46 protein-coding genes and 2 pseudogenes (2 of these 48 running past the window's edge) are annotated in these 57,671 nt (G+C 42.4%); 29 read left to right on the plus strand and 19 right to left on the minus strand.

The features are described from left to right. A protein-coding gene (locus QI031_RS20280) for an ABC1 kinase family protein (RefSeq protein ID WP_281481457.1) crosses the window boundary here: on the plus strand, nt 1-160 show its 3' end. It extends 1,868 nt beyond the left edge of the window; the window shows 160 of its 2,028 coding nt (coding positions 1,869-2,028); the start codon falls outside the window, past its left edge; its stop codon occupies nt 158-160. A gap of 204 nt (nt 161-364) precedes the next feature. Here QI031_RS20280 and QI031_RS20285 read toward each other — a convergent pair whose 3' ends face one another. Both QI031_RS20285 and QI031_RS20290 read right to left on the minus strand, forming a co-directional pair. Then, nucleotides 365-1,543, minus strand: coding sequence for an acyltransferase family protein (locus QI031_RS20285; RefSeq protein WP_281481458.1), 1,179 nt, complete (start codon nt 1,541-1,543; stop codon nt 365-367). A gap of 1,097 nt (nt 1,544-2,640) precedes the next feature. Further along, nucleotides 2,641-3,501, minus strand: coding sequence for a hypothetical protein (locus tag QI031_RS20290; protein WP_281481459.1), 861 nt, complete (start codon nt 3,499-3,501; stop codon nt 2,641-2,643). 1,106 nt (nt 3,502-4,607) lie between these two features. Here QI031_RS20290 and QI031_RS20295 point away from each other — a divergent pair. From QI031_RS20295 to QI031_RS20305, 3 genes are all read left to right on the plus strand, one after another. Continuing rightward, the gene (locus QI031_RS20295; RefSeq protein WP_281481460.1) at nt 4,608-6,962 is read left to right on the plus strand and encodes a ribonuclease R family protein; all 2,355 of its coding nucleotides are present in this window, start codon (nt 4,608-4,610) and stop codon (nt 6,960-6,962) included. Nucleotides 6,963-7,132: 170 nt separating this feature from the next. After that, complete coding sequence (locus QI031_RS20300) at nt 7,133-7,753, plus strand: flavin prenyltransferase UbiX (RefSeq protein WP_281481461.1); 621 nt, start codon at nt 7,133-7,135, stop codon at nt 7,751-7,753. Nucleotides 7,754-7,813: 60 nt separating this feature from the next. Next, nucleotides 7,814-8,521: a LapA family protein gene (locus tag QI031_RS20305; RefSeq protein WP_281481462.1), complete on the plus strand. Its 708-nt coding sequence runs from the start codon at nt 7,814-7,816 to the stop codon at nt 8,519-8,521. Between the two features lie 129 nt (nt 8,522-8,650). Here the strand turns inward: QI031_RS20305 and QI031_RS20310 are convergent, their stop codons facing one another. Further along, nucleotides 8,651-8,845: a hypothetical protein gene (locus QI031_RS20310; protein ID WP_281481463.1), complete on the minus strand. Its 195-nt coding sequence runs from the start codon at nt 8,843-8,845 to the stop codon at nt 8,651-8,653. A 754-nt stretch (nt 8,846-9,599) separates the two neighbouring features. On the opposite strand from QI031_RS20310, the gene QI031_RS20315 reads away from it, so the two are divergent. Next, complete coding sequence (locus QI031_RS20315; protein WP_281481464.1) at nt 9,600-10,148, plus strand: shikimate kinase; 549 nt, start codon at nt 9,600-9,602, stop codon at nt 10,146-10,148. A 180-nt stretch (nt 10,149-10,328) separates the two neighbouring features. Here the strand turns inward: QI031_RS20315 and QI031_RS20320 are convergent, their stop codons facing one another. From QI031_RS20320 to QI031_RS20340, 5 genes are all read right to left on the minus strand, one after another. Continuing rightward, nucleotides 10,329-13,253, minus strand: coding sequence for a hybrid sensor histidine kinase/response regulator (locus QI031_RS20320; RefSeq protein WP_281481465.1), 2,925 nt, complete (start codon nt 13,251-13,253; stop codon nt 10,329-10,331). A 265-nt stretch (nt 13,254-13,518) separates the two neighbouring features. Continuing rightward, nucleotides 13,519-15,720 carry a methyl-accepting chemotaxis protein gene (locus QI031_RS20325; protein ID WP_281481466.1) on the minus strand — a complete coding sequence of 734 codons (2,202 nt, stop codon included), beginning with the start codon at nt 15,718-15,720 and terminating at the stop codon, nt 13,519-13,521. 59 nt (nt 15,721-15,779) lie between these two features. Beyond that, nucleotides 15,780-16,277 carry a chemotaxis protein CheW gene (locus tag QI031_RS20330; protein ID WP_281481467.1) on the minus strand — a complete coding sequence of 166 codons (498 nt, stop codon included), beginning with the start codon at nt 16,275-16,277 and terminating at the stop codon, nt 15,780-15,782. A gap of 4 nt (nt 16,278-16,281) precedes the next feature. Further along, nucleotides 16,282-16,659 (minus strand): response regulator, encoded by a 378-nt coding sequence (locus QI031_RS20335; RefSeq protein ID WP_281481468.1) that lies wholly within the window; start codon nt 16,657-16,659, stop codon nt 16,282-16,284. Between the two features lie 65 nt (nt 16,660-16,724). After that, nucleotides 16,725-17,774, minus strand: a complete 1,050-nt coding sequence (locus QI031_RS20340; protein WP_281481469.1) for a response regulator — start codon at nt 17,772-17,774, stop codon at nt 16,725-16,727. Between the two features lie 884 nt (nt 17,775-18,658). Here QI031_RS20340 and QI031_RS20345 point away from each other — a divergent pair. Next, a complete protein-coding gene (locus QI031_RS20345) occupies nt 18,659-19,522 on the plus strand; it encodes a fructosamine kinase family protein (protein ID WP_281481470.1) in 864 nt (287 codons plus the stop codon). 172 nt (nt 19,523-19,694) lie between these two features. On the opposite strand, the gene QI031_RS20350 is transcribed toward QI031_RS20345, so the two are convergent. After that, nucleotides 19,695-21,290, minus strand: coding sequence for an ammonium transporter (locus tag QI031_RS20350; RefSeq protein WP_281481471.1), 1,596 nt, complete (start codon nt 21,288-21,290; stop codon nt 19,695-19,697). An 890-nt stretch (nt 21,291-22,180) separates the two neighbouring features. Between QI031_RS20350 and QI031_RS20355 the strand changes: the two genes are divergently transcribed. From QI031_RS20355 to QI031_RS20400, 10 genes are all read left to right on the plus strand, one after another. Continuing rightward, nucleotides 22,181-22,855 (plus strand): Uma2 family endonuclease, encoded by a 675-nt coding sequence (locus QI031_RS20355; protein WP_281481472.1) that lies wholly within the window; start codon nt 22,181-22,183, stop codon nt 22,853-22,855. Nucleotides 22,856-22,977: 122 nt separating this feature from the next. Further along, nucleotides 22,978-24,315, plus strand: a complete 1,338-nt coding sequence (locus tag QI031_RS20360) for an IS701 family transposase (RefSeq protein WP_281481473.1) — start codon at nt 22,978-22,980, stop codon at nt 24,313-24,315. A 262-nt stretch (nt 24,316-24,577) separates the two neighbouring features. Continuing rightward, complete coding sequence (locus QI031_RS20365; protein WP_281481474.1) at nt 24,578-25,099, plus strand: Ycf51 family protein; 522 nt, start codon at nt 24,578-24,580, stop codon at nt 25,097-25,099. A 178-nt stretch (nt 25,100-25,277) separates the two neighbouring features. Continuing rightward, the gene (locus QI031_RS20370; protein WP_281481475.1) at nt 25,278-26,591 is read left to right on the plus strand and encodes an ABC transporter substrate-binding protein; all 1,314 of its coding nucleotides are present in this window, start codon (nt 25,278-25,280) and stop codon (nt 26,589-26,591) included. A gap of 114 nt (nt 26,592-26,705) precedes the next feature. Further along, complete coding sequence (locus QI031_RS20375; RefSeq protein WP_281481476.1) at nt 26,706-27,614, plus strand: carbohydrate ABC transporter permease; 909 nt, start codon at nt 26,706-26,708, stop codon at nt 27,612-27,614. 56 nt (nt 27,615-27,670) lie between these two features. Beyond that, nucleotides 27,671-28,552 carry a carbohydrate ABC transporter permease gene (locus QI031_RS20380; RefSeq protein ID WP_281481477.1) on the plus strand — a complete coding sequence of 294 codons (882 nt, stop codon included), beginning with the start codon at nt 27,671-27,673 and terminating at the stop codon, nt 28,550-28,552. 122 nt (nt 28,553-28,674) lie between these two features. Further along, the gene (locus QI031_RS20385; protein WP_281481478.1) at nt 28,675-29,754 is read left to right on the plus strand and encodes an ABC transporter ATP-binding protein; all 1,080 of its coding nucleotides are present in this window, start codon (nt 28,675-28,677) and stop codon (nt 29,752-29,754) included. 507 nt (nt 29,755-30,261) lie between these two features. After that, nucleotides 30,262-30,651: a pentapeptide repeat-containing protein gene (locus QI031_RS20390; RefSeq protein ID WP_281481479.1), complete on the plus strand. Its 390-nt coding sequence runs from the start codon at nt 30,262-30,264 to the stop codon at nt 30,649-30,651. Nucleotides 30,652-31,001: 350 nt separating this feature from the next. Then, nucleotides 31,002-31,796 carry a carbonic anhydrase gene (locus tag QI031_RS20395; protein ID WP_281481480.1) on the plus strand — a complete coding sequence of 265 codons (795 nt, stop codon included), beginning with the start codon at nt 31,002-31,004 and terminating at the stop codon, nt 31,794-31,796. Nucleotides 31,797-32,656: 860 nt separating this feature from the next. Beyond that, nucleotides 32,657-34,324, plus strand: coding sequence for an MBL fold metallo-hydrolase (locus tag QI031_RS20400; protein WP_281486084.1), 1,668 nt, complete (start codon nt 32,657-32,659; stop codon nt 34,322-34,324). Between the two features lie 59 nt (nt 34,325-34,383). Here QI031_RS20400 and QI031_RS20405 read toward each other — a convergent pair whose 3' ends face one another. The 5 genes from QI031_RS20405 to QI031_RS20425 all read right to left on the minus strand — a co-directional run bounded on the left by QI031_RS20405 (nt 34,384) and on the right by QI031_RS20425 (nt 38,420). Then, nucleotides 34,384-34,695, minus strand: a complete 312-nt coding sequence (locus tag QI031_RS20405) for a DUF6679 family protein (protein ID WP_281481481.1) — start codon at nt 34,693-34,695, stop codon at nt 34,384-34,386. A 548-nt stretch (nt 34,696-35,243) separates the two neighbouring features. After that, entirely contained in the window at nt 35,244-35,459 is a 216-nt protein-coding gene (locus QI031_RS20410) for a hypothetical protein (RefSeq protein WP_281481482.1), read from the minus strand. Between the two features lie 272 nt (nt 35,460-35,731). Beyond that, nucleotides 35,732-36,520: a Nif3-like dinuclear metal center hexameric protein gene (locus tag QI031_RS20415; RefSeq protein ID WP_281481483.1), complete on the minus strand. Its 789-nt coding sequence runs from the start codon at nt 36,518-36,520 to the stop codon at nt 35,732-35,734. Nucleotides 36,521-36,527: 7 nt separating this feature from the next. Further along, nucleotides 36,528-37,274 (minus strand): hypothetical protein, encoded by a 747-nt coding sequence (locus QI031_RS20420; protein ID WP_281481484.1) that lies wholly within the window; start codon nt 37,272-37,274, stop codon nt 36,528-36,530. A gap of 162 nt (nt 37,275-37,436) precedes the next feature. Next, the gene (locus QI031_RS20425; protein ID WP_281481485.1) at nt 37,437-38,420 is read right to left on the minus strand and encodes an AraC family transcriptional regulator; all 984 of its coding nucleotides are present in this window, start codon (nt 38,418-38,420) and stop codon (nt 37,437-37,439) included. Between the two features lie 211 nt (nt 38,421-38,631). Here QI031_RS20425 and QI031_RS20430 point away from each other — a divergent pair, with 211 nt between their 5' ends. The 9 genes from QI031_RS20430 (at nt 38,632) to QI031_RS20470 (ending at nt 44,832) form a co-directional block, all read left to right on the plus strand. After that, nucleotides 38,632-39,042, plus strand: coding sequence for a (R)-mandelonitrile lyase (locus QI031_RS20430; protein ID WP_281481486.1), 411 nt, complete (start codon nt 38,632-38,634; stop codon nt 39,040-39,042). A 367-nt stretch (nt 39,043-39,409) separates the two neighbouring features. Then, nucleotides 39,410-40,432: an alpha/beta hydrolase gene (locus QI031_RS20435; protein ID WP_281481487.1), complete on the plus strand. Its 1,023-nt coding sequence runs from the start codon at nt 39,410-39,412 to the stop codon at nt 40,430-40,432. Nucleotides 40,433-40,516: 84 nt separating this feature from the next. Further along, the gene (locus tag QI031_RS20440) at nt 40,517-41,185 is read left to right on the plus strand and encodes a TMEM175 family protein (protein ID WP_281481488.1); all 669 of its coding nucleotides are present in this window, start codon (nt 40,517-40,519) and stop codon (nt 41,183-41,185) included. A gap of 152 nt (nt 41,186-41,337) precedes the next feature. After that, the gene (locus tag QI031_RS20445) at nt 41,338-41,574 is read left to right on the plus strand and encodes an aldo/keto reductase (RefSeq protein ID WP_281486085.1); all 237 of its coding nucleotides are present in this window, start codon (nt 41,338-41,340) and stop codon (nt 41,572-41,574) included. A 152-nt stretch (nt 41,575-41,726) separates the two neighbouring features. Beyond that, on the plus strand, nt 41,727-42,224 hold the full coding sequence (locus QI031_RS20450) for a (R)-mandelonitrile lyase (RefSeq protein ID WP_281481489.1): 498 nt from the start codon (nt 41,727-41,729) through the stop codon (nt 42,222-42,224). Between the two features lie 40 nt (nt 42,225-42,264). Beyond that, nucleotides 42,265-42,723 (plus strand): carboxymuconolactone decarboxylase family protein, encoded by a 459-nt coding sequence (locus QI031_RS20455; protein WP_281481490.1) that lies wholly within the window; start codon nt 42,265-42,267, stop codon nt 42,721-42,723. A gap of 26 nt (nt 42,724-42,749) precedes the next feature. After that, nucleotides 42,750-42,983: a tautomerase family protein gene (locus QI031_RS20460; RefSeq protein WP_281481491.1), complete on the plus strand. Its 234-nt coding sequence runs from the start codon at nt 42,750-42,752 to the stop codon at nt 42,981-42,983. Nucleotides 42,984-43,025: 42 nt separating this feature from the next. Continuing rightward, on the plus strand, nt 43,026-43,769 hold the full coding sequence (locus tag QI031_RS20465) for an SDR family oxidoreductase (protein WP_281481492.1): 744 nt from the start codon (nt 43,026-43,028) through the stop codon (nt 43,767-43,769). 319 nt (nt 43,770-44,088) lie between these two features. Then, on the plus strand, nt 44,089-44,832 hold the full coding sequence (locus tag QI031_RS20470; RefSeq protein WP_281481493.1) for an SDR family NAD(P)-dependent oxidoreductase: 744 nt from the start codon (nt 44,089-44,091) through the stop codon (nt 44,830-44,832). A 729-nt stretch (nt 44,833-45,561) separates the two neighbouring features. On the opposite strand, the gene QI031_RS20475 is transcribed toward QI031_RS20470, so the two are convergent. Beyond that, a complete protein-coding gene (locus QI031_RS20475; protein ID WP_281481494.1) occupies nt 45,562-46,584 on the minus strand; it encodes a tetratricopeptide repeat protein in 1,023 nt (340 codons plus the stop codon). 562 nt (nt 46,585-47,146) lie between these two features. On the opposite strand from QI031_RS20475, the pseudogene QI031_RS20480 reads away from it, so the two are divergent. The 4 genes and pseudogenes from QI031_RS20480 to QI031_RS20495 form a co-directional block, all read left to right on the plus strand. Beyond that, nucleotides 47,147-47,285, plus strand: a pseudogene (locus QI031_RS20480) (IS701 family transposase); the annotation flags it as partial. Nucleotides 47,286-47,328: 43 nt separating this feature from the next. After that, nucleotides 47,329-48,048: pseudogene (locus QI031_RS31750) on the plus strand (response regulator); the annotation flags it as partial. Nucleotides 48,049-48,369: 321 nt separating this feature from the next. Continuing rightward, nucleotides 48,370-51,228: an ATP-binding protein gene (locus tag QI031_RS20490; RefSeq protein ID WP_281481497.1), complete on the plus strand. Its 2,859-nt coding sequence runs from the start codon at nt 48,370-48,372 to the stop codon at nt 51,226-51,228. Nucleotides 51,229-51,230: 2 nt separating this feature from the next. Next, entirely contained in the window at nt 51,231-54,029 is a 2,799-nt protein-coding gene (locus QI031_RS20495; protein ID WP_281481498.1) for a response regulator, read from the plus strand. Between the two features lie 755 nt (nt 54,030-54,784). Here the strand turns inward: QI031_RS20495 and QI031_RS20500 are convergent. From QI031_RS20500 to QI031_RS20510, 4 genes are all read right to left on the minus strand, one after another. After that, nucleotides 54,785-56,098, minus strand: a complete 1,314-nt coding sequence (locus QI031_RS20500) for an NF041680 family putative transposase (RefSeq protein ID WP_281481499.1) — start codon at nt 56,096-56,098, stop codon at nt 54,785-54,787. A gap of 292 nt (nt 56,099-56,390) precedes the next feature. Further along, on the minus strand, nt 56,391-57,179 hold the full coding sequence (locus tag QI031_RS20505; RefSeq protein WP_281481500.1) for a hypothetical protein: 789 nt from the start codon (nt 57,177-57,179) through the stop codon (nt 56,391-56,393). 54 nt (nt 57,180-57,233) lie between these two features. Next, nucleotides 57,234-57,377 (minus strand): hypothetical protein, encoded by a 144-nt coding sequence (locus tag QI031_RS31755; protein ID WP_425525976.1) that lies wholly within the window; start codon nt 57,375-57,377, stop codon nt 57,234-57,236. Nucleotides 57,378-57,584: 207 nt separating this feature from the next. Further along, nucleotides 57,585-57,671, minus strand: the 3' portion of a protein-coding gene (locus QI031_RS20510) for a PEP-CTERM sorting domain-containing protein (protein WP_281481501.1). It continues 651 nt past the right edge of the window; only the last 87 of its 738 coding nucleotides appear in the window; its start codon lies off the right edge, out of view — the gene reads right to left on this strand; the stop codon is at nt 57,585-57,587.

Below are 57,671 nucleotides of genomic sequence, written 5' to 3' on the forward strand. Positions count from 1 at the left end.
CCAGTTATTAATTAACCCAGGTGTACAGCGTTTGGGTCAACAAATTACTCAACGTTTGCTGCAAAAGGCCATAACAAGTTTAATTCGTGAATTGTTAGCAGCAGAAGAAGTTGATCAAAAGGCGACGGGAAATCCACTTCTTCTCTTTCAGAGACGCTGACGCGAACAAGGAGTGTCTGTAATAGTCGCCCCGTCGCCGTCAGGTGTCAGTAGTTAGCGATGCACTGAATTTCGACTGCGCGGTAATCGAGCGAAGTCGAGATTCAACTACCGCTAGCCAAAGTGTGGCGAGTAGCAAAAACAACTGACTATTGACTAATGACCACTGACACAAAATCCCGCTCCTTTCAGGGGTGGGATGAGCTTAACTCACGACATCTTTGACTTTGCGCTTTTTTAAGAAATTAGACATAAATGGCCGTTCAAAGAAAAGATAAAACCAGTAAGCTATGATTAACGACATTATTGTGCCTAATAAATAGGATGCGGCTGCAAACATGTCTGGAGAAATTGGCAAATGAAATAGGAAATAACGCACAAACACAAGAACAGGCCCATGAGTCAGATATAAACTATAAGAAAATGTTCCCAGTGCGATCGCCCAAGGATGCTGTAGTATCTGTAATACTATAGATGGTGGTTTGCCATCAATTATAGACTTGGTTAAAGAAATAAATAAACAAGCAAAAGCTAATCCAGCAAAACTCTGATTAATCCATATATGCAAGTTTAAACGTCGCCATTCAGTTATAAAAGCTATGCAAGTGAAGATAATAGCTAGGCGATTCCAAGGTAGAGAATTTCTGAGGGCTACTAATTTGGGTTTTTGAGAAAATCCAATATCTGCTGCTGCCATTCCTAAACAGAATATACCTAAAAGCCAAGGATTAGCCGATTCAAATAATCCATTGAGCAGATATATAGGTGTTACACCAATGGCAAATGTAATGATGATAACTGACAATAATCCCAACCGCCGCCATATAGGCAGTAAAAATAACGGAAATAAAAAGTATATTTGCCATTCTGTTGCCACAGTCCACATGGGCGAATTAATCGTTGTGTATGTAGTGTCGCTAAGATTGTGAACTAAAAAAACATGAGTTAAAACATCAATAAAATTAAATTTTGGAGAAAATGAGCCTATTCCTGCAACTTCATTCCATTGAAAATTGGTGAATTTCTCTAAAGCTAAAACAAATAATCCTAGCAGTATAGAGAAGAATAAAGCCATGTAATAAGGCGGTAAAATTCGCCGCGATCGCCTCTTAATATAATTAATTAAACTTCCTGATAATTGACCATTTTCAGAACGAGCTACTGGCATCATTAAAACATAGCCAGAAAGAACAATAAAACTGATAACACTAAATGCACCATATTTCATTGTTCTAAAAAATAATGTCCACAATAGCGGTAATTGGTCACTCATTGATGGTTCAACGTGAACAAGAACAACATACAGAGAGGCCAATCCACGTAAGCCATCTAGGTAAGGGAGGTGGACTCTCTTTTCAGTAAATTTATCGGTAACTTTCGTCATTAATTCAATCCTTCTATTTGTTACATCTAATAGATACTTAGTTCATTATTAGCCCTGAATTTGCTATTAGTTAAATGCATTTTTAAAAAGTAAATATTGTCTCAGCAATAGAAATACTAAAAAACACAATTATTTAAAACAAAGTATAAACTTTGCACAAAAACAATGTAAACATGATGCAAATTTGATAATCTTATGAATGAAAAATCTAGAATTAAGCCAATAAATTAATAATCATCAAAGACAGGCATTATTCAATTACTAGATATCTATTTAATTACAGAATTTATCTGTAATTCGTAAAAACTCACAACTACTTAGTAGTTGCACAAAATTAAATTCATTGGTGTAAAAACAGAATAGGGAACAAAGAAGCAAGGTATGTAATTAATTCCTGCTAAGACACTTACTTCTGAAGTATAGACATCTATCTTTTACAGCAACATTAACTATCTAACTCTCAATGTATATAAGTTAGATATTTAACATAAGTTTCATCAAATTTTAATTCTTGAAACACTTATGGAATTTTCAAGCCAGTAAAAATACATCAGATTAAGGAGGAGTATCTCCAACTTCAGCCATTACATTAAATTTAACCATCGGAGCAAATAAATAAACGCTTCCCCGATTACTATAACGGCTTCTTCGCAGCCAGTTTTTTGAATCTGCCGCTGTTGTAATCATGATGTACAAAAAGAAATTACATATCTAACAAAGTGCTTTTATAGGTACACAATTAGTGTGCTTTCACCATCCTAGAAGAGAGTTACATGTTTTTGATTAAGAAACAATAAAGTTACCAGAAAAATTATAAAGATTTAAATTAAAGTCTACTTTTTTCATCATTTTTTTTACAAAAAAAAACAGTACTGATACTGTTTAATTGTAATTTTTTAAATAACAAATAAATATTATATTTACGAATAAATACAGTTATAAAAAAAACAACCAATATTTTATTTTAGTGCTTTATTAGACCTGAAATTATAGTGTTAACCTTGGGATTTTCATCTTGGTGTCTTAGTGTCTTAGTGGTTAAACAGTCATCACTAAGACACTAAAGAGGACGGGTTTATCTACTCTCAATAAACCAATTAAAATCCCGCTAGCGGGTCTGGTTGAGATTCCAAATATTTTAAGAAATCTAACAACTCTTCTTCACTCAGCAAAGAGCGTCCTAATTTCCCGTAGGTTTTTTTGAGATATTCTCGTCCCTGCTCTTTCGTCCAACCTAAACGCTCGATTTGGACATCGGTTTTTGCAATTACATCAGATAAATTTACTGGTTCATTTTTCTTCTTTTTCTTCCCTACCCCTGACAAAGTACTGACATTTTCTTGCTGATTGTAATTGCGGGGTGTAAATGGTGTAACCTTACTAGGAGATGAAATTTCTGGAAAAAGTGGAGTTTCTGCTTGGTTGTCAGAGGTCATTTCCAAGTTTTCCTCTGGGGTTTTAAATTCTGATTCCTGATTATTGGTAACAGGAAAATTCTGATTTAAATCTTGGCTATAAGTATTGTTATTAATTGCCTTTGATGTATCACTTTTTACTGCCTCTGGTTGGATATTCTGCTCACTAACAGATGATACGGATGTTTCTTGGCTACTAGCTGACCACTGACTCCCGTCAAAACCCTCGCTTGTTGTAGAGGCAAAGGTAGACTCATTCAATCCTGCTGTTGTGTTCAAAGCAGGAAGTTGAACCTGGGATGTAGGTTGTGGAGAAAATACTATTGGTGCTGGTAGCGAAGTAGTTATACCTAAAACCATCAATGCCCTAGTTCTAGCTTGGTCTTCTGCCACTTCCACTGTTTCTGCCGCTGCCATACCTGTAGCGCGAATTTCACCTGCAATTTGCACGCTTGCCCGGACAACATACTTCCCTTGAAAAATTTGGATTAATTCGGATGTAAGACTGCCGTTGGGATACAATCTCTGGAATTGAGCCAACATAATACTGCCACCAATCTAAGTCTGTTGAATAATGAGGTTGATGTTAACTGTCTGCCTCAATGACAGATTGCCCCTATTTCGATATCTTCTCCCATTCCAGTTACAAGTAAAGCTTTGCTGAATGTAAAACCATATTGGGAGATAATAAACCTTGCCCACAGTGTATCTATGGAGGTACTTTAATTTTAACTGTGTCCTGATTGTAGCAGTAGCGATGTGTTGAGCCAATTTTTGACTTTTGGTGAATAAATTTAATTAGTCTGTTAAGGCAAGGTTGCAGGGCTTAAAATTCTTCACATCTTAGTGTTCCTGCATTACTCCTAAACTATTATTTTCCGGTTGACAGACCACTAGGTGGTCTCACCTTCAATGCTATACTAATTACCCTATTCTATATCCGGAACTATTTCCTAGAAGTACGCTCTAAATCTACAATAATGGAGATAAGGTTCGCCCTCACTGCTTGTTAAGCTGCTTATCTAATTGTTACCGATTCTACATGTGGCAAAATTAGGTTGATCAGCAGTTTCTCTTAGTTAAAAATCAGAGTCTAATGGCGTAAAAGTACCTTCAAACTAGACAATCAAACACTTGTGGTTTCCCCTGACAGCGCTTTTGGGCAGCGTGGAGAGTTACACTAACCTAGCCTCTCAAAAACCCTTCGCGTAATTACCTAGTAGGGCAAAACTCTAATCAGGTGTACTTTTTTAGTTTGTTTAGGTGAAGAGACTTAAATGCAGACGAACTCTGAGATTGTCGTGCAGTGAGAATTTCTCAGGTTGTTTACTTACTGAGAATAGGAACCCCCCTGTCTCAAGGCAAGTTGTTTCCACCTAATACTACAGTGCGGCGTAAAAAAAGCTACCCTTCCAAACAGTTAAAAAGCCCAAATTATCAGTCTTTTGACTTTTGACCCTTCGACTACGGCTCCATCGAGCGTAGCCGAGATGCTCAGGGTCAAGGCTGAGTTTCGACTGCGCTCAACTGCCGCGAAGCCGAAGCCTTGACTTCCGCGCAGCGGTACTAGTGTCTGTAAGCCATGAGGTCTACAGGAAAGAACCAGATTAAACCAAAAATGATGTTTTGACTAAAGGTCGGTTCACTGCATGGAATTTTCAATCGCTACACTCTTAGCCAATTTCACGGATGATAAATTGGTAGCTCGTAAAGTTTTAGAAAAGAAACTTGGTTGCGAGGACGAAAACAGTTTACAAAAACTTCACATTGCCTTAGAAGTACTAGAAAAAATTGGAATTTTAGTCAAAGAACGTGGTAAATATCGCCGCGTTACAGAAGAGGGTACAATCGAAGCCAAACTTAGGTGTTCTAGCAAAGGTTTTTGCTTTGCTATTCAAGATGTGGAAGGAGCCGAGGATATTTATATTCGCGAAAGCCACTTGAGTAATGCTTGGAATGGCGATCGCGTTTTAGTAAGAGTTCTCAAAGAAGGTAGTCGCCGCCGTTCTCCAGAAGGAGAGGTCAAGCTAATTCTAGAACGTTCTAATCACACTTTATTAGCTCGGATTAAGCAGATAGAAGGTGGTTTTCGAGCAGTACCTTTAGACGATCGCTTGCTGTTTGAGCTGAAAATTCAAACCAATGGCATGAAATTAGAAGAAGCCCTCGATCACCTTGCCCATGTAGAAGTCCTGCGTTACCCTTTAGCACAATATCCTCCGTTGGGTAGGGTAGTACAAATTCTGGGTAGCGATGCCGAAGCTGCTGCTGATATTGATTTAGTCACCTGTAAACACGATTTATCCCGCAGTTTCCCAGAATCAGTTTTAGAAGCAGCATCCAAGCTACCTAAAAGACTACTAAAAGCAGATCTGAAAAACAAGCTAGATTTACGTAATTTATTTACCGTGACGATCGCGGGAATCAACGGCGATCTTAAAGCGGTAGAAAATGCTTTCAGCTTAGAAACAACTGCCTCTGGTAATTGGCGTTTAGGCTTTCACATTGCTGATGTTTCCCATTATGTGCAACCTGACGAACATCTAGATAGAGAAGCTTTTAAACGAGGTAAATCGGTGTATTTGGGAGAATTAATACTGCCAATGCTGCCTGAAGCTGTAGCAGAACGCTGTGCCTTATTACCCGGAAGCGATCGCCTAGCCATCTCTTTTTTAATCACCGTTGATCCCCAATCAGGAGAAGTATTAGATTGGGAAATTCAACCCAGTGTAATTAACGTAGATACTGCCCTCAGCAGACAAAAAGCCGAAGCAATTCTCAGTGATGAATCTGCCAATACATCCGAACAAGTAGTGCAATTGCTGCAAGACTTAGAAAAACTGCAAAAAGCAGTCAAACAGACGCGTTTAGCTCGTGGAAGCTTGCAGTTGAATCTACCTGCTAGCCAAAATCCTTATCATGATGAGGGAATTTTGGGGGCTGTAGTGGTGAATGATTTACCTGTGCGATCGCTTTTAACAGAATTGGTACTATTGGTTAACGAACTCATGGCCAACCACTTGAGCGCCTTAGGTATTCCTGCTATTTGGCGAGTTCAAGGCACACCCGACTCCGAAGATGTCCAGGAAATGCTAAAATTGGCGATCAATTTAGGTGTGGAATTGTCACTAGAACCGGAAGTAGAGATCCAACCCCTAGATTATCAGCACTTAACTAGAGCGTTTGCTGAATCACCATCAGAGCAAGTTTTGACATATTTGTTGCAGGACACACTGAAGCCATCTACGTACAGTACCACTAAAGGAATGCACTTTGGTTTAGCACTAGAGCAATATACTCACTGTAGTTCTCCCTTGCGGCGTTACCCAGATTTACTGATGCAGCGAGTATACTATAGGCTAATAGAACACGGACGCGATCGCCGCAATACCCGTGTGAAAGAGCGAGTTAACCTGCGTCACTCCTCCTCTCACACAGAAATTAACTGGAATGTTTTACCTCCAGAACTGCAACAAGAAATCCAAACTGATTTGAATCGGGTAATTATTCAAATCAACGATAGAGAAAAAGAAGTCCAAGAAGCGGAAGCCGATTTAGCCGGATTGCAAAAAGCTCAACTGATGAAACAACGCATCGGTCAGGTTTTTCAAGGCGTAATTACTGGTGTTCAATCTTATGGTTTCTTTGTGGAAATTGAAGTACCAGCAGCAGAGACGAAAACTGATAGTAATCCTGGTGTACCTTTACGGGTAGAAGGACTAGTACATGTCAGTTCTCTCAAAGATGACTGGTATGAATACCGCGCTCGACAACAAGCACTGTTCGGCCGCAAAAATCGCGCTTCTTATAGATTAGGCGATCGCGTTGCTGTACAAGTTAAAAGCGTCGACTACTATCGCCAGCAAATTGATTTAGTCACTGTCGGTAGCGATGGTACTCCTAAAGGATTAAGTATTAATGATGTCAATGACGACGATACATCAGATATCTACTTAGATGATATGGAGTCTGACGATTTAGATTCGTATGCTGACGATGAATAAAAGGGACTGGGAACTAGAGACTAGGGACTAGGGATTTTTAAGAGGATAAGGGACAAGGAGAAAGACTGAATTAAAACTTACCCTCTACTTTTTTGCTTCTTTTTTCTCAATACTCAGTACCTAATCGACAACATACCCAGTACGCCATCTCTAATCCTTAATAAAATCGTGTGTCACATCATCCCAATCCTTTGATATTAGGCGTAACAGGTGCATCTGGTTTAATTTACGCTGTTCGCACTCTCAAATATCTGCTCGCCGCTGATTATGAGATTGAACTAGTTGCCTCTAAATCAACATACATGGTTTGGCAAGCAGAACAGGATACCCGAATGCCAGCAGAACCAACTGCTCAAGAACAATTCTGGCGAGAACAAGCTGGCGTTCCTCTTGGAGGTAAACTCAACTGTCATCCTTGGAGTGATGTCGGAGCTGGAATTGCTAGTGGTTCCTTTCGCACCCTGGGGATGATTATTATGCCATGTAGCATGAGTACCGTAGCCAAGCTAGCAGTCGGTTTGAGTTCCGATTTACTAGAACGAGCAGCCGATGTTCAGCTTAAAGAAGGACGCAAACTGGTTATCGTTCCTCGTGAAACACCTTTTAGCCTGATTCATCTGCGAAACTTAACTACTTTGGCAGAAGCCGGAGTTAGAATTGTCCCTGCGATTCCGGCTTGGTATCACAATCCTCAAACCATTGAGGATTTAGTTGATTTTGTAGTTGCCCGTGCTTTAGATCAGCTCGATATTGATTGTATTCCTATTCAGCGGTGGCAAGGAAGGAAGTAAAAAGGTAAAAGTAAAAAGGTAAAAGTAAAGATAGAGTCACTTTTACCTTTTAATTTTCTTATGGCTGTAATTCGCTTAATTCTGTTAGTGGCTGTACTGGGAGTACTAACACTATTGTTAGTTCAAAATTGGTCGCCTGTCCTATCGCTAGTGTTTTTGGGAATGCGAACTCAACCATTACCACTAGCAATGTGGATTTTGTTCAGTACTGCCATTGGAGCTTTTACGTCTTTCTTAATCAGTACCTTGTTCAAATTATCAAATTACTTTAGGGGGCAACAACGTCAAACTCCCTTAAAGTCACCGACGGCTTCACCTCGTGCAGAATCCTCCCGCCGACAAGAACCTACACCCCCTCCTTCCAATCCGCCACCACGAGGTAGTAGAACAGAGTACGCTACTAGTGAAGAATTTGACGATTGGGAGACAAACAACAATACAAATGATGATTGGGACTTGGATGAACAGCCCGCAGAAGCACCTACCCCTAATCCTAAAACTCAACCGTTTCAAGACTCTCAAACTTACGAACGTCAACAAGAACCTAAAAGTGGTTCTCAATCTGGCTCAGTCTACTCTTACAGCTACCGCGAACCCAAAAATACTGCGGCAGGAAAAACAGAATCCGTCTACGATGCTGATTACCGGGTAATTATTCCCCCTTATCAACCACCAGCCAATAATCAAGCTGATAATAGCGACGATGATGACTGGGAATTTTTTGAGGACGACGATTTTGAAGATGACAACAAGCGCCCTCGTCCATAAAGCTGTAACTATAAATGACTAAATATAAATGAAGTTCAACTTTGTTTACCTATGCCCCATGACGGCAGTTGCTTCAAGCCGGGAAACCCGTCCAACGCACTGCCTCCCCCATGCCCCATGCCCCATAAATTATCTGATACTACACCTTTCACGGGACTCTTGCCTAACTTTACCGTTCATGGCGGCTTCTTGCAAAGTCATGAAAGCATTTAAATCTTCCAAGTCATATCGGGTAGTCAACAGATGCCGTAATTGGTTTTCTGCCTCAACCGTTAAATAGCCAGTTATCAAAGCCTGTTGCACAATATCACGAATCCGATTCATGGTTGATGCCTCTTACATACCACATTGATTGTTTAGTCTTACTCCGGTGGATTATGCAGTAGTTTTTTGTGCTTAAGCCTTCAAGTTACTGAACTTTTTTTGGGCAATAATCAGAAAATAGGTCATTTTTTACACCTAGATTTACAACGTTTTATTGTTGAAGTTTGCCGTATAAAACATTTTAGAACTTTAGATACTGTGCTGTTAAAACACAATATTGTTGACAACTAAATCCACACACCAGAGTAAAGAGTCTTATTGGTTTGTATTGACAGAATTTGTTTACTTAAAGTTTCAAACAAGCCTGATGAAATTTCTATTAAGCCAACGATATCTAAGCAACAACTATCAAGTCACCTAACGAAACTCTTAATTATCAAAGAGAAAAATTTGATTGATGTATCCGAAAAGACATTTAAAACTTTGCTTGACTGGTAGGCAGGCAACCCATTATCTTTAAAATTAATCGCTAGCGCTATTCAGGAGCAGCAAAATAATAAATATATTAGAGTTATCGCCACGGCAGTCGCAAAGATCAATGTTAGAAGCTATAGAGTTATTACAAAGGCGATCGCTGATTGAAAAGCAAGCATCTAGCTTTTATTTAAACAAAGTGTTGATAGAGTATATAATTGAGCGTTTAATATAATAAAATTATCAACTAACTGAAAAATAAGAAAGCTATCCATAACAGTTGCCGAGTAGGTTAGCACAAAAACTAAACTTATAATTGATCGCTGGAGTGGAGTGACTAGTGAGCAGTTTATTACAAGGAGTCAATCTATACTTAATTGGGATGATGGGTGCTGGTAAAACTACGGTAGGACAGTTACTAGCACAGCAATTAAGTTATGGATTTGTAGATACCGATAATATAATTGCCCAAGCAGCAGGAAGATCTATTAATCAAATATTTGCACAAGAAGGAGAAGCAGCGTTTCGTCAGTTGGAAAGCGACGTACTCGCCCAGGTTTGTGCTTATACAAGGTTAACTATAGCTACAGGTGGAGGAATTGTCTTAAGGCGAGAAAACTGGAGTTATCTGCATCACGGTTTGATTGTGTGGCTAGATGTGCCAGTGGAGATAATTTACAACCGTTTGGCAGAAGATACAACAAGACCATTGTTACAAGATATTGATCCTCAAAGCAAACTGCGATCGCTCCTCGAACAACGAACACCACTTTACTCCCAAGCCGATTTACATATCACCATCTCTAAGGGAGAAACACCAGAAGAAATTGCTACAAAAGTTATGCAAGCAATTCCTAGCGTCCTGAAAAAGCCTATTTCTCATTCATAGGGAATGAATGATAAGTAGGTCGGCGTAAATAATTATTGTTGGAATAAGGCAGGGGGCAGGGGGCAGGGAGCAGGGGGAAAAAGAGTTTGAGCCTTATTTACTTTTCGTTACATAGTTTGGTTTTATTTCACCGACTTACTTACATATCCGCAATATATTAGAAGTTGAGCAATCAATATTTCAATTGGATATTGCTGTTTCTGCTACATTACAAATAATTTCTTCTAATGTTTTAAGTAATTCTTGTTCGTTGTATGGTTTAGAAAAATATGCTCTCGCCCCTAATTGCATTGCTAGCTGTCGATGTTTATTACTACTCCGAGAGGTAAGCATGGCAACTGGGATTTTCTTCATATTCAAATTAGAATTTATTCGACCTAAAAAGCCGTAACCATCAAGGCGAGGCATTTCAATATCGCAAATTACAGCTTCAACTTTTAAACCACTTTCTAGTTTTTCCAGGGCATCTTGACCGTCTTTCGCTTGTTCTACTTCGTATCCTCCTTTTTCGAGGGTCAAAGCTAAGAAACGGCGCACATTAATCGAGTCATCGACAATCAAAATCATGCCTTTAGGTTTGGCAGGAGTTGCTGGTATTTTTTGGGCATCAAAAAATAAAAATGGCGTTTTCAATCTGGCTGATGGTAATTGATTGTTTCTTGGAGTGCGTTGATTAGTCGCAATCCAATACAGCAACTCATTGGTATTAACTAATGCCACTACTCGACCATCGCCAAGAATTGTGCAGTTGTTAAAGCCTTCAGGTAAAGGTATATTGCCTTCAACTTGGCGAATAGCAACTTCTTGTTCACCCCAGCAACGGTCTACTTGGATGGCTACTGATTGATTATTACCTTTAACTATTAATACACTACTAGCGTTAATGGCTGCGGGAGTTTCTAGTTCTAGACTATCGTAACGTGGACAATTAAATTCAAAGTAGCGGTTTAAGCGAATTAAGGGCAGCATAGTTCCTTGCCAATTGAGAACTTCACTACCTGCCATTGGAAAAACTCGCTCGTTTTGCAATAAAAAGATTTCCGCAACGACATCTGTAGAAAATGCCAATAACATTTTATTACTTTCTACTAACAAAACTCTGGCAACGGAAAGTGTAAATGGTACTGAAAGGGTGAAGGTAGTACCCACACCAAATTCTGTATCAACTGTAATATCTCCTCGCACTAATTTAAGGTTATTACGAACTACATCCATCCCCACACCGCGGCCAGATAATGCCGTTACTTGGTCGGAGGTGCTAAACCCTGGTTCAAAAATTAGTGACAATAGTTCGTCATCACTAGCACTATCTACTAAAGCTGCATCTAATTTCATCGCTAAAGCACGGGAGCGAATTTTATCTAAAGAAATACCCCGACCATCATCACGCATAGTAATAATGGTGCGATTACCACGGTGCATAGCTTTAATTTCAATTAATCCTTGTTCTGGTTTACCTAATGCATGACGAGTGGTTGCATCTTCAATACCATGATCAAAAGCATTTCTCAGCAAGTGCATTAAAGGATCATTCAAAGCTTCTAAAATACTGCGTTCAATTAAGGTATTACCACCTTCAACTTTCAGCTGGACATTTTTGCCGTGTTCTACATTTAAATCACGCAAAGCTCTTGGAAAACGTTCCACTAAATCAGTCAAGGGACGCATCCGAATGTGAGTGAGTTTTGTTTGTAATTGTTTTGATGTTTTGCTTAGTTTACGAGCAATTTGATCTGTATCATCAACACTTAATTGAATGTCGGTAGAGACTTCTTGTACTTGCACAATGGTCTCCATAACTTCCTGCGATCGCAGGTTTAATTCGTTATATCGATCCATTTCTAAAGCATCAAATTCTTGTGTATGCTGGCGATCATCAGGGACGATGATTACACTATCTGGCATCGCCGCAGTTTCAGTACTAATCTTGTCATAAGCTGTACGCAATTCCTGATTCTCTCGATCAAGAATTTGTACTCGCTGGCTAAGATGACGAACAAGTTTACGTAACTTTTCCAGGTGGGAGTTTAATCCATTACGTTGGACGATTAGTTCTCCAAATAAATCATTAATTTGCTCAAGTTGTTTACTAGGTACTCGGACAGTATTATCGTGGGCTTCACGATCTTTATTAACACTAACTGCCTCTAATTTAGTTTCACTGGGAGAAATTTCTGGAGTAAATAAGATATTTGTTTCTGAGACATCAGCAAGATTTGTTTCCTCAGCTACTATTTCGATGTCATCTACATCTGTAGCGAGAAATTGAGCGATCGCTTCTGCTTTTGACAGTGGCTCAGAAACAATATTATTTACTGGAGCTTTGGCAACTTCACTTAATTCAATATCCGTAGGTAAATTATCTCGTTGATTTGTCAACACCAAAGCTTGCGATCGCCGCCATGCTTGCAATGCTAACTGAGCAATTTCAGCAACGCGATCAGGGGGCGGCGATTCTATATGACGTGTGATCGATTCGCAAAGTTGGGTAAAAGCTGGTAGTTGAAGCATTTCTCCCAAACCACCTAATTCGGCAGCCATAATTGCCACTTCTTCTTGCAAACATGGCTGAGCGCTATCTGCTAATACAGATTCGAGCCGCTGCAAACATCCTTCTACTTCGGTTTCAAACAGTAAAGGAATAATATCTTGCCCATCTTCTGGCGATAGCATAGTGGTAGCGTCCTCTGGGGTAGGGTCGCCCAAGCGATCGCGTAGTTCGTCAAAAACTGGGTAACAAAAGGCTGCTAACCACTCTTCCTCTATGGCATTGCCTTCTGATAGTAATTCCACTATTTGACGTAGCCAGTCTACCGCAGACAGAAGCAAAGTTTGTAATTGTGTATCAATATCTAGAGAATTTTTGCTAGTTTTAAAGACTTTTAATAAATCTTCTAAACGGTGAGCTAAATCACTGAGCGATCGAAATCCCATCATCGCTGCCCCACCTTTGATAGAATGAGCAGCTCGGAGGGCGGCATTGATTTTATCTAAATCGACAATGTGGTTACTAGCATTAATTTCTAGCAATACTGTTTCTAAAGTATTGAGGTAATCAGTTGTTTCTTCTAGAAACTGCATCTGGATTTCTAATTCTTTATCCATGATTTTTGTCCTTAGTTAATGGTCAAATACTCTAGCTAGGTGACTCGAAAAATATCTTTCTTTCTGCGCCTCTGCGCGGCAGTCGCTACCCTGCGGGAAGCCGCAGAAGCGTCTACAAGTCGGGAAACCCGACGACAGTCGCCTCAAGTCGGGAAACCCGCCCACGGCGCTGTCTCCCCAATGCGCTGCCTTGCCTCTGCGTGAAAAAATCATCCAGCATTTATGCAACATCTAAAAAACTTCTACATTGACTTTTGACACTTACTTAACTAACTTTGAAAGTCTCAACAGTCTCTTGCAATTGGTGGGAAATCTCTACAGTTTGTTGCAGAGAATTAGAAACTAAACGCGAAGAAGCACTAGTACGTTGTGAGCCAGCAGCGATATCTTGCATTAATTGGCTAATAGTTTGCGATGTTTGTACTTGAGAAGCAGTGGCGGTGGAAATTGACTGCGCTAAAGAGTCAATTTGACGAGATACATCTAAAATCTGATTCAGACTTTGCTTGGCCTCTTCTACAATCCGCGTACCTTCTACGACTTGAGTAGTTCCTATTTCCATCGCCTGTACTACTTCGCTAGTTTCCCGTTGGATGTTATTGACAATTTGCTCAATTTCTTGAGTTGCGGCTGCACTACGGATTGCTAGTTCACCGACTTCTTCAGCAACGACGGCAAAACCTTGACCTTCTTCACCTGCGCGTGCTGCTTCAATACCGGCGTTGATAGCGAGTAAGTTGGTTTGGGTGGCAATTTGGTTAATTAAGGAGACTACACGCGAAATTTGTTGAGAAGATTCTCCTAAACGTTTCACTTTTTTGGTAGTTTCACCAACGGTTTCCCGTAAGGAAAGGATGTTTTGTACTGTCAAATCCATCGCTTGACCACTTTTAGTAGCGGTGTGAGCTGCATGGTTGGCAACTACTGCTGCTTGTTGGGCGTTGTCGGCTACAGTTCGCATAGAATGAGTCATTTTGTCAACAGCATCTAAAGTGCGGTCTATTTCAGCAGCTTGGATGAGGGCTTCTTCTGCAAGTTGGCGAATGGCTCCTTGGTTAGAACCAATTGCGCCATCTACTTGGGTTGCTGCTTGCTTAACTTGGGTAACAATATCCCGGAGGTTTTCGACAATGGAGTTGAAAAAGTCGGCAACTGTGCCAATTTCGCCGGTAGTTACGTCTGCACGGACTGTCAAATCACCCCTAGCTGCACCTTCTACGTTGTTGAGTAGTTCTAAAAGTTGCTGTTGTAGTGTTTCTGTTTGCGAATCTTGTTGATTAATATTTGTACTCAATACCCCTAACTCGTCTTCTGGTTTTGTCTCTAGACGAGTATTGAGTTCACCTTTACCTAACTCTGTTAAGGCTTCGGTGGGGTTGAGAATTGGCTGGGTGTGGCGTTTTGCTAACCAAGCGGCGATCGCGGCGGTAATTAATGCTGTGATAATTGTAGCGATCGCGATCGTCAACAGTAGTTGTCTTTGGGGTGCAAATAAAGTTGTTATATCTGTAGATAATAGTAACTGCCAGTTTAAATCGGGCAAGCCTTTGAGTTTTTGAGATGGGACGTAGCTGACTAGTTCTGGTTTTTGATGAGTTTTTTGAACTGCTGTGAAAGTATTGACTTTTTTGGCTGTTAGCAGTTGAGTCAAACCAGGATATTCGACTTTTGCTTCTTTACCCAATAAAGCTTTTTGGGAAGTTAGAAAAATTTTTCCTGAGTTATCGAGCAAATAATATTGTTGTCCATTACTTGTGTAATTTTTAATCACCTCTGTTAAAGATGTTACAGGCATACGTGCGATGACTACAGCTAGAGTTTTGCTCGTATCAGGATCTTTAACGGGTGCAGTTATGTAAATGCTGGTGACATCAGTATTTTTGGATTTTTCTGGTTTGCTAATAACAGCAGTATCTTTTTGTAGAGTCTGTTGAAAATAGTTGCGGTCTTTTGGATTATCTATAGGTTCGTCTGTGGATTGGATAATTAAGTTACCTTCAAGATCAACAACAGCAATGCTATCATAGGCTTTTTCAGCCTCAATCATTTGATTAAAGACTGCTTTTTTCTCTTGATTACTTGTTCTCGCACTAACTTTATAATTTGCCAAAAATGGCATTTTTGAGAGTAATTGAATATCTTCGTACCGTCCCAATATTAAACGGTTGATTTTCTCTGTTAACTCAACGGCTGTCGCTGTTTGAGCTTGGGTAATTTGTTGAGTAATTGCTTTATTGGCCAAACTATAAGCGATCGCACCTATGCCCAATACTGGTATTGTACCAATAGCGATCGCTAAAATTGTAGTTTTTGTCCTGAAGCCCAGGCGCTTTAAATCATTCTCAGAAGTTAGATTATTAGACTTATTGGGTCGTTGTACTATACCATCGTGGACTTTTTGGGATGAAACAAACCTTGCTCGATTTTGAGTATCACTACTTTTAGTCATGTCAGTTTTATTAAACATACATAAAATTCTCCAGAATAGGTACATGAAAACACTAAAAATGCAAATTTTAGTCAAACCTAATCACTGCGGAGAATAGAAGAATCCACAATTGCTTGGGCATCTAACACCAGCAAGATTTCCTCTTGTTGCACAACGCATCCACATAAATAAGGAACTAAACTAGATGCCACTTGTCCAACCGGAGAACCAATATCATCAGGCACAAACTTAGTTGTACCTTTAATTTCATGTACAACTAAACCTAATAGCAAATTTTCTACTTTTATCACAATCACATTGTATTGTCGTGGTCTATGTTCTAAGAACTCTAAATTGAGCATCTTAGGTAAATCAACTATCCAAATTATCCGACTCCGCCAATTCATTAAACCTAGAATACAAGCAGGTAAGTTGGGCATGGAAGTTATAGTTTCAACTGGCAACATTACTGCTTCTTGTGTGTGCTTCATTGAAATCACAGCAGTAGTTTGTTGATTTAGCTGAAACTTGAGATAGCCATCTAACGTGTTATTTAATATTGGTTGATCTGCAATTGCAATTTGATAATTATTCATAAATTTAAAACACCACTGATTTAATCGCCCGCAAAAGTTGCTCGCGTGTATATGGCTTTGTCATATAAACATCAGCACCTTGTTTCATTGCCCACAATCGATCAATTTCTAAATTTTTAGAACTACATATCACTATGGGTATTTTTTGTGTTATTGGATTTTTTTTCAGAGCGCGACACAATTCAAATCCACTCATCCCCGGCATCACAACATCGGTAATAATCACGTCTGGCTTTTGTAATAAGGCTTTTTCGAGAGCTTCTTTTGCACCGCTAGACTTAATTACGTTGTAACCACTTTCTTGAAGATAATGGCTCATTAGTTCCAATTCACTAGGAGAATCCTCCGCAATTAGAACTGTACCAACTAAGGTCAGATTCACTGAATAAATCTCCTCAAAAATAAGTTAAATTCAATTTGCTGAAATCACAACTAATTCATGTTTAATTAGCCAATGTGTTTAAACACTACTTTCAGTAATTCTGGTTGTGTAAAAGGCTTAGTTAAATAACCTGAAGCTCTAACCATTTTGGCTTTGGCTCTATCAATAAATCCGGTTCGACCAGTCACCATAATAATTGGTGTTTCTTTAAAAGCTGAATGTCTACGTAATAACGAGCATAGCTCGTAACCGTCTAAATTTGGCATTTCCACATCTAATAAAATGAGATCTGGTTTGCTACGAAGAATTTGCATTAAAGCTTTTAAAGGATCGTTAATTGTGACTACTGAAAAGGCATTTTCACCCAAAAATAGTTTGATGGAATTTAACACTGTTTGACTATCATCTATACAAGCAATTGTATAGAGGCTTTTTCTCACAAATGGCTCGTCAACTTTGTTATTCCTATTTTCAGCAGGTTCAAAATTATTTTGTCTTGGTAATAGTTGCCAATTTTGAGGCGACTTAATTGTAGAAAAACTTAAAGAACCCACACCATCACTAACTGGTGACTGAATATTTGGCCGATGTCGTAACTGCTTTTGACAGTGTTCGAGTATTAAACGCAAGTCTAAATAACAAAATTTGGGTAGTTCATCCCAAGAACTTTCAGGATAAAACTCATAGCTGCCTTCTTTGACTACCAAAAATAACTCTAAAACTTCTTTAGCTAATCCTTCTATGAGATTCCCTGCTTGCGTATGGGTAAGATAATCTTGATTAACTAGCCAGCAAATTGCCTGATAGTCTGCGTATTGTATCGACTGATTGCCACTTGTTGGTTCAAACATCAGCCGTGTATGTACGCGAGTAGCGCTATTCAGCGTCGGAATCTTTTGACTCAAACGCCGCAAATGATTATCAAGACGCTCAAATAGATTGTCTGAATAAGAGGCGTAAGTAAGTTTACCATCCTCTAGATTGATTGACCAAGAAGAATCACCAGTAAATACCCGTAAGCAACCTGTAGCATGGCGATTAGTTAATTGTGCCAATAGTGATAATGGATGTAGTTTCTGGATCAATCGGTAGCTATGTAGGGGGGTTGTACTCATTTTGCTTTCACTCAAGCTAAATTCCATACGTGTCAGCCAAATTTGGGCAGAAATTGTGTCACAATTACGATCAAAATACTAATTAACAATTTTGTGTTGCATTAAATACAAGAGTTTCAGGCAGGATTTGTCATAAACTCAATCAAAGCTGCATTTAATTGAGATCGTTAAATTTCTCGCAACCGGATTTTATTGTTTTTTTACTTACGTTCTTGTACTGAGATAAGTTAACGAAAGGTGAAGACTAAATCTAGTCATTGGTCTTAGAGTAACTTTTACTGCTAAGTTACCAAAATCCAACTTTTTTTCTCTCAGTATTTGCACTTAAAGATAATCTGATTGCCTGATTCAGATGGAATTTGATCGTTAATTCAGTGAGACTGCTGAAAGTTCATATAAATTAATCATGAAATTTACCTTAGCTTCTTGTTGTGATTTTCTATATGATTCCCACTGAAGCGATGAATATTAATATAGTCAGCAAAAATTTAGCAGTTTATCTCCATAACACTGAGCTAATACCGTTTCACTTTAAAGTTGATACATTTGGGCAAGCAGGGGAGGCAGCACTTCGGCTGTGCGGTAGTTGAATCTCGACTTCGCGGCAGTTGAGCGTAGTCGAAACTCGATTGCCGCGCAGCGCCGCACTGACTTGTACTGAGCGTAGTCGAAGTAGCCTGTCGAAGTGTCGAAACTCAGTGACAGGAGGCAGGGGGAGTAAGAAAAGTAATTTGTATCAATAATTTCGTAAAATGGTATAACCTGCGTTGGCAAAGCTTAACGTACCCCTTTGGGGAAGCAAGCTAGGTGTAGCGTCTCGTAGAGAAGTGATCGCTTAATTTTATTGACGGGACTTAAACTAAAAATAAAGCCCCAATTTAATCATGTGGACTGAAATTGATACTCATATTAGCCAAGCGACTGGTGAAAAATTTCAAACTCAGCACAAGCGCAGTGTTAGTGGTGGGTGTATCAACCAAGGTTATGCTGTCTCAAATAATGAACTGACATACTTTGTGAAGCTCAATCAAGCATCTCAAGTTGCGATGTTTGAAGCTGAAGCACTGGGTTTAAAAGAAATGATAACAACAGCTAGCATTCGCGTTCCTCAACCTATTTGCTGGGGTACGGCTGGTAATTCTAGCTATATTGTGCTGGAATGGCTGGAAATGGGCAAAAGCAATTCCAACTCTTCCCAAGAAATGGGACGCAAGCTAGCAGCGATGCATAAAACTACTAGCGCTCAAGGTTTTGGTTGGAAAATTAACAATACTATTGGATCTACTCCCCAAATCAACACTTGGACAGCAGATTGGGTAGAATTTTATGCTCAACATCGCCTCGGTTATCAATTTCAGTTAGCTAGACGAAAAGGTGGTAACTTCCCTCAACAAAATCAGTTATTAGCAACTATTCCTGAATTATTGGCAGATTATGAAGTACAACCTTCTTTAGTACATGGCGATTTATGGGGCGGAAATGCCGGGTTTACTGTGTCTGGTGAACCGATGATATTTGATCCGGCGACTTATTTTGGCGATCGCGAAGTGGATATCGCCATGACAGAATTATTTGGTGGATTTCCAGCGGCGTTTTATCAAGGTTACAACGAGGTTTTTCCTTTAGATGCAGGCTATGAAAAGAGAAAAACGCTCTATAATCTATACCACATTTTGAATCACTTCAATTTATTTGGTGGCGGTTATAGTTCACAAGCAAACCGAATGATTGACCAGATTTTGCGCTAAAAAAACCGCCACTTGTAAGAAAAAATCACAAGGGCGGATATTATGGCAGTTCCCAATTACACGAGGTACATAATCCCTAATCTCTAGTTCCTAGTCCCTAGTCCCAGATCTTAAAGAGATATGCCTCACTAAAACGCGAAACGCTATAACCAGTAACTGAAACCAAACAGAATCAGAATTTATCTTGTGGCATACCCATAGAACTATGTCCTTCAGCAAATCCTCCGGCATCAACCTCTTTAAGGAATCCACTGTAGGCTTCCATACCGTGTTCGCCAATATCTAAACCTTCTAGTTCTTCTTCTCTAGAAACCCTAATACCCAAAGTTGCCTTCAGTACTAACCAAAAGATAGTGCTGAGAAGAACTGTCATTCCGCCTACTGAAGCAACACCAAGTAATTGAATGCCAAATTGTCCTAAACCACCACCATTAAATAAACCTTTTGCTGGGCCACCACCATCAGCATACCAAGTAAAAATACCCGGCCCAACTGCCCATAAACCAACTGCCAAAGTTCCCCAAATACCGCAAACTAAGTGAACAGAGGTAGCTCCCACTGGGTCATCAATGCCAAGTTTATCAAAGAAGGTGACAGCGAAAACTACCACTATTCCGGCAATGAAACCAATAACCACAGAACTGGCAATACCGACGTAAGCACAAGGAGCTGTTATTGCAACCAAGCCAGCCAAAATACCATTAATAATCATTGACAAGTCTGGCTTACCCAAGTAAAGCCAAGCTGTAATGGTGGCGGCAATTCCACCCCCAGCCGCAGCCATGTTGGTTGTCAAAGCAATGTGGGTAATCGCACCAGGGTCAGCAGCCATTACCGAACCGGGGTTAAAACCAAACCAGCCTAACCAAAGAATCAAACAGCCCAAGGTCGCAATACTCATATTGTGACCGGGCAGAGCTACGACTTGTCTATCTTGATATTTGCCGATGCGTGGCCCTAAAAATGCAGCCCCCATTAAGGCTGCCCAACCACCAACTGAGTGAACTACAGTCGAACCAGCAAAATCCCAAAAACCCATGTCGGCTAGCCAACCAGCACCCCAAATCCAATGTCCGGTAATTGGGTAAGCAATACCTACAAGTAAAAGACTGAAAATGAGGAAGTCAACAAACTTAATTCGTTCGGCAACTGCCCCAGAAACGATAGTTGCTGCTGTCCCGGCAAACACCAATTGAAATAAGAACTTGGCAGCTAGGGGTACACCAGTCCAACTAATGGCACTAAAAACACCTTTATAAGCATCTCCAGTCGCTGGACTATTATCTACTCCTTTGATGAAAAATCCATTTAAGCCAATAAAGTCGTTGCCATCACCAAACATGAAGCCGAAACCGATTACCCAAAAAGCTATAGTAGCCAGAGCAAACACAATCAAGTTTTTAGCAAGAACATTGACAGCATTTTTCTGACGACAGAAGCCGGTTTCTAACATTCCAAAACCAGCATTCATAAAGAATACTAAAAAAGCAGCGATCGCTACCCATAATGTATCAATAGCAACCTTGAGGTTATCAGTAGTAGCTTTGAGTTGCGCTGTTGTTGGCGCTGCGGCTGGAGTTTGGGCAATTGCGACATAACCCCAACCTAATACAATTAAACAAGCTAGGGGTAAACAGGCTTGCCAGCTAGGAGAAAGTTGCTTAATTTTTGAGGCAAATGTCTGGAATTTTGAGTTAAATTGTGTATTTTTAGCGTAATTCTTTGCCGATAAATGCCTACTTTTTATTTTCGATTTCTGTTTGTACATGAATTTGAACATCTTCCTCCAACAAATAGGAAAAAACAGGTTAACCAGAAAAAACCAACAACTAAGGTTAAATTTAGTGGTTTTTGATATTTTTCATTTAGACCGCTTATTTGCCAACCAGAAATTCAAATAACCTAAATAGGAGTTTAGAAAATTAGTGGTCTTCTGTAAATATTTTTGCGGATGTTCTTAAGAACTTATTACGTAGTTTCCGAAACAGTCAAGTCTCCTTCACTTAATCTTTAATTGAATGTTGGAATGTATAAATGCACAATATTGTCAATATCTATAGCAGGGAACAGTCAACAGTCAACTACTTGGTAGTCGCCATACATCAAAAATATGGTAAAAAGTAACCAGTAAAACTTTGTCTACTGAAATATTCCTCTTGCTAAAGTCCAAAAGCTACTTGATAGTAATCAATTGCAAGTATTACTCCAACAAACTTTGGTAGACGCACAAATAAATTTGATTGATTCTCTATTTACCAAAAGTCTAATTCTGTATTATTAGATACTTTTTACTTTTAATAGTTCTTAAACAAGTCTGGAAATAATTGGACTAAAAAAGCTGTAATATTTACAGCGTCAGACTTTTGCGATATCGGGAGATAAAAGTTAAGAATAATATTAAATTTTTATAAATAAAGTTATCGCTTGATTGTGGACAATACCAATACGTTATTCAATTTCCAGTTGTTTGTTCTACTTACCTCGCTGGGCGTAGATATATGCTAAGTCGTGCAACGTCGCTGCTTGACCTTGGACATATCCAATGTATTGTTTGATTTCCAAGGACTAATTATAAAGTGCGATCGCTTGGTGTAGATCCTGATTCTTTAAATCAATAGAATAAAGATGTACTAAGAACTGAGGACGAGTAAACCCATCATGCTAGAGTACAATCCATTAGCTTGTTTGCCGTCATCTGAAGAACTGCCAGACTCTGACGATACGCCAGTGGATAATGAATTACAAGATTTGATTCCCGGTTTACTCAAAGCACTTTTGGCAATGGCTTGGCCAGAACGCATGGATTGGTTTTTTGGCGTAGATATGGGGATTTATTATGACCCAGATTTACCAGCGATAGTCCCAGATGGGTTTTTGAGTTTGGGCGTAGAGCGATTTTATGATGAAAACCTCCGTCCCAGTTATGTGCTTTGGGAAGAGAAGAAATTACCGATAATAGTGCTAGAGGTAGTGTCTCAGACATATCGCGGTGAGTACTCAACCAAAAAAGCCGAATATGCAAGATTGGGAATTTTGTATTATGTAGTTTACAACCCATTTCGTCGCCGCAAGCCACGTTTAGAAGTTTATAAATTAGTTAATAATGTTTATGAATTACATGATGGAAATCCTGTTTGGCTACCAGAGATTGGTTTAGGAATTGGCATTGAACGAGGAACTTATCTTGGCATACCACGAGAATGGATGTATTGGTATAACCAACAAGGACAACGGTTTTTAACACCAGAAGAAAAAGCTCAACAAGCACAGCAAGAAACTCAATTATTACGAGAACGGTTGCGATCGCTTGGTGTAGATCCTGATTTAATCTAAAAATGTTCTGCTACATCAATAAAATTCACATTAAATAATCAACAATAACCCTCTTCTGTCACTTTCCGGGTATTCTAAATAAAAGAATTAAAAGAAAAAACTCTCTTCAGGTAAGCAGAGCAATGGATGTAGAATTACAAATCCTGAAACATTTGTCGAGAGATGCCCACCCAACAGTTGCGCTCATAGATGAATATTGTGCAGAGTATAAAGACCTGTTCAAAGAGGTAAGAAATTATGAATGCTTTAAATATTTACATTTGGGGATAATATCAACGATAAAAAGAAAATCGTTACCAGAAATAGCTAAAGTAGTAAGTATAAACTCTGCTCAGTCATTACATCATTTTATAGCCTATTCAGATTGGTCAGTAAAGAAATTAAAGAGCCGAAGATTAAATAAATTAAAGAGAGCGTTAAACGATCAGGCGATAACCGTAGTAATAGATGAAACAGGAGACAGGAAAAAAGGTAAAAAGACAGATTATGTGGCTAGACAATATTTAGGGAGCGTAGGAAAAATAGATAATGGAATAGTGACAGTCAATGCTTATGGAGTTTATGACAATATAACATTTCCCTTAAGTTTCAAAGTATTCAAACCAAAGGGGACTTTAAAAGAAGGAGATAAATATAAAACTAAAATAGAATTAGCGTCAGAAATTATTACAGAATTAATTAGTGAAGGCTTTAATATTGAGTTGGTACTGGCGGATAGTTTATATGGTGAGAGTAGCGAATTCATCAGAAAATTGAATGAATATGAATTAGCTTATGTTGTGGCAATAAGAAATAATCACGGAGTCTGGCTACCAGCCAACCAGAGCGTTAGAGCGAATAAGTGGTGTAAATTTAAAAGAACATTTAGCAATCAAAAATCAGAGACTAGATATATTCGAGAAATAATTTATGGAAAAAAAAGAACCATAACTTATTGGGAAATAACTACTGACCCAGAAACCATGCCGGAAAATTCTACTTCTTTCGTGATGACAAATCTTCAAGGTAACTTGAAGAAGATTTTAGGCGACTTATATGGATTAAGAACCTGGGTTGAATATGGTTTTCGGCAGTGTAAACAGGAACTGGGCTGGACAGATTACAGGTTTACAAATTTCCAACATATTCAGAGATGGTGGGAGATTATTTTTTGTGTCTACACAATGATTAGTTTAAGTTCTCCACCTTTCTTATCCTTAAATCAAGCTCCTCAAATTGAAACAGAGGTACAAAACAGTGTTTGTATTGATTGTGTAGATTTTTCTAATCATAAACAATGGAATCATGATTATGGATGGAAGAATACTTTAAATAATCTTCGCTTAATTGTTCAACCTCTCTTATTATTTTGGTTGATTTATCCCTGGCTAGATGTTTTTCCCAATTCCGATTTATTGCTTGGATTTAATCACCTAATTTGTACAATGAACCAATTTAAACCTTTTTTCTCTTCTGGATAATTTCAGTTATTTACTACTTGCTTATTTCGGAAAGTGACAGAAGAGGGATAACCCCGACTTCTTTAAAAAATCTGAACCTCCTATATGTCATGCTGACGGAACAGGAATATAAAGTTAGGAGTGTAACCAAAGGTTCAACGGGGTTACGTGGTGCAAATGCAGTTCCACCTGACTTTTGCAACCAAGGAGGAACAGGTTCTTGAATCGGTAAAATGGGTGTGTCGGTAATGAACAATTTAAGACACCTAAATAGCCAATCTGTATGTTTACAACAGCTGACTTTCTTCAGTACACTCAATGGTCGGGTATCGCCACATTGATATTCGCTGCTTTAGCAATCCTAGCTTTTATTCTCAAATGGGGCATCCGCTTTCGGCTGGTAGGTACAACTGGCTTTATGATAGTGCTGACTTGTGGACTATTTACCCTCTCTTTAATTCCTCTGACTCACACTGTGATTCCAGGAGCATTAAAGTATACTTTAGTCTACGACAATGGTTCAACACAAACCGTAATTGCTACATCACCCAAAATTTCTCCTACACAACTAGAAGCAACTCTGCGGCAAGCAGCTACTAATCTTTATTCTTATGGTCGCTTAGGTACACGAGCAGACAACCAGATGACAATTCGCGCCCGTACCGTCATCCATCCAGAACCAGGGCTTTCTGTCCCAGTTTACCTAGGTCAAATTAAGCGAACGTTGGCTACGCGTGAAGATCAAGAAATGACAATTGAGATTTACCCAGAAAAATTTGCTCAATTACCAAAGCCTACTGCTTAAATCAATTAACAGTTAACACTTCGACAAGCTCAGTGCATCGCAGTGAATAGTTATCAAGTGGCTTTTGACTGATATCTGCACTAGTAGAGATGGTTACGTTACGTAAACAAACAGTCAACACAGTTACCTTGGCGTGATCGCTATATAATGATTACCACTAGCGATCGCTACATGAATAATGTTGTACCGAAAGCCAATAAACAAGCTGCAAAAATTTATCCAAAAACCAAGTTTTTTGCATGTAGGGATTTTTCTGACAATTCTGTTAGGTATCTTATTGTTCGCTTGGGTAGCACTCTCGCAGCAACCAGTTACCCTGAATATGTTAATTACTGCCCCTGATGCCCAACCTTGGAAGCAGGGTTTGATTAAAGACTTTGAAACTGAAAACCCAGGTATTCGCATTAACTTAGTTGAGGGGCCGAATGCCACAAATTTACTTGAAGACCTCTATACCTCATCATTTATCTTAGGCGAATCTCCTTATGACTTGGTGAATATGGATGTCATCTGGACACCAAAATTTGCTGCTGCTGGATGGTTGCGACCCCTAGATGATCGCATTTCAAAAGAGGAGTTAGCAGCATTTTCACCCAAGGATATAGAGGGAGGACGTTATCAGGGCAAGCTGTACCGCATTCCAGTACGTTCTGATGTGGGAATGCTGTACTATCGGGAAGATTTACTCAAACAAGCAGGATTTAAACCACCAGAAACCTTTGAGGATCTGATGCGAATTTCCCAAGCCTTGCAAAAACAAGACAAGGTGAATTGGGGCTATGTTTGGCAAGGTCGCCAGTACGAAGGACTCGTGGCGATGTTTGTGGAAGTCCTTGATGGTTTTGGCGGTTTCTGGGTTAATCCCGACACCTTGGAAGTGGGACTAGACCGACCAGAAACATTACAAGCGATTGAATTTTTACGTAGTACTATCAGCAAAAGCGTTTCTCCTCCTGGAGTGACGACTTATCAAGAAGAAGACACGCGACGCTTATTCCAAAGTGGTGAAGCAGCATTTTTACGCAGCTGGCCTTATGCATGGCCTTTAGCCCAAAAAAAAGGTTCGCCAATCAAAGGCAAAATCGCAATTAAACCGATGGTTCACGCTCCTGGTGAGACTGGAGCAGCCTGTTTAGGGGGCTGGGGTATAGGAATTGCTAAATCTTCCAAACATCCCCAAGAAGCTTGGACAGCAATTCAGTACTTTACCAGTGAAAAGGCACAGCGCCGATTTATTTTGAATGCAGGCTATGTGCCAAGTCGCCGGAATTTGTTCACCAATCCAGAGATTGTTGCCAAATATCCCCACTATCCACAGTTGTTAGAGGTCGTGGACAATGCAGTTTTACGTCCACCAATCGCGCAATATGCCCAGGCATCAGATATTTTGCAGCGTTATCTCAGTGCCGCATTATCTGGACGGACAGATCCAAAACAAGCAATGAAAGCTGCTGCTAACGAAACACGCCGACTGCTAGGGGCTGGGGAATGAGGGAGTAGAGGAGCAGAGGGGCAGGGGAGGAAGAAGAATAACAACTGACAACTGACAACTGACAACTGACAACTGACAACTGACAACTGACCACTGACCACTGACAACTAACAAATGACTAATCTGCACACACTCCGAGGTCGAGAACAAAGAACAGCCTGGCTCTTACTAACACCAGCATTGCTGCTGTTGTTGTTTGTGTTTGCCTACCCAATTTTACGAGCATTCTGGTTAAGTGTATTTACTAGAAATTTGGGAACAGAGCTAGAACCAGTATTTTCTGGCTTAGAAAATTATGTGCGGATGGCAGGAGATGGTCGTTTTTGGCAGAGTTTATGGGTGACGACTGTGTTCACAACAGCTTCCGTACTTTCAGAACTACTGCTAGGATTGGGAATTGCTTTAGTTCTCAATCAGGCGTTTTTTGGACGGGGCATAGTACGGACAACCGCGATTATACCTTGGGCTTTGCCTACTGCTTTGATTGGTCTGGCATGGGCTTGGATTTTTAACGACCAGTTTGGAATTGTCAACGATATTTTATTGCGATTGGGGTTAATTCAAACTGGAATTAACTGGTTAGGAGATCCAACTCTGGCAATGCTGGCAGCGATTTTTGCTGATGTTTGGAAAACTACACCGTTTATTAGTATTCTGCTATTAGCTGGCTTGCAGTCGATATCAACAGATCTCTACGAAGCTTACTCTGTCGATGGAGCGAATGCTTGGCAAAGCTTCCGCAATATTACTCTGCCACTGCTGTTGCCACAAATCTTAATCGCAGTTTTATTTCGGTTTGCTCAAGCTTTTGGGATTTTTGACTTAATTGCTGTGATGACTGGAGGTGGCCCCGGTGGTGCAACTGAAGTGGTGTCGCTGTATATTTACTCTACAGTGATGCGCTACTTAGATTTTGGTTATGGAGCAGCTTTGGTAGTGGTGACATTTTTAATATTAATTGCTGCGGTAGCGATCGCCAGTTTCTTGCTGAGTAAATACCGTGCCAAAACAGGAGCCATTTAAGAGGCAGGGGAGCAGAGGAGAATAACAACTAATAACTGATAACTGATAACTAATTCATGACAACTCCACAAGCAGTTTCAACGACTCCAAAACAAACAGGAAAAACCAAGTTTTCTATTAAAAAAATCTTGCTGTTCATAGCAGTTGTATTAGTAGTGATATTTAGCCTAGCGCCTGTTCTATGGCAACTGCTGACTTCATTTAAAGTTAACGAAGATATTGCCGCTGTTCCTACTGTCTATTTTCCGACGCGATTCACTTTCAGTCACTATATTGAGTTATTCACCCGTCGTCCATTTTGGCGCTATATCTTCAACAGCGCTTTTGTATCGATTACTTCTACAGCTTTAGCTTTGGCAATTGGCGCACCCGCCGCTTATGCCTTGGCACGATTACGCCCTTGGGGTGAGCGAGTTATCCTTGCTGGCGTTCTCATTGTAACTTTGTTTCCGGGAATTTTATTGTTTTTGGGACTATTAGAAATTATCCAAGCGCTCAGACTGGGCAACAACTATCTGGCGCTAATCATACCCTATACTGCCATCAATTTGCCGCTGACAATTTTAGTACTCAAAAGCTTTTTTGAACAATTGCCCAAAGACTTAGAAGATTCCGCTAGGGTCGATGGCTACAATACCTTTCAACTATTGTGGCAAATCGTACTGCCGATGACCCTTCCAGCCTTAGTAACTACTGGGATTCTCACCTTTATTTTTGCCTGGAATGAATTTATCTTTGCTTTGACATTTATGACCCGTGAAGAGTTGAAGACAATTCCCGTTGCTGCTGCTCAGTTGGGTGGTGCGTCAGTATTTGAAATTCCCTACGGTTCCATTGCTGCTGCGACTGTTGTCGGGACGTTACCCCTCATTGCACTAGTTTTGTTTTTCCAGCGCCGGATCGTTCAAGGTCTTACCGCTGGTGCTGTCAAAGGATAAAAATAAAAACTCTACAGTTAGTAGTCAGTGTAAAGCGAAAAGTCAGAACAATTGACCACTAACTACTGACCACTGACAACTGACCACTAACTACTGACAACTGACCACTGACAATAAAAAAAATGGCTAAACTCGAACTCAAAAACTTGAATAAAACCTATAACCCCAAAGTTATCCCTGTTAAAGACGTGAGCTTAACGGTAGATAACGATGAGTTTCTTACTTTACTTGGCCCTTCTGGCTGTGGCAAATCCACCGTCCTCCGCATGATTGCAGGTCTGGAAGAACCTACTCGCGGTCAGATCAAGATTGGGGAAGTTGATGTTACCCAAAAAGGAGCAGGCGATCGCAATATTGCAATGGTATTTCAAAGCTATGCACTTTATCCTCACATGACGGTATACGAAAATCTTGCCTCTGGACTGAAGCTGAAAAAAGTACCACCAGCCGAAATTAAACGAAGAGTTGCAGAAGTATCCGAAGTCTTAGGATTAGCAGAGTTAATGAACCGCAAGCCAGGTAAAATGTCTGGAGGTCAACGTCAGCGAGTTGCGGTCGGTCGTGCTTTGGTGCGGAATGCCGATGTCTACTTGTTAGATGAACCATTAAGTAACTTGGATGCACTATTACGAGAACGAGTCCGCGCCGACCTCAAGCAGATTTTTGCCGTCCAAAAAGTCCCAGTTGTTTACGTCACCCACGACCAAACAGAAGCAATGACACTTTCCACGAAAGTTGCATTACTTAACGATGGCTATGTGCAGCAACTTGACCCACCGGAACTCATTTATAACCATCCAGCAAATCTATTTGTGGCTGGGTTTGTTGGTAGTCCGCAAATGAATTTGCTAACTCTACCTTGTCAGGGACGATCTGCTATGTTGGGTAACTTCCAAATACCTCTGCCAGATCTACCAACTGTACCACCTCAGATTATTTTGGGAATCCGTCCAGAAAATGTCCGTATTGCTCAACCAAGTGATACTCAGACTATTCAAGGACGAGTGTTTTTAGTAGAAAACTTGGGTATGCACTATTTGGTTAGTGTCAAGGTTGAGGGTTCACCAACCGCAGCGACTACAGTACGTGCTTTGTTGCCAACAGATCAAAACTGGAATAACGAAGATATTACATTGGCATTGCCTACTGAGGATATTCACTGGTTTGATGTTCAATCTGGACATACTCTTGTCAGGAGGTAAGTTTTAGGGAAAAAACAGACGCTCATTGTGTAGTTCCAGTAATTTATCGTTCTTCTTTGTGCCAACAATATTTGTACATCAGGCGATCGCACTTTCCCAACCCAATCATTTCCAAACAAAATCTATCTCTTTGCACTTGAACCCTGTAGTTTATTACCAATTGCAGATTGATTTCACATTAAAATTGTAACCGTAGAGAGTTATTTGACAAGACTATTTAAACAATACAAAAAAAATTTCATCCTCTGACTAACCCAGTAGTGCAATGGCAAAAGCCGATTAATTAAGTCAATCTGTTTATAGATATTGTTAACGGTTACTACCCGGATTTCTCACCACACCTTGAATGGAGGAGTAATGAGTAGTGAGTAGTGAGTAGTGAGTAGTGAGTAAGGAGTAATGAGTAAAATTCTTAACTTATTACTTATTACTCATTACTTATTACTTATACGGAAAGCAGCTTGTGAGAAATCCGGGACTAGTATTTGCTGTTTTGAGGTAAGTCAAATGAAACTGAAGATTTTAGCTATCGCAGCATTAGTGAGTACGATTTGCTATGCCATTCCGACAAAAGCTGCAAATCCTGTCCATGTTAGACAGTTACTAAAAACAGGAAAATGTCAGGGATGTGACTTAGCAGGAGCAAACTTGCGTTCGGCTCATTTAGTTGGTGCAGATTTAAGAAATGCCAATTTAAAGGGAGCTAATCTAGAAGATGCCGAGTTGATTAGCGCTAATCTAACTGGTGCAAACTTAAGTCAAGTATTCGCAAGTAATATTGATTTAAGCGCCACTAACTTAACAAATGCCAACCTGACTAATGCTAAGCTTGATAATGCAAACTTGGAGGGTGCTGTCTTAACTGGAGTTAATCTTCAAGAAGTTATAGTTTATTGAGCCATTTAATGGTTAAAGGCAAATTTTGTTCAATTAGGAAGTTAAGTTATCATCTGTACAATATTCAGTAGGATACTAAAGATTAGCATCTATCAGAGATTAAGATAATTACATAATTACACTCAATATCTGCGAAGATAAAATTATTAAACTTTTAGGACTTACGCAAGAACTCTCTAAAACCTCTTAACTTCTCTGCAAAACGCTACGCTCTCAACGTAGCTTTGCCGCAACGCGTCTATGTGCCTTAGCGGTAGCCTCCGGCAAGCCGTTTGAGCGTTTCGTTTTTGATAACTTTGCATAAGTCCTGACTTTTACGAACAGCATTACTTATTTATTTAGGTACTTCTATGAAAAAATTGATTAAAGGTTTGCGTGAGTTCAAAAGTAGTTACTTTTCTGCCAATGAAGAACTGTTTGAACAACTTTCTCATGGTCAGAAGCCTAGAGTATTATTTATTACTTGTTCAGATTCGCGTATCGATCCAAACTTGATTACACAAGCTGGATTAGGTGAATTATTTGTTATCCGCAATGCAGGTAATATTATTCCCCCCTTTGGTGCAACTAATGGTGGTGAAGGAGCAACAATTGAATATGCTGTTCAAGCATTAGATATTCAACAAATTATTATCTGTGGTCACTCCCATTGTGGGGCGATGAAAGGGTTAATGAAGTTAGACAGTTTGCGGGTAGAAATGCCGTTGGTACATGATTGGCTCAAGTATGCAGAGGCAACCCGACGATTAGTAAAAGATAATTATAGTAACTATGAAGGCGAAGAACTATTAGAAATAATTATTGCCGAGAATGTACTCACCCAAATCGAAAATCTACGAACTTATCCAGTAATTCACTCTAAGCTTCACCAAAAGCAACTCAGTATTTATGCTTGGATTTATCAAATCGAGACTGGTGAAGTTTTGACATACGATTCACAAAAGCACGCCTATGTCTTGCTCCAAAATCAGCTTCCCACATCAGAGATAGATGAAACATTGTTTAACCCACCTTTAGGTAAAACTGAACAAGATACTATTCAATCATCTCCGGAACTTTTGATTTCACCACATACGGGGTTTCCCATGACAGTGCTGTCTCCACAACAAATGGAGCGAATTTATCGAGGCTCGAAAACAAACTAAAGAAAGTTTAAGCTCATCCTACTGCCCCTGGAAGGGGCGAGACTTTGTGTCAGTGGTCAGTTGTCAGCGATGCACTGAGCGTAGTCGAAGTGTGGTGAGTAGTAAAAACAACTGATAATTGACGGCGACGAAGCAATGGTTACTGAGCGTCTTGCCTTAGACGTAGTCGAAAGGAGCCGAAGTACTATTCTTCCCACTCCTCAAAGAAAGGGGCAACGCGATCGCCTTTTGATGATTAATTGGAAATGTGAATTGAATCAGACTTCTTCATCCAAATAATTTATGAAAGCGTGTTACATGGATAGACAGGTTAACCGAAAAGTTCTACAATCTGACTGATTGGGGTAAATTTACCTATTGCTCAATCAACCCAAGCATAGTAAAGATTTTCTAGCGATTTTGCGTGATTGCAAAAGCATACTATTAATATAGGAAAGTCTTTAGTTAAGGACAGCAAATAACATGGATGTAAAGCTGATTTTAGTTGGGTTAACGGTTCTATTTACGATTTCGTGCTTATTTTTTGGTACGAAAAATGGGTTCTATGATTCAGAGAACTATCACGGTAATGGCTCTGCCCATTGAGAGAAGACTGAGTGGAAAAAACCTCTGCTCAGAATTTTGGAAATACAAAAAGGCAAAAGGCAAGTTCCCATAGCCCTAAATTTAAGGGTTTCTCATTACCCAACTTTTGCGAACCAGTGCGGGTTCGCAAAAAGCGTCCTCCCCAATCCAAAATCCGCATTATTAAGGGTGTAGAGGCGCACTACAAAACTTATCCCAAAGTCAAAAACCAAAATTCTTGTAATTTGTGGCTTTTGGGGTATTTCAATGACGATGAGGTTGGAGGGGAAGAGAGTATGAGGGATAATCTGTCGGCATCCTCTGGCGTTGATGCTGAGGAAAGGTCGGAATTAGAATGTTTGCCTTATAGTGTCCAGCATCACGATGAGGGCGTGTGTTTATTAGTAAAAATGGGGCCACATCGCATCCTATTAGACTGTGGCTTAAAAGATAGTTCTTTATTGTTAAGTACGCTAACTAAATCAACACGCAAAGGCAGTTTACCCCAACCAGCAGATTTAGTTTTAATCAGTCACGCCCACCCAGATCATGCTAGAGGACTACTAGCACTGCATCAATCTTTTCCCCTTTTACCTGTTTATGCCAGTGAAGTCACTAGTAAGTTACTACCGCTAAATTGGCCAGATCAAGATCCTCAAGACATTCCCCAATTTTGTCATGCATTACCGCTGCGATCGCCTGTAGAATTGCAAGATGGCTTAGTAGTAGAGTTATTTCCCGCCGGACACTTACCAGGGGCAGTAGCAATTTTGCTCACTTATACGACAGAGCAGCATTCTTACAAGCTACTGTATACAGGAGACTTTTTCTTATCAAACTCTAGGCTAGTAGAAGGTTTGCGGTTAGAAGAATTGCGAGGACTAGATCTCAGTGTACTGATTATTGAAGGTACTTATGGCACATCTCGTCATCCTCATCGTCGTAATCAAGAAAATCAATTAGCAGAACGAATTAATCGGGCGATCGCAGATAATTATTCTGTTTTACTACCCACACCTGCTTTAGGTTTGGGGCAAGAATTATTAATGCTGTTACGTTCTCATCACCATTTTACAGGACGTGATTTAGATATTTGGGTTGATGGTACTGTCGCCACTGGATGCGATGCTTACCTAGAACTACTACCTCATTTACCTGCATCAGTACAAAACTTCGCCCGTCATCAACCCTTATTTTGGGATGAACGAGTACGTCCGCGAGTCCGTCGTTTGCCACCAGAACATCGTGCCACCATAGGCAAGTCTCCCTGTATTGTTCTCACCGATTCTACAGCCGATTTGGGACAATATTGCCAACCTGACACTAGACCCTGGCTAATCTTGTTACCAGAAAAAATTGATATAAAAGTTCACAAAAAATATTTAGCACCCACTACTATTGACGGCTATTTTTTAGCGCAGCATAGTGATGGCCCTGGTACTACCCAGCTAATTCATAACTTGCGTCCTCAGCACGTCGTTTTTGTTCATGGTTCCCCTACCTATTTAGCAGATCTAACTAGCTTAGAAGAGTTACAAAACCGTTACCATGTTCATTCCCCATCTGCTGGGACATTAGTAGAACTGCCAATTGGAGACACATTTTTACAACCAGCAGCTCCAGAAACCAATTATGAAGGTGAACTGACAGAATTGGGAACGGTAATTACAATTACACTTCCCGATGCGATTACTACCGATCCTCGTTGGCGGCAGTTTGCCGATACTGGTTTAATCGAGGGTCATTGGCAAGGAGAAGAACTAGTCTTGCGGGGATTGTCTCAGCGAGATTTGCTCAATCAAAATAGTAGCGATCGCTATACTTCATCTGATGTCGAGTGCTGCGGAAACTGCCGACACCAAAGGGGGCAGCGGTGTTGGAATCCTGCTTCCCCCTTGTATCACTTCAAGGTAACTCTTGAAGGCTACTGTCCTGCTTTTGAACGCTTAAATGATAATCAGTAGTTTCTAGTTAGTAGTCAGTTTTGTTAACAACTGACTACTGACCACTGACCACTGACTAGTTATTCAGGGTTGGATTCAGGGTAATGGTTGCGGATACGCTCAGCTTCTGGACAGTCTTCAGTCATCAGAGGTTCTACATTACCACGCGGCACTGAAGCTAATTTTTGGGTTACAGCGCCGATACTTTCAAGGCGAATCATCTCCTCCCAAGAACAAGTTTCATCTTCCTCTTCTGTCTCATAACGTAGGGTGACTAAATCTCCCTCTATGTCGAGAATGCGGGCGCGTTCGATCCAGCGTTGCTGGTCCCGCAAGAAAACACATACCTCGCGCCCATCGCAACACAGTTGATAAATCTTGCGGTGTAGCATGTATTGCTTCTGCCTTTTTAAACAACGTAGTTAAACCTGTCAAAATCTGGGTTCTACCCCATTTTAGATTACACCTTAAGAGATAAGCTGCTTGGTTGAGAATTAGTACATCTGATAACTGCATCCAAAGACTTACTGATAGTGGCCAGAATCTAGGAAAATTTTGAGTCATCAGCTAGTAGTTACTGCCCCCAGTCAACTCAATCTATTTCAAGGTTCTTCAGCGAATGTCTACTTCATAGAAGTCACACAATTCGGGGATCTTACTCACCAGCCTAAAACTTACTGGTAAATCGCTTCTACCATTATGTAATAAAAAATACTCCAAAACAAGAGGTGATTGCGGTTGTTTAATTTGCCTACTTGTAATCATTGGCATTACTGGAAAGTCTGGGGACTCGGCTTTACTTTTCCCCCGTATATATTTGATCTTAACTCATTCTCTTGCCTACCTTGATGGTTTTCGGCAACAACACTGCAAGAGTTTTGAGTTGAAAGTTTTGGCTAACGCTACACAGCTTTGATTTGCACCCTACAAAGCAGTACTATCAGCAAGATTTGTACTGTGTGAGAAATGCCATTGGCAGTTGCGAAGATGCTTCTCTTTTAATTTCACCTGTGCGTACTGCATCGTATAAGGTTTCAAGGTCTTCCAAATCTTCTGACTGATAGCACTTGGTCGCCAATACTTGATGAAGTAGACCCTCAGATTCAACACTAAGATACCCAGTTTGGAAAGCAGATTCAACGAGTGTGCGAATCATGTTGGTTAGGGTGTAGAGAGCAATTTATTATTTCTATTCTGAAACATTTTCCTCCTTAACTAGTTGATATGAAACCGTAATGGCTAGTGATTATAATTACACATTTACGTGATTTAAATCACAGTATATAAACGCATTAATAAGACTTTAAGAGCTTATGCAATATATTACTTAGAGCAAATAGTACAAAAAATCTGGCTAAACACCTTAATTTAAGTATATAAATATACTAATTATTGATGTATATATGATAATAAAAAGAGGAAAACAACTTAAACAAGAAATTGACGGAAATCCTCATCTTTGTGGCTCAATTGTACCCAGTCTAGATTTAAAGAATTAAATTTTTGTACTAAGCGATCGCAAGCAGGGCGTTCGGTTGCATAATGTCCGGCATCAATTAAAATTAGACCGCGATCGCGGCTTTCTTGAAATTGATGAAACTTACAATCAGAAGTCAGATAAGCTTGAGCATTAGTTTTAACTACCGCCGAAATAAAACTAGCTCCTGAACCACCCAACACAGCCACTCGTGAAATTGTTTGCTGTAAATCGGCAACAGGAGAAAAAATTAAATTAGGGGGAGCAAGTTGATTTTGAATATTGGTGAGTAACTCTTGTAAAGACACAAATGGCTTGAGCATTCCTACACGTCCATATCCTAGTCCTGCCTGGGTGGGTACTATGGGAGTAACTTCTTGGAGTTCTAAAATCTGAGCCAAAACATCAGCAGTCCCATCTTGTACTTGATCAAAATTAGTATGAGCGCTGTAGACACCTATGTTGTGGGTAAAAGCTAACCGTGCCATTTCTGCGATCGCTTCACCACTGCACAACGACTTGGGAGGATTGAAAATTAAAGGATGATGGGCAAAAATTAAATTGGCTTTGAAAGCGATCGCTTCTTGCATTACTGCCAAAGTTGGTGTTAAACACACCAACACCCGTGCTGCATCCTGCAATACTCCCGGCTCAATTTGCCAACCACAATTATCCCAACTTTCACACCAAGCAGGATTTGCCCATTCTTCAAACCAAGTAATTAAATCAACAACTTTCATATTTTTTTCAGTGTCTTTGTGGCTGAATATTCAATTTTACTGATAATTGCTGGCGCATTTCCTCAAAAGGTTTATTCCATACAGGTTGAGCATTCCAGTTCCATGCAGCCACTGGGATGAGTTGTTTTTCTGCTAGGTAAATCAATAAACGGTATTCATCTTCTGGTTCGCGGGAAAAGGAAAAAGGATTACGAAAGCCTGTATCACACAGTTTATAAAATGAAACTTGATCAAGACTGATGCGATGCACAAGTTTTTGACCTTTAATGAGCAAATAGTCTAGAAAAAGTAAGCTAAAAGGCTCTATGTGGGCGCGATTTTGAGGCTCTTTCTGTACCCATCTTGCCCAGTCAAACCCGTACATAAAATCGTGAACGTAGCGAAAGCGCATTTCTTTTTTAATTCCGAATAATTCGATTAAAGAAACCATTTTGTTAGCAAAAGATTCTAAAAAATCAGCACCATCAGTTGCCACTAAAGCTTGCCTAAGCAAACTGCTCACCATAAAATCAAAATCCCAGAAAATGTTTTCTGGAAAGTTTTGTAATTGGGCATCAAGTATGACTTTTAAAGTAGATTGCAAATGAGAAATTAATTGTTTATCGGTAGTTTGTGCAGCAATTAAATTTTCCAATTCGGCAAAGCTAGTAATTAAAGATTTTTTGGGATTAAGCGATAACAGGTTAATAGACTGCTGGGCAAGAATTTCATCAAGGTATGCGAAAGCCTGAGTTGGTGCTAGATTTTGCTTCATAATTAATTGCAATATTTCAAGCAACTCAAAATAAGTATAGTAATCCGGTTTGATTCGGTGAATTTATTTGTGTAGGTAGGGAACAGGAAACAGGGAACAGTTAATAAGGGATAGATATGTACTGAATCGTGTTCAAAAATCAAATAGGAGTCCTATATTATTTTATATTAAATTAGCAGTCTCTCTAGCAGCTTCTCGCAGCCGCTGCACATCGCGTATTGGTGGCGCACCAAACAGCCGCTTGTACTCCCGGTTAAAGTGAGAGGCATCATCATAACCCACATGGTAGGCAGCACTGCTAGCATCAAGGTTTTGCCCCAGCATCAGACGGCGAGCTTCCTGAAGCCGCAGTTGCTTCTGGAACTGCAAGGGACTCATTGCAGTGACAGACTTGAAGTGATGGTGAAAGCCCGATACACTCATTCCCAGATCTCGTGCGATGCTTTCAATCCGAAGCGGCTGGTTAAAGTCTTTACGAAGTCGCTCGACGGCTCTGGCGATGTAGTGAGTGTAGCCTCCTAGAACGGCAATATGACGAAGCCGGCTACCTTGCTCTCCCATCAGGAGTCGGTAAATAATTTCCCGCTTAATCAGTGGTACGAGAACATCAGCTTCAGCAGGGGAATCTAGAAGCCTAACGAGCCTCACCGCAGCGTCTAACAGATTTGCATCCAATGGACTGACGTTGATTGCTTTTACATTAGACCTCTTGTTTGCTGAGGGATAGCCTGCTTCAACCATGACTGAACCGACAAGGGTGGGGTCGAGATCGAGACGCAGACTCAGGTACGGCTTTTCTTTGGACGCTTCCAGAATTTGGCTAACAATCGGAAGTTCGGCTGTCGCTAGCAGATAATGCATCGGGTCGTACTGATAGCGATCGCTGCCCAGAAGAACTTCTTTGCTGCCCTGAGCGATCGCACAAAAGGCAGGAATAGAGACACTATGAAGGCATTCCGAAGGCGAAGAGGAACGGTTGAAGTGCAATCCTTTGAGTGGCTCAATCGTCCCATCATTACGGATAGCCTGTGAGATGCGCTCAGTCAGCTCGTCTCTGTTGGCTTGCGCTCTGTCTGCTTCACGCTTTGCCTGCTGGTCGTTCATTAAATCTATATCCGCTTTTTCACTCGTTTTGACGGCTTTCATCTTTAAGTTTTGCAGGATTGTACAACAATCTTAGATGATTATTCTATTGTTCGCCTTTAATAATTCATAGAATAAAGCTAAAGCAATGAAAAATGATTTTAGCTAATTGCAGACATTTTGGATTTTTATTCAAGAAAAAACTCTGTGTTGATTGGGCAAGAGACTTGCCTGCTAGCAACCATACAGGGCATCAAGTAAAGGAATTAAGAAAATGGATATTAAAAGAAGTGGCTCACAGCCTTCTGCTAAAGGGCCAGCCGAGTATTTTACAGGCACTGTCCGCATTGACCCTCTGTTTGAGGCACACGATCCAGCACGCACTGTCGGCGCTAGTGTCACGTTCGAGCCTAGCGCTCGGACAGCATGGCATACTCATCCGTTGGGTCAGACTTTGATTGTGACGGCTGGCTGTGGCCTTGCACAACGCTGGGGTGGCGCGATCGAGCAAATTCGACCGGGAGACGTAATCTGGTTTGCACCAGGTGAGAAGCATTGGCATGGGGCTACGGCAACTACGGCGATGACGCACATCGCCATTCAGGAACAGCTTGACGGCAAGACTGTGGACTGGATGGAACAGGTCAGCGATGAACAATACCAGACACCAAACGTAAACAACTAGTAGCATTTATTCATGTTCAACGCGAAAGCCTATTCCGCAGTCAGTGAAACATCACAATATGGCACGCTCAAATCTGAATAACACAAGGTAGAATTTCACAGACCCATTGCCAACGTGCAAACTAAGAAACAGCAACTTGGAAGTCTCAGCGATCGGGTTTTACATAGTCAAAGAATAAGTACTCATGCATAATTAATTGTATATTGTCATTACAAGTGCAGCGAAGCGAAACGAAGTAATCGCAAGCGTTTAGGATTGCTTCACTTCGTTCGCAATGACCCAAATAATTTTGCATACCCACTTAATCGCAAATTACGTTCATAAATACTCATGCAGCAAAACTGCACTTTAATACTGGAGGAAACTTATGACTGACAAGCGGAAAGATTTGGGTGAACAGGATGTGCAGCTCACCGATGTCGCAGGTGACTTGGTAGAGAATGTGTCCGACTCCATCTCGCACAAGCTTCATCCTATGATCGAGCAGTATGCTCAACTGTTTAAGACGGGTGCCCGTACGCCAGTCTTGAAGCGTCCTAGCGACATTGGACTCGATTATGAAGATGTCTTTTTCCCGTCACTTGACGGCATTCCCCTAGAGGCTTGGTTCATTCCCGCTAATTCCGACAAGCTGCTGATCGTGAACCACCCGATGACCTGCAATCGCTACGGTTTTCCAGGGCATTTGCCGCCTTGGAACACGATGTTCGGCGGCTTTGAGGTGAATTTCCTACCAGAGTTGAAGCACCTGCACGACGCTGGCTACAACATCCTAACCTACGACCTTCGTAACTGCGGTCTGAGTGGCGAAGCAAACGGCGGAATTAGCGGTCTGGGGCTGCTGGAGTGCCGCGATGTCGTCGGCTCTATCCGTTACGCGAAGCAGCGAAAGGACTTAGCGGCGATGACGACTGGACTCTATAGCCGATGTATGGGAGGAAACTCAACCATTATCGCGATGGCGAAATGGCAAGAAGAGTTCACGCACATCCAGGCTTTGGTCTTGCTCAACGTCGTGTCCGGCAAAACCTTTATCGAGCGTGGTGCCGAGAATTTGCATCTCGATCCACAGAAGGAAGCCGCCAAACTGGACGAACGCCTCCGCGAACTAACGGGCTTTCGCCTCAATGAAGAAACCCCGTTGCCCTACGCGAAGTATGTCAAAGTACCCACGCTGATGGCACAACTTCGCCGAGATTTCCTTGTCCATGCGGAAAGCGATGGGCAAGCCATCTTTGATGCCTTGGGAGCGCAGGATAAGGAACTGCTTTGGATCGAGGAATCGAACCAGCGTTTTTACGCTTACAACCACTTCGGTCAGCATCCTGAGCGCTTGATTGGCTGGTTCGACCAGCACATGGGCAAAGCAACGAAAACGCATCCAGGGTAAGCGATGACAGCAATGGACTCTCCGACAAAGTCATAGTACGTCCTTAAAGAATCTGGCTCACCAATCCTGAAGAGAAGTATAGGCATGAATACTAGTCGTTTGGAAGCATTTAGCGACGGTGTTTTTGCAATCGCCATCACCCTGCTGGTACTCGAAATCAAAGTGCCACCCCCCGATACAGTGCTTGGGGCAGAACTCCTCCAACTCTGGCCGTCCTACCTTGCCTACGTAGTAAGCTTTCTGGTAATCGGCGCTATCTGGATCAACCATCACGCCATGTTTCACCACATCGTCCGGGTGGATGGAACGCTGTTACTGCTGAATGTCCTCCACCTGATGCTGATCGCATTCCTGCCGTTCCCAACCGCCGTGCTGGCTGAAGCGTTTCACCGGGGAACGGACGAACCGATTGCCGCTGCCTTCTACAGTAGCATCTTGACCGTGATTGGTATCTTCGTTAACGCCATGTGGCGGTACGCGGCTCACGAGTATCGGCTGATCGATCCTCACCTCGCAGCAAAAAAAGTACGAAAGCTCAGACGGCAGTTTCTTTTCGGGCCAATCGCTTATGCGATCGCCACCGTAGTCGCGTTGGTTCTGCCCTGGCTGGCGGTGCTGCTGTTCATCCTCCTCAACCTTTTCTATCTCTGGCCTCGCTGGGGCTACAGGAGTACCCCGTCTCCTATCGACGATTCTACGACGAGCAGCGATACTCCTGCGGAGTCGCTGCGCGATCGCAGTGAAGGCGACTGAACAACCGCGGGATCGACGAACAATCTCAGTTCCACATCAATAAAGAAAAACAATGCAAAAACGCAAACTTGGTAATAGCAATTTAGAAGTCTCAGCGTTCGGGCTGTATGGGAATGAGTTTTTTTTATGGCCTACCCAAGAACATCCAGGAGATGACTGCTCTGCTTAGGACTGCCGTTGATCGCGGCATCACATTCTTTGACACTGCCGAGGTCTACGGCCCGTTCCTAAACGAAGAGTTGGTGGGCGAAGCTCTCGCTCCCTTCCGTGGGCAAGTGGTCATCGCTACCAAATTCGGGTTCAACATTAGTCCTAATTCCGAACTGACTGCTTATCAGGACTTACGCAGAAATAACGTAACTCCGTCATTACGAGCGATAGCGAAGTAATCTACCCTAACGCTGGGATTGCTTCCCTACACTCCGTTCCGGTCGCAATGACAATATCGGCGTTGCGTAAGTCCTACTTATGAAGAAAAAAGTACAACTTGGAGGGAAACGATGCAAACGGTTGTATTGAATAACGATCAAAGGAGATAGAAATGAAACTGCTTGCGACAACAATCGTGTCACCTTTTCTGCTTGCTTCGGGTTTCTCTGCTGTGGAACAAGCACAAGCCCCATCGAAAAATAACGCACAAATAGTAGAGGTTAGGCGAAACGGTTCGCAGCCTTCCACTAAGGGGCCTGCTAAAAACTTCACGGGTTCCGTCCGTATCGACCCCCTATTCTCAGCACGCGAGCCGTCACGCACGTCTGGCGGTAGTGTCACGTTTGAACCAGGTGCGCGTACAGCGTGGCATACCCATCCATTAGGGCAAACTCTGATTGTGACGGCTGGATCTGGATATGTCCAGCAATGGGGCAGACCAATTCAAGAAATCACATCCGGTGATGTGGTGCAAATTCCGCCGGGAGTGAAACACTGGCACGGGGCTACGCCAACCACGGCGATGACTCACATTGCTATTCAAGAACAGCTCGACGGCAAGAACGTGGACTGGATGGAAAAGGTCAGTGATGAACAATATCGCAAGTGATCTCCGTGTCCGAAATTTTTGGGAGTCGAGATGCACGTCCTTGGCTTTATTACCCGGCAATAAATTTCTGAAAGCAAGGCAGACAAAGGGAATCAAGGACGCAACGGGCAGGGAAGCAAGCCCACTTCCTACCGATAAAAGTCGTATTGAACTTGGAACAGAAATTCAGACGCGCCTAGCAGGAAGTCCGGTTTATGGAGAAATTTATACTTTTGCTCCTGCCATCGATCAGTTTTTGAAAAGTCACCTGTTCGCAGACATCTTCGGGCGCGACAACCTGGACTACCAAAGTAGGGAGATTGCGACCATTGCAGCTCTTGCCAGCATGAAAGGTGTTAACTCTCAACTGCAAGCACATTTTAGAATCGGCATGAATACCGGACTGAGTGAGGCACAAATGAATAGCCTTATATCCGTTCTCAAGTCCAAAGTCGGCAAGCCTGAAGCCGATAATGCTGCTGAAGTATTGAATCAGGTTTTAAGCAATAAGTCTCAATAAAAACTTCAAACTGAAGGAGAAAAGCAGTGCCTCATATCAGCGTTAAGCTCTACCCTGGCCGATCAGAACAGCAGAAGGTTCAGCTTGCCGAGCAAATCGTCAAAGATGTTGTTTCCATTCTGGAATGCGGCGAAGAATCGGTTTCGGTAGCGATTGAAGAAATCAAACCTGGGGATTGGGCAGAGCAGGTTTATAAACCAGATATTCTGAATCACTCAAAGAAACTCTACAAGCAGCCAGGCTATAACCCATTCCAATAGCAACGAAACAAGGAAAACAATTCTGCAAAAAGGAGAAATAAGATGATTAAGGACAAAGTTGTGATTATTACCGGCGCATCTTCAGGAATTGGTGAAGCAACTGCGAAATTGCTTGCCAGCAAAGGCGCTAAAGTCGTATTGGGCGCGCGCCGTGAGCAACAATTAAAACAACTGGTTGATGCAATTAATAGCGGTGGCGGACAAGCAGTTTATCAAGTGATGGATGTGACTAATCCAGCTGATAACGCTGCGATCGCCAAGCTTGCCAAGGAAACATTTGGAGGCGTTGATGTGATTTTCTTGAACGCTGGCATCATGCCCACTTCTCCACTGTCTGCATTGAAAACTGATGAATGGAATCAAACAGTTGATGTCAATATCAAGGGTGTCTTAAATGGTGTCGCTGCTGTGTTGCCAACGTTTGTTAGCCAAAAGTCTGGGCATATTATCACAACTTCATCGGTTGCTGGATTAAAAGCTTATCCAGGTGCTGCGATTTATGGTGGTACGAAATGGTTTGTACGTAATTTCATGGAAGTTATACGTATAGAGTCTGCTCAAGAAGGAACTAACATTCGGACTGCGACCATTTATCCTGCTGCAATTAACACCCAGTTGTTAGATCAGATTACTGACCCAAATTCTGCTAAAGCAATGACAAAGTTGTATGAGCAACATAGCATCTCACCAGATCGAGTAGCCAATGTTGTGGCGTTTGCGATTGACCAGCCAGAAGACACCAACGTGAACGAATTTACGATTGGCCCAACCACGCAGCCTTGGTAAGGATGGTGGCTGATTGCACGCACTAATGTCATACCAGCAAGCGGTTAATCAAAATGAAATTACTCACAGCAACAATTTTGTGATTTGCTCTAATGCTGAGTCTGGGGCTTCATCTAGCGATCGCAGCCGTGACAATCGAGCTTGTTCAAAAGCCGAATGAATAATCATTTCAGCCAAAATTGTCTGCTGTACAATGATAAATTAGCGTCAAAACATCGCGCTTCTGCCCGATCTGATGTGTAGGTTATACAGATCATTAAGTCTTCTCGCTAATTCTGGGAATTTATCGCGTTATTATCCTTTATCTTGGTTACTCTTTATGAACCAACCTTTATCTAATAAAGTTGCCCTCGTTACCGGTGGCTCCCGTGGCATCGGAGCGGCGATTTGCCAAAAGCTGGCAGCCCACGGTGCCCATGTGGTAGTGAACTATGCCAGCAGTGCCGATGCCGCCAATCATCTGGTGGAGCAGATTCAGGCTGATGGCGGTAAGGCGATCGCCATCAAAGCCGACATGAGTGACCCAGCCCAGGTGATAAACCTGTTTGACGAAGCCGAAAAGGGTTTGGGCAAGGTCTCGATTCTGGTTAATAATGCGGGTGCGGCCATCCCCGGCAGCCTGGCCGAGATTACGGACGAGGCATTCGACAAGCAAATGAACCTCAATGTGCGAGGGGTGTTCGTTGCCAGTCGGGAAGCGGCTCGACGCATGGAGTCGGGCGGACGCATCATCAATATTGGCAGTTCTTTGGGCGAAGCGGTGCCTATGCCAGGGCTTTCTATCTACTGCGCCACTAAGTTCACCATAGCAGGTCTGACACGGGGCTGGGCGCGAGATCTGGGGCCACAGAATATCACCGTTAATTGTGTGGAACCCGGCCCAATTGATACCGATGCCAACCCCGCTGATAGCCCACAGGCTGACTATCAAAAGTCTGTCACGGCTTTGGGACGTTATGGCAAACCGGAAGAAGTGGCAGCACTGGTAGCGTTTGTAGCTTCACCCGAAGCCAGCAACATCACTGGAGCGACTCTACGGGTAGACGGCGGTTGGGGGGCATAGAGGAATTTTTGAGAATCATCAAGTCTGTATATCTTAATTGGAATTTAGTCATAACCTCTGTGTCTGCGATCGCAACTATCCCGCCCGATACTGTACTGCACCAGCTTCGATAAACAACAAATACGCCACCATGCCTAAAGTTCGTTTTTCTGAAGTCGGTGCAATAAAACCAAACTATGTAACAAAAAGTAAATAAGGCTCAAACTCTTTCTCCCCCTGGTTACTGAGCGTCTTGTACTGAGTTTAGCCTGAGCGTAGCCGTTCGCGCAGCGTCTCCGACAGGAGAAGGGCGTAGTCGAAGTAAGCCGAAGTATGCTCCCTGCTCCTGGTCACTGAGTTTCGACACTTCGACAGGCTCAGTGCAGCGCTGCGCGGCAGTTGAGCGTAGCCGAAACTCAATTAACGCGTAGCCGAAGTAAGCCGAAGTGCTGCCCTCCTGCGGTCTTAATGATAAGCCTTTTACCGAACATGATTATGATGGGTATTGTCGAAGAGCTTGGCTCGGAAGTTAACACGCTGAAGAAAGGTAATCGCGTAAATGACCAAATAATTGGTGATTGGTAATTATGTGGGTTTCAAACCCCCGCTAAATTGGAAATTTAGCGGTCTTCAAGACGTTCGCAAGCTGGCTACCGCTACGCTATCAGCGGTGGGTTCAAGCCCCCACGGATTATAATTGCGAATTGCGAATTGGTTGCTACGCTGCTTGAATAAAAAGCTTTGAGTGCGTTAAAGAGCATCCATGTATTGCTGTAACTTTTCTAACAGTGGCTGATATTCGAGTTGTTCAGCTAATTCTTGAGCATTTCGATAGCACGATCGCGCCAACTTTTTGCGTTTCGTCATTGCATACAGGTTGCCCATATTCACTAAAGTTGAACTTTCTCCTAGACAATCGCTCAATTCTTGATAAATTGCGATCGCTTGTTTGTAGAACTTTAATCCTTGCTTGTGTTGTGCAAGAATACTGTAGGTAAAACCAATGTTATGCAGGGTTGTTGCTTCACCAGAGCGATCGTTTAATGCTTGACGTGTCAACAAAACTTGATGATAAAGTATTAATGCTTCTTTAGGTTGCCCTAAATCGCTATATACAGAAGCAATATTGTTTAAAGTCGTTGCTTCACCTAGCAGATTTTTAGTGGCTCGTTGAATTGGTAGGGCTTCTTGCAGAAATTTGAGAGCTTGTTCAAACTTGCCTAAAGTGCAGTAAGCAAAACCAATCCCATTTAAAGTTGTGGCTTCACCAGAAAAATCTCCTAGCGATCGCCGCATTGCTAAAATTTGGTTTTGTAGCAATAATGCTCGTTTCGGTTCTCGCAATCTGGTATAAATCAACGCCACATCATTGAGAGTAGAAACTTCACCTTGAGTATCTTGCAATTTCCTGAAGATGAAAACTGCTTGATCTAAATACTCCAAGGCTTGAGAAAATCTTCCCAGACGACTGTAAGTAGAACCCAAATTACTCATAGCAGTTGCTTGGGCGCGATCGTTATCGATTTCTTGAGCAACCGCAAGCGCCTGATGAAAACACTTTAACGCTTTTTGAAATTGCCAGCAACCAAGGTGAGCCAAACCAATATCGTTCAATGTATGACCTTCTCTGGCTCGATCTGGAATGGCTCTAGCTAAACGCAAATTCTCGGTGGCTAAATTGAGATATTCTGAAAATTTTCCTCGCTGATAGTAGCGGCTGGCTTCGTGGCGACGTTGTTCCCATTCTTTGACTTGACTAAAAGGTTGCGTCATCTGACCTCGGTGGCACTAGAGATAAATAGATGCTTGGGCAGATACCTTTTGGAAATGAACTCCTCTAAGGTTTCCCAAATTTGAGTTAACCATTATTTTCTACCCTTAGATATAAAATGTAAATAGAGAAGTCTACCTTTAGATACAAGACTAAAATAAAAATACCTGCATAAAAGCAGGTAGTGTATGGATAAATCTAACTGAATCAAGAAAATTGCAGCATTAACAATACAACAAGATTTTGTAACTCATGTTTAGCCGTATATTACAGGACTTATACCATTTCACAAAAAATATGATGTGAATGTAGTAACACGGCAAGGGACTTCCAACTAAAAATATCCCGTCGCTGGGGTAGGCAGGGGAGCAAGTGGTCACTGAGCGTAGCCGAAGTGGAGCAGGGGGAAGACAACAAATATAATTTATTCTCTGGAAGTTCCCAAGCTTGTCATGCTACTACACCAAATCAGTTTTTTAACGCTAACTGAACCGTATTGTTTTCTATACTATATAGATGTCAGAGATGCTGCAAAACCTTGTGTATCATCATAATTTACCGTTCCAAACGAATTTGATCGCTACAAATGATTTATCTCAAGATTCTACGGACGTTGTACAACAAGTGTGTAAGGTTCAATGGAAAGTTGAAGAGTTTCACCGACAATTTAAAGCAATTGACTGGCATTAAATCATATCAGTGCCATACATATACTCAAGCACTACCAAAACAGCAGGAAGAAAATCATGTCAGCACTTGAGTTTCTCTTACTCGAAGCTAATCTTCCCGATGCAGAGATCGTGCAAGCCACGCTAAGAGAGGGCGGTATTAACTGTGAACTACTGCGGGTAGAAACTCGCGCTGATTTTATTAGAATACTGGAAACCGACGAAATCGACTTGATTTTGGCAGACTATGCCTTGTCTAATTTTGATGATGTTACGGCACTAACGATCGCCCGTCGCCTACGTCCTGATACGCCGTTTATTTTCATCTCTGGCAGTTTGGGCGAAGAATTGGCAATTGAAGCGATTAAACAAGGCGCGACAGATTATGTACTCAAGCAACGGTTAGGGCGGTTGGTGCCATCGGTACAGCAAGCATTGCAGGAAGTCCAGGAACTTGACAAAGATACTACCAAGCTCAAGCAAGCCGAAGCCAAATATCGATCGTTGTTCAACTCAATGGACGAGGGGTTTTGTCTGATCGAAGTTTTGTTTGATGAACGCGGACAAGCATTTGATTATCGCTTTCTGGAAGCCAATCCAGCCTTTAAGAAACAGACCGGACTCGTGGACGCAATTGGCAAAACCATGCACGAATTAGCACCGCAATACGAGGCACACTGGTTTGAGATTTACGATCGCGTCGCTAAAACGGGAGAAGCGGTTGATTTTGAAAACTGGCACGAACCCACCGGGCGTTGGTTTCGCGTTTTTGCCTCGCGTATTGGCAACGCGGGCAGCCATCAGGTTGTCGTCGTCTTTGAGGACATTAGCGATCGCAAACGCCAGGAGGCAAATCTCGCTTTTCTCACCGATTTGATGAGCGATTTTGCGCCGTTCGCCACTGCCGAAGAAGTCATGGAAATAGCGGGCCAACGCATCGCCGAACATCTCGATTTGTCGCGCTACTTGTTTGTTGAGATTTATCCAGAGGCGGGCGAATGTACCTATCTGCTCGAAAGCCGTCCCGACGGTCAGCTTGGCATTAGCGGGAGCTTCATACTCGCCGATTATCATACTGAAGAGGAACACCGTCTGCTTTCTACCGGACATTCGATGATCGTGAACGACGTGCGCGACGGAACACGTACACCCGAACAGATCGCAGCGTTTGAGGCGTTCGACATCAGTTCGATCGTCAATACGCCGTACTTAAGCAACGGACGCTGGGTTTTCGATCTGGGTGTCACGCGCAACAAGCCTTCGGTCTGGCGCGAAGACGAAATCGAGCTTTTGCGGGAACTCTCCGCGCGCCTCTGGCTCAGAATCGAACGCGCCTGCGCCGAAGCCGCCATGCGTGAATCAGAAATTCAGCGGATTCAAGAACAAGCCGCCCGCGAACAAGAACGCCAACGCGCCGAATCTCTAGCAGAACTTGATCGCGCCAAAACCCTGTTCTTTAGCAACGTCAGCCATGAATTTCGCACGCCGCTAACGCTATTACTCGCTCCCCTGCAAGATGCCTTGAGCGATGCGGTCAATCCCCTAACTTCTGCACAACGGGAACGGCTAGAACTAGCACATCGCAACGGCTTGCGTTTGCTGAAACTGGTTAACACGCTGCTTGACTTTTCTCGCATTGAAGCCGATCGCCTGGAAGCAAACTACGAACCCACCGACTTATCCATCTACACGGCAGAACTGGCAAGTGTGTTTCGCTCGGCAATTGAGAATGCTAATTTGCAGTTAGTTGTCAATTGTCCTCCCCTACCCGATCACATTTATGTTGATCGAGAAATGTGGGAAAAGATTGTATTGAATCTACTCTCCAATGCCTTAAAATTTACCTTCGAGGGTATCATTTCTGTCTCGCTCAAACCCATTAAAGAGGCAAGGGAGCAGGGAGCAGGGAGCAGGGGAGAAGAATTTTCCCCTCTGCTCGTTGAATTGACAGTCAGCGATACGGGCGTAGGTATTGCCGCTTCCGAACTGCCTCACCTGTTTGAGAGATTCTATCAAGTCAAAGGCGCGAAGGGACGCAGCTATGAAGGATCAGGCATTGGCTTATCTCTGGTGCAGGAACTCGTCAAGCGGCACGGCGGCGCGATCGCGGTTACGAGCGTAGTAAATCAAGGCACAACCTTCACCGTTACCATCCCCACCGGAATCGCCCATCTACCCGCCGACCAAGTCTGGGTTGCCTCGACCCTGGCATCGACAGCTGTAACTGCAAACGCTTTTGTTGAAGAAGCCTTAGGTTGGCTAGGTGAAGAAGGGGAAGCCCTTCGGCTTCGCTCAGGACGAGGGGGCAGCCCTTCGGCTTCGCTCAGGACGAGGGGGCAGCCCTTCGGCTTCGCTCAGGGCGAGGGGGCAGGGAGAACTGCACTTGATGAAAGCACAGAATTTCAAGCTCAAAGCTCGGAGGTTCACACTCAAAGCTCGGAAGTTCAAGCTCAAAGCTCGGAGGGTCAAGCTCAAAGCTCGGAAGTTCACGCTCAAAGCTCGGAGGGTCAAGCTCAAAGCTCGGAAGTTCACGCTCAAAGCTCAGAGGTTCACGCTCAAAGCTCGGAAGTTCAAGCTCAAAGCTCGGAAGTTCACGCTCAAAGCTCAGAGGTTCAAGCTCAAAGCTCGGAAGTTCAAGCTCAAAGCTCGGAAGTTCACGCTCAAAGCTCAGAGGTTCAAGCTCAAAGCTCGGAAGTTCACGCTCAAAGCTCAGAGGTTCAAGCCCCATCCCAGTCTTCCCCCTTGCTCCCTGCTCCCTGCCCCCCTGCCTCCTGCCCCCTGCCCCCTGCCTCCAGCGGCGCTCAAAGCTCCAAGAGGGCGCGTATTCTTGTAGTAGATGACAACGCCGATATGCGCGGCTACCTCAGGCGGTTATTAAACCAGTACTATGAGGTGGAAACTGCAAATGACGGGTTAGCCGCCCTGATGGCAATTCGGCGTGGTGGAAGTGCTATCTATGACTTGGTGTTAGCAGATGTGATGATGCCCAAAATGAATGGCTTTGAGTTGGTGCGATCGCTACGGGCTTTACCAAATACCCAGACAATACCGATTATTTTGCTCTCTGCCCGTGCTGGTGAAGAATCACGGGTGGAGGGTTTAGAAATTGGGGCAGATGACTACTTAATTAAACCCTTCTCGGCACGAGAATTATTAGCGCGAGTCAATGCCAACCTGCAACTGGCACAACTGCGACGCGAAGCGGTCAACCGCGAACAGGTAATGCAAGCGGTACAAACGCTCAACGAAGGCTTAGAGCAACAAGTGAAAGCTCGGACTGCTCAACTAGAAGCCATTAACCAAGAACTAGAGGCGTTTTCTTCTTCGGTATCCCACGACTTGCGAACGCCGCTACGCTACATCAGCAGCTTTGCCGAACGATTGCAAGGCAAGCTCAATCCAACCCTCGTCGATGCATCCAGTTGGCAGACTCTCAACATTATCATCCAATCTGCGCTTCAGGCAGAAAAAATGGTAGACGACCTGCTGGAATTTTCCCGCCTAGGGAAGACAGAAATGCACTTGACTACTGTTAATATCAGTCAATTGGTGCAGCAAGTGCAAGCACAATTGCAGCCAGAACTAATCGGGCGATCGCTCCACTGGGAAGTTGAGCCATTGGCAACGGTAGAAGCTGACCCAATACTGCTGCGGCTAGTTCTGCAAAATTTGCTATCGAATGCCGTCAAGTACAGCCGTAATAACACTGAAGCCGCCATCACAATTGGTAGGATTGAACAGGAGCAAGAAGTGGTATTCTTTGTCAAAGACAATGGTGCAGGGTTCGACATGAAATATCATGATCGACTATTTAGTATATTTCAACGGTTGCATCCGCAGGAGGAGTTTGCTGGAACCGGAGTCGGACTTGCCACCGTACGCCGGATCATTCATCGACATGGCGGACGCATTTGGGCAGAAGGCGCAATCGACCAGGGCGCAACGTTCTACTTTTCGCTCCCGAAACATGAGGGATAGTCATGACAAGACTGCGGTTTCTTTTGCTCGAAGACAATCCCCTTGATGCAGAGGTGATAAATCTGACACTGACCGATGGTAGCGTTGAATGTGAACTGCTGCGAGTGGAAACTCGCGCTGAGTTTGTCAGGGCATTAGAAACCAATACGTTCGATTTGATTTTGGCAGACTATGCTTTGCCCGGTTTTGATGGCATTTCTGCCTTGGGCATTGTTCAAAACCTGTGTCCTGACACGCCTTTTATTTTCGTCTCTGGCAGTATGGGCGAAGAATTGGCGATTGAAGCGCTGAAGTTGGGGGCCACCGACTATGTGCTGAAGCGCAACTTAGGGCGGTTAGTGTCTAGTGTCCAACGAGCGCTGCGAGAAACCCAAGAAAAGCGCGATCGCGCCTTTGCCGAAGCCGCACTGCACCAAAGCGAAGCCCGCTTGCGTCAAGTTGCAGCCAACCTGCCCAATGGCGCTGTATTCATTGTGGATCAAGATTTACGCTACCTGCTGGCAGAAGGCGAAGCGCTGGAGCAAGCCGGCATGACTACTGAAAACTTTGTCGGCAAAACACTCTGGGAAGCCCTCGAACCCGCCCTGGCAGCCAGCTACGAACCCTACTTCCGTCAAGCTCTCAATGGCGAATCGTTTTCCTTAGAACACAATAGCCACGGTCGGTACTATATCTCTCATGGCACACCTTTACGTAACGATCGCGGTGAAGTTGATGCTGTGCTGGCAATGTCCTACGACATTAGCGATCGCAAAAAAACCGAAATTGCCCTCAAACAAAGTGAAGCTCGCTTTCGGTTAATGATGGCAAGTGCAAAGGAATATGCCATTTTCACCCTCGATCTCAATGCTGCGATCATCAGTTGGAGTGCTGGGGCTGAATACTTGTTCCAGTATTCAGAAGCAGAAATGATTGGCTGTGACAGTCGCATCCTTTACACTCTTGAAAATAACCTCCAAGACCGCGTGGGGTGGGAATTGCAAGTTGCCCAAACTCAAGGACAGGCAGAAAATGAGTGTTGGCATATCCGAAAAGACGGTAGTCGCTTTTGGGGTAGCGGCCTGGTGATGCCCTTACGCAATGAAGCCGACGACGTGCAAGGATTTATTAAAATCATGCGCGATGTCACCTCACAGCGGCAAGCTGACGAACGCTTGCGGTTGCTCTATGAAATCACCAGCGATCTCCTGGAGGTCGAGCAACCGATGACGCTAATGCACAATTTATTTAGTAAACTCGCACCCCAGCTAGGGTTAGACTATTACTACAACTACATCGTCGAGTCAAAAGACAACCGCCCCATCCTGCATTTGCAAAACCATCACGGCATTACTCAAGAGATGGCAGAGGCGTTTGAGTGGGTTGAGTTCGGTGAATCCCTCTGTGGATTGGTCGCTCAAGAACGCCAGCAAATCGTTCTCGACCGCGCCCAAATTGCCACTCATCCTCATGCTCAAGCCGTCCGCAACCTGAGTGCCACTACTTATATTGGTCAACCGTTAATTGTCCAAGAACGGTTATTGGGAATCATCTCATTTGGTAGCCGTACTCGCACTCGCTTTACCTCAGAAGAAATCAATTTGCTGCAATTGATTGGTGAGCAGATGGCGATCGCCCTCGACCGAGCAAACTTAATTATCTCGATTCAGCAACACGCACAACAGTTACAACGAGCTAACCAAATTAAAGACGAGTTTTTAGCGGTGCTGTCTCATGAGTTGCGATCGCCCCTCAACCCCATCTTGGGCTGGGCACAACTGCTGCAAAAAGGCAAGTTCGATACCGTCCGTCAACGCGAAGCACTACTAACGATTGAGCGTAACGCCAAACTGCAATCACAATTAATTGAAGACTTGCTCGACGTTTCGCGGATTATGCAGGGCAAGCTGTCGTTAACGGTGGTTCCCCTTAATTTAACCTCTGTTATTTCTGCTGCCGTGGAAACAGTGCGTTTAGCAGCACAAAAAAAGAATATTCGGTTACAAATTAATCTAGAGCCGACTGCACCTATCTCTGGTGATGCTGCCCGCTTGCAACAAGTGGTGTGGAACTTGCTGACCAATGCCGTCAAATTTACACCAGATTATGGACAAGTAATCGTTGAATTAAGGCAAATTGATCGACTGGCTCAAATTCGGGTGATTGATACAGGCAAAGGCATTCAACCGGAATTTATACCATACGTGTTTGATTATTTCCAGCAACAGGATAGTTCAACGACACGCAGATTTGGTGGCTTAGGTTTAGGGCTGGCGATCGTCCACCAAATTGTAGAACTGCACAGTGGCACAGTCAAGGCAGAAAGCTTGGGTGAGAATCAAGGTGCAACCTTTACAGTCCAAATACCAATCTTAAACCAGTCAGTATTAACTGTACTTAAGCCAGCCGACGCTAAAACATCAAGCGCCCAGACTCCCTTATTAAGTAACCTGCAAATTTTGCTTGTAGATGATGATACTGATACTCGCAAGTTTGAAGCATTTTTGCTAGAACAAAGTGGTGCAAAGGTGACAGCCGTAGCGTCTGGGCTAGAAGCATTGCAAGTACTTGATAGTTTCATTCCTGATTTAATTGTGAGTGATATAGGCATGGCTCAGATGGATGGCTATATGCTAATGGAACAAATTCGTTCACGCCCACCCAATCAGGGAGGAACGATGCCGGCGATCGCATTAACTGCCTATGCCGGAGATCTTGACCAAAAAAAAGCCCTAACTGCTGGTTTTCAAGCTCATATTAGCAAACCATTAGAACCAAAAGAGTTAGTGAAGAAAATTCTCAACCTAATAGAACACAACTAAATACCAATTCAAAATTCATTAAAAGCGACGGAAACTCCATTCCCGGACTTCGTCCCGCTTCGCTAACGTGGGTGGCTACGGTGTACACAGAAGCCTTAAAATCCTACCTAAAACCGGGTTTTGAACTATGCGATAAATCTCTCATATCATGTCCACATAATTATACCAATTCAAAAAATGTTTGCGACACATGTAGTAGCATGACAAGCTTAAAATGTTGGGTAAAGCGATCGCTAAAACTTAATGATTTAGAGATTTTACAGATTCAATCAACCCAGCAAATTAAGCTTGTCGCGCTAGTAGTACTATGTCCCATTAATTTTGCGGGGTAAAATAACGAACCGCCAAGGACGCAAAGTACACAAAGGAAGAGAGAAATAAGAGAAATTGAAAAGTTGATTAACCTATCAAAACTTTTGCGACAGACCAGTAGGTTGGGTTAAGCGCAGCGCAACCCAACATGGATGAAGGTGTTGGGTTTCCTTACGTCAACCCAACCTACGTAGGGTCTGCTGAATAATTGTAAAACGCAGAAAAATCAATGCTTTCGGGCTATTTTTGTAGAAAGAGGTGCAACAAAATACGGGTATCAGGCTCAAAAATCCTATATGAGGAATTGATTGAGTGACTAAAAATTACTTGATACTTGAGTTTGGACTAATCTGCATTTAGCAGGAATGAAGAGAAGGCAAAAGAAAGTTACCCAGCTTTGTTAGAGGCTGAGTTAAGTGGAATCGTTAAAAAAGAAGCAGAAACTAAGCAGCAGTTAGATTAGCGTTCTTAAGTGATTCTTCGGTTTTAGGTTTTTTAGATGCGTGTTTTTTGACAGTGAGATAACGGGGACGTTGAGGTGGCTGATGCCCTTGGGCACGCCCAGGTGATAACCCTTGAGTTTTCGGGGGTTGAGCAGGAGTGCCAATAGTGGCTAAAATTAGAGGAAAGGCTTGTGCTACACGTCCTGGAGACAGTTTATCCTGAGTCGATTGCCAGGGCAAGGGGGAATCAATACAGGCAACTCTTGCGAACCAGAGTTGCCAAGTTAGCAGGGGCATCAAGTCACTCCATCGCTCTGCGGCCCGAGTAGAACTCAATTGAGGCTGTGTCCAATATAACCTCTGCTTGGCAAATCGATACCAATGCTCTAAAGCAAAGCGGCATAGGTATTTTTGCCAGAGATTCTCTAATGGAGGCATTGTCTGACCCAACCAAGCTAGCCATAAAGGTTGAAACTTCCGATTACGTCCTACTGGTTGGAGTACCTCGACGCGAATGATTTCCATTGCCCGGTTTGGGGACTGAAGGAAATGAAATCCACTCCAACGCATTACTTTCACTCGACCAACTTTCGGGTCTTCAACTTCCAGAGTTTCAGTTGCCTCTGGCCAAGTTTGGGGGTCATTGAGCTTAAACTTGTGACCATGTTTACATGGTGCGCCTCGTCCTTTATAAGTACCGGGTGTACCCCATACACATCGGTTAGATGCTAAACGCAACAATAGGTCTGCGTTAATCTCCTCCGTGGCTTGGACAAATTTGGCGTTGCCGTAGCCTCGGTCATAAGCTGCAAGTGGTCTAGTGCCTAACTCACGGGTGACAAGTTTTAGTTGGAATGCGGCTTTACTCGTTGGCGTTTCAAAGGTGGTTATCCGTTCATGTTTCAACGGTAATGCCCAACTCCCATCCGCCTCTGGTATCCACGCTAACGTACTGTAACTTTGTCCGATGCCTATGCTCCCCCCTCTATCCCCATGAAAAGTTCTTTCTTTTAGTGTCTTCGCTTCTGGTCTTGCCCAAAAGCTATGATCTCCTGCTAGAAATGGCTGTTCATCCGTCTCTACCTCCTGTACCAGTAGCTTCATCAGCAACATTTTCGGTGGACGACTATCATGTAGTGCTGCATAAATGCTCGACCATTGCCGTCGAAATACTGGGCTTTGTGACAAGCTTACAAATGATGGGATACTCGGACTTGTCAATACTGCATCCATCAATTCAAATACTGCATCTTTGGCCTTCCCCAAACTATCGTAGATACCTTGGCGGAATTTTTCTAGTTGTGTCAGGATCATCACGTCAATGATTTATTGATTACTTTCATTGACTTTACGGCAGTCAGTGTTACTGCTGACTGCTTTTCTCTAGCTTTTTAGTCCAAACTCCAGTTGATAATAGGATGAAACTATTGCCTGTTGCCTATTGCCTACCTCAACTAGAGGACTTTTTCAGCAAGCCCTACGTATCTGTCGCATTCTTTTCGGAAATTGGTATTAGTTATAATTCCGCATCTGTGCAAAAAGCATGAAACCCTCTTTCCCCCTGCCCCCTGCGGTCTTAATAACAAGTATTTAACCAAACACGATATTATTTACTTACTTGAAATTTTGCATATTCTCCTAACCATTCGGATTTAGGGTTGAAAGAAAACCACAGCATCTCTAATAATCCCCAAATAATACTTTTGCGAATCAGAGATTGTCTTTGTTGCATTCGCTTACGACGTTCTTCTGCAAAATATGCTTCAGCCGTCATGTCTTTAAGTATTTCAACTCCTAGAGTTGTTGATACCTGTTGATGCCATTTCAGCAAAGATTTTAGTAATTCGGATGGTGGATGGTCAAAACGCCTGACTAAAATGCGAGGCTGGCGAAGAAAAGCATACCAAACTTTATCTGTGCTGGGGTTAGAGGGAGTGTTTGTTACTGCTAACAACCACCGCTTTTCTAAACGACAAGAAATACTACAGAACATTGGCAAACTTCCAACCTGACCAACTTCTGCAAAGCAGGATTTCTCAGGATGTGCAAATAATCTTGCCATACCTGGGGCAGAAGAAAAAGTGTAGTCTATCAACTGGACAAACCCAAGTTTTTGCAGTTCAAAGGTATAAAAACTTAATTTTTCATGATCGAGTTGTGGCCATGATTTAGCTTCAGTAGCAATAAATTTTACAGGAGACACAGCCTGGAGCAAAAGTAATTTAGTAACGACTTCCATTAAAAGAATTAAAGGCAAGATCAACAAAATTAACTTAACGATAGAAACAGAAAGCCCCATGTCAATTAAGACTTTGTGCAGCCAAGGAGAAAAGAGGTTCCAAACAGTTATAGCTCCAGCTATTGAAGCCCACGTTAATATTCTACTGTTAGACATTTTTGTCTCTAGGGTAGGTATCAAGTTTTATGATTCCCAGAAGACTAAAAAATCTTAAACTTCATTTGTTGAATCAGCTATCTGCCACATGCTGATAGTTTTATCAGTACATCCACTGACTAACATTTCACCATTAGGAGTAATGGCAATGGATGCAACTTTACCTAAATATAGGACTCCTGTTTGATTTTTGAACACGATTCAGTACATATCTATCCCTTCTTAACTGTTCCCTGTTTCCTGTTTCCTGTTCCCTACCTACACAAATAAATTCGGTAATCAAACCGGATTACTATATTCGGTTAAGGTGTAACTAAGTTCAGAGGATTTTAAGGTATGTTGTTGTTTAAGATGAGCGATCGCATCTAAAAGTTTTTCAACATCAATAAAGTTCTTCTGCTGTATTCATAGCTTTTTACTATTCTTGCGGCGAACTGCAAAGAAGATTCCCATTAAAGATAAAGCAGCGAGACTGGTAGGTTCTGGAATCGA

The sequence above is a fragment of the Halotia branconii CENA392 genome (assembly GCF_029953635.1).
Lineage (GTDB): Bacteria > Cyanobacteriota > Cyanobacteriia > Cyanobacteriales > Nostocaceae > Halotia > Halotia branconii.

Bases quoted from the DNA above. Each gene is read 5' to 3' on its own strand.
- QI031_RS20285 (WP_281481458.1), bottom strand. From the start codon at position 1,543: ATGACGAAAGTTACCGATAAATTTACTGAAAAGAGAGTCCACCTCCCT.
- QI031_RS20290 (WP_281481459.1), bottom strand. From the start codon at position 3,501: ATGTTGGCTCAATTCCAGAGATTGTATCCCAACGGCAGTCTTACATCC.
- QI031_RS20295 (WP_281481460.1), top strand. From the start codon at position 4,608: ATGGAATTTTCAATCGCTACACTCTTAGCCAATTTCACGGATGATAAA.
- QI031_RS20305 (WP_281481462.1), top strand. From the start codon at position 7,814: ATGGCTGTAATTCGCTTAATTCTGTTAGTGGCTGTACTGGGAGTACTA.
- QI031_RS20310 (WP_281481463.1), bottom strand. From the start codon at position 8,845: ATGAATCGGATTCGTGATATTGTGCAACAGGCTTTGATAACTGGCTAT.
- QI031_RS20320 (WP_281481465.1), bottom strand. From the start codon at position 13,253: ATGGATAAAGAATTAGAAATCCAGATGCAGTTTCTAGAAGAAACAACT.
- QI031_RS20325 (WP_281481466.1), bottom strand. From the start codon at position 15,720: ATGTTTAATAAAACTGACATGACTAAAAGTAGTGATACTCAAAATCGA.
- QI031_RS20330 (WP_281481467.1), bottom strand. From the start codon at position 16,277: ATGAATAATTATCAAATTGCAATTGCAGATCAACCAATATTAAATAAC.
- QI031_RS20340 (WP_281481469.1), bottom strand. From the start codon at position 17,774: ATGAGTACAACCCCCCTACATAGCTACCGATTGATCCAGAAACTACAT.
- QI031_RS20345 (WP_281481470.1), top strand. From the start codon at position 18,659: ATGTGGACTGAAATTGATACTCATATTAGCCAAGCGACTGGTGAAAAA.
- QI031_RS20350 (WP_281481471.1), bottom strand. From the start codon at position 21,290: ATGTACAAACAGAAATCGAAAATAAAAAGTAGGCATTTATCGGCAAAG.
- QI031_RS20355 (WP_281481472.1), top strand. From the start codon at position 22,181: ATGCTAGAGTACAATCCATTAGCTTGTTTGCCGTCATCTGAAGAACTG.
- QI031_RS20360 (WP_281481473.1), top strand. From the start codon at position 22,978: ATGGATGTAGAATTACAAATCCTGAAACATTTGTCGAGAGATGCCCAC.
- QI031_RS20365 (WP_281481474.1), top strand. From the start codon at position 24,578: ATGTTTACAACAGCTGACTTTCTTCAGTACACTCAATGGTCGGGTATC.
- QI031_RS20370 (WP_281481475.1), top strand. From the start codon at position 25,278: ATGTTGTACCGAAAGCCAATAAACAAGCTGCAAAAATTTATCCAAAAA.
- QI031_RS20375 (WP_281481476.1), top strand. From the start codon at position 26,706: ATGACTAATCTGCACACACTCCGAGGTCGAGAACAAAGAACAGCCTGG.
- QI031_RS20380 (WP_281481477.1), top strand. From the start codon at position 27,671: ATGACAACTCCACAAGCAGTTTCAACGACTCCAAAACAAACAGGAAAA.
- QI031_RS20385 (WP_281481478.1), top strand. From the start codon at position 28,675: ATGGCTAAACTCGAACTCAAAAACTTGAATAAAACCTATAACCCCAAA.
- QI031_RS20390 (WP_281481479.1), top strand. From the start codon at position 30,262: ATGAAACTGAAGATTTTAGCTATCGCAGCATTAGTGAGTACGATTTGC.
- QI031_RS20395 (WP_281481480.1), top strand. From the start codon at position 31,002: ATGAAAAAATTGATTAAAGGTTTGCGTGAGTTCAAAAGTAGTTACTTT.
- QI031_RS20400 (WP_281486084.1), top strand. From the start codon at position 32,657: ATGAGGGATAATCTGTCGGCATCCTCTGGCGTTGATGCTGAGGAAAGG.
- QI031_RS20405 (WP_281481481.1), bottom strand. From the start codon at position 34,695: ATGCTACACCGCAAGATTTATCAACTGTGTTGCGATGGGCGCGAGGTA.
- QI031_RS20410 (WP_281481482.1), bottom strand. From the start codon at position 35,459: ATGATTCGCACACTCGTTGAATCTGCTTTCCAAACTGGGTATCTTAGT.
- QI031_RS20415 (WP_281481483.1), bottom strand. From the start codon at position 36,520: ATGAAAGTTGTTGATTTAATTACTTGGTTTGAAGAATGGGCAAATCCT.
- QI031_RS20420 (WP_281481484.1), bottom strand. From the start codon at position 37,274: ATGAAGCAAAATCTAGCACCAACTCAGGCTTTCGCATACCTTGATGAA.
- QI031_RS20425 (WP_281481485.1), bottom strand. From the start codon at position 38,420: ATGAAAGCCGTCAAAACGAGTGAAAAAGCGGATATAGATTTAATGAAC.
- QI031_RS20430 (WP_281481486.1), top strand. From the start codon at position 38,632: ATGGATATTAAAAGAAGTGGCTCACAGCCTTCTGCTAAAGGGCCAGCC.
- QI031_RS20435 (WP_281481487.1), top strand. From the start codon at position 39,410: ATGACTGACAAGCGGAAAGATTTGGGTGAACAGGATGTGCAGCTCACC.
- QI031_RS20440 (WP_281481488.1), top strand. From the start codon at position 40,517: ATGAATACTAGTCGTTTGGAAGCATTTAGCGACGGTGTTTTTGCAATC.
- QI031_RS20445 (WP_281486085.1), top strand. From the start codon at position 41,338: ATGACTGCTCTGCTTAGGACTGCCGTTGATCGCGGCATCACATTCTTT.
- QI031_RS20450 (WP_281481489.1), top strand. From the start codon at position 41,727: ATGAAACTGCTTGCGACAACAATCGTGTCACCTTTTCTGCTTGCTTCG.
- QI031_RS20465 (WP_281481492.1), top strand. From the start codon at position 43,026: ATGATTAAGGACAAAGTTGTGATTATTACCGGCGCATCTTCAGGAATT.
- QI031_RS20470 (WP_281481493.1), top strand. From the start codon at position 44,089: ATGAACCAACCTTTATCTAATAAAGTTGCCCTCGTTACCGGTGGCTCC.
- QI031_RS20475 (WP_281481494.1), bottom strand. From the start codon at position 46,584: ATGACGCAACCTTTTAGTCAAGTCAAAGAATGGGAACAACGTCGCCAC.
- QI031_RS20495 (WP_281481498.1), top strand. From the start codon at position 51,231: ATGACAAGACTGCGGTTTCTTTTGCTCGAAGACAATCCCCTTGATGCA.
- QI031_RS20500 (WP_281481499.1), bottom strand. From the start codon at position 56,098: ATGATCCTGACACAACTAGAAAAATTCCGCCAAGGTATCTACGATAGT.
- QI031_RS20505 (WP_281481500.1), bottom strand. From the start codon at position 57,179: ATGTCTAACAGTAGAATATTAACGTGGGCTTCAATAGCTGGAGCTATA.